Raw genomic sequence first — 55,711 nt, 5'->3', positions numbered from 1 at the left:
GCGACGCCCTGGACCGGTTGGCCGGCGCGTTGCTGGAGAAGGAGACCCTGCACAAGCCGGAGCTGCAGGTGGTGCTCGCCGACGTCAAGAAGCGGCCTCGGATCACCGCGTTCGACGACTTCGGTGGCCGCATCCCGTCGGACAAACCGCCCATCAAGACCCCGGGCGAACTGGCCATCGAACGCGGCGAGGAATGGCCCAAGCCGGTGCCCGAGCCAGCGTTCAAGACCGCAATCGCCGCGGCCGGCGCGGCGCCGCACAACGGGCCCAACGGGTCGCACGGCCCGGGCTCGCCCGGCGCCGACGGCTCACGTGCCGGCAACGGCGCGCCCACCCCCGGTGCCACCCAGCCGGACTACGGGGCGCCCGCCGGTTGGCATGCCCCGGGTTGGCCGCCGCAGGACCAAAGTGGTTGGCCCGCACCGAGTCCGGCGCCCGCGCCGTCGGGCGGCTGGCCGGCGCAGCCGCCGTACCAGCCGGGTCAGCAGCCCTACCCGCATCAGCAACCTCCGCCGCAGCATCGTCCGGAAGGCGCAGCGCCGTCCGGGGATTGGCACGGCGGCGACCCGAACCGGCCCAACCCCCCGGCGAACGGCTGATGACGAACGGAGCATCCATGGGTTCCACGGCGTCCGCACCCAATGCGGCGACGGTAAACCTGCCCACCTTCGACCAACCGCGAGCTGAAGCGGCGGTGCGGGAGTTGCTGCTGGCCATCGGGGAAGATCCCGACCGGCATGGTCTGCAAGACACCCCGGCCCGGGTCGCGCGCGCCTACCGCGAACTGTTCGCCGGTCTGTACGTCGACCCCGACGACGTGTTGAACACCACCTTCGACGAGCAACACGACGAACTGGTGCTGGTCAAGGAGATCCCGATGTACTCCACCTGCGAGCACCATCTGGTGTCCTTCCACGGGGTGGCGCACGTGGGCTACATCCCCGGCGCCGACGGGCGCATCACCGGTCTGTCCAAGATCGCCCGGGTGGTCGATCTGTACGCCAAGCGCCCCCAGGTGCAGGAGCGGCTGACCGGTCAGATCGCCGACGCGGTGATGCGCAAACTGGACCCGCGCGGGGTGATCGTCGTGGTCGAGGCCGAGCATCTGTGCATGGCGATGCGCGGGGTGCGCAAACCGGGCGCCATCACCACCACCTCTGCGGTGCGTGGACAGTTCAAGACCGACAACGCATCTCGGGCCGAGGCGCTGGAACTCATCCTGCGTAAATGATGGCGCAGACCGGGGTGCGCACCCAGGTGATGGGGGTCGTCAACGTCACCGAGGACTCCTTCTCCGACGGTGGCCGCTACCTGGACGTGGACCGCGCCGTGGCACACGGGCTGTCCCTGGTGGCCGAGGGCGCCACCATCATCGACGTGGGCGGGGAATCGACCCGGCCCGGTGCGGTGCGCATCGATCCCACGGTCGAACTGCGCCGCGTCATTCCGGTGGTCGAAGTGCTTGCTGCGCAAGGGATCACGGTCAGCGTCGACACCATGCACGCCGAAGTGGCCCGGGCTGCGCTGGACTGCGGTGCCAGCATCGTCAACGACGTCTCCGGTGGCCGGGTCGATCCGGCCATGGCGCCGCTGCTGGCCGAGGCCGGGGTGCCGTGGGTGTTGATGCACTGGCGTTCGGTGAAAGCCGCGCAACCGCACGCTGTTCCGGACTACGCCGACGTGGTCGCCGAGGTGTCGGCGGAGTTGACCGAGAGTGTCGAGCGGGCGGTGGCCGCCGGGGTGCGACCGGAGAACTTGATCATCGACCCCGGGCTGGGCTTCGCCAAGACCGCGCAGCACAACTGGGCGCTGCTGGCCGAGCTGCCGCGGTTCGTCGACAGCGGTATCCCGGTGCTGATCGGAGCCTCCCGCAAGCGGTTCCTCGGCGCGCTGCTCTCCGGCCCCGACGGTGCACTGCGGCCGCCGGACGGCCGCGAGGTCGCCACCGCGGTGATCTCGGCGTTGGCCGCCGACGCCGGCGTCTGGGGTGTCCGGGTACACGACGTCCGGGCCACGGTGGATGCGTTGGCCGTGCTGGGTGCCTGGGAGTCCGGCGGGAGGGCCGATGGCTGACCGAATCGAACTGCGCGGCTTGACCGTTCGCGGCAATCACGGTGTCTTCGACCATGAGCGCCGCGACGGTCAGGACTTCGTCATCGACATCGTGGTCTGGCTGGAGCTGGCGGCAGCAGCGGCCAGCGATCAGCTCGCCGACACCTATGACTACGGTGTGCTGGCCCAACGCGCGGCCGCGGTGGTCGGCGGACCGGCCCGCAACCTGATCGAGACGGTCGCCGCCGAGATCGCCGACGACGTGCTGACCGACGAACGCGTGCACGCCGTCGAGGTCACCGTGCACAAACCGCACGCACCGATCCCGCTGACCTTCGCCGACGTCGCCGTGGTGGCACGCAGATCGCGCCGCGGCGGCCGAGCGGCAGGTGCCCTGTGAGTCGGGTGGTGTTGTCGCTGGGCTCCAACCTGGGGGACCGACTGGCCCGACTGCAGGGCGCGGTCGACGCGCTCGGCGCGCGGGTGCAGTGCTGTTCGCCGGTGTATGAGACCGCACCGTGGGGCGGCGTCGAACAGGATGCGTTCCTCAACGCGGTGGTGCTGGCCGAGGACCCGGACCTGGACGGTCTCGGCTGGTTGCGGTTGGCCCAGCAGATCGAACAGGACGCCGAGCGGGTGCGCACCCAGAAGTGGGGTCCGCGCACCCTGGACGTGGATCTGGTGGCGGTCACCGACGAGGACGGTCCGGTCGAGTCCGGCACCGCGGAGCTCACCCTCCCGCACCCGCTGGCTCATCAGCGTGCCTTCGTGCTGATCCCGTGGCTCGACGTCGATCCGACGGCCCAACTCGGCGTGGCCGGCCGACTGCGTCCGGCGGCCGAGTTGCTCGCGGCCCTGCATGACGATGAGCGCAGCGGCGTCCAGCTGACCTCCTGGGAGTTGCATGGGCCCGACGCGCGTACGTGACCTGGCCGCGGCGGTGCTTGCCGCCGCGGTGGCCGGCTACCTGGCGGTGCTGCTGCTGTACCGCTGGTTCCCGCCGCTGACGCTGTGGACCGGTACTTCGCTGGCCGCGGTGGCGGTCCTGGAGGCGATCTGGGGCTTCACCGTGCGCAATAAGATCGGTGCAGGTCAGATCGGTATCGGCGGCGGTCGGCTGGATCCGTTGGTGGTGGCCCGCACCGTGGTGATCGCCAAGGCCTCGGCCTGGGTGGGCGCCGTGGTGCTGGGCTGGTGGCTGGCCGTGCTGGCCTACCTGCTGCGCAATCAGGACCTGGAAGTGGCGACGCACGACCTGCCCGGAACCGTCGTGGCCGCGGTGTGCGCGCTGGCATTGGCCGTTGCTGGACTGTGGTTGCAGCATTGCTGCAAGTCGCCGGGAGACCGTTCCGACGATCCCGACGAGACCTCGTACGCTCAGGATTGAGAATCGCCGCAGCGCGTCGCACCAGGACCCAGTACGCGCGGGTACAGTCAGCTGCCATGACCGTTCTGTCCCGCGGCGCCCGGGCGCGGCGCAGCGGCCGCAGGCCGGGATGGCTGCTCTTGACGGTGATGCTGGTCCTGGCGATTGCGGCCAGTTCAGCGCTGGTGTTCACCAACCGCGTCGAGTTGCTGAAGCTCGCGGTGATCCTGGCGCTGTGGGCCGCCGTCGTCGCCGCGTTCGTGTCGGTCATCTACCGCCGACAGAGTGACGCCGACCAAGCCAAGGTGCGCGATCTGAAGATGGTCTACGACCTGCAACTCGATCGTGAGATCTCGGCCCGCCGCGAGTACGAACTGACCGTCGAGACGCATTTGCGCCGTGAGCTGGCCTCCGAACTGCGGGCCCAGGCGGCCGACGAGGTGGCTGCGCTGCGCGCCGAGCTGGCCGCGCTGCGGACCAATCTGGAGATCCTGTTCGACGCCGACCTCGATCACCGTCCGGCCCTGGAAGCCGAACGGCCGCAACGAGAATGGGTGTCGGCAACGCCGGAGCGTCCGGGCCGGGTGGCCAGCAGTCGGATCACCGTGGTGCGTGACGACGATACGACCCGGACCAACGAGTCCCCGATCATCGACGTCCCCGAAGAACCACCACCGCCGCCGACCCCGCCGCCAGCTCCGCCGCGCGCGACCGAAACCCGGCCCCGCGCCGATCACCGCGGATCGCACCGGCGCGCCGCCGAGGAAACCAGCCTGATCTCCCCGGTGCCGCCCGCCCCGCAACCGCGTCGCGAGGCGCCACCGCCGCCGACCCCGCAGCCCCGGCGGCCCGCGCCGCCGGTGCCCGAGGCTGAACCGCAACCCGAATCGCGGCCGGAACCGCGCGGTTGGGAGTGGCAGCCCGAACCTGCGCCCCGGCCCGCGTGGGCACCACCGGCTCCGCCGTCCCCGTCGACCCAGGCCCCGTCGGCCCAGGCCCCGCCGACCCCGAGTTGGGCTGCGCCGCCCCCGCCCGCGGCCACCCCGACACCGGCGCCCGAACCGCCCGTGGAACGCCCGCCGGCCGAGCCGGCCGCAGCTACCCCGGAACCACCGGCCGAGCCGCCCGCCGCGGAACCTCCTCGGGGCCGGCACGCCCAGTCCGAGGCGACGACCATCCCGCCCGGCACCGGTCGACGGGCCGCCCGGCGCGCCGCCGCCGAAGCCGCAGCCGCCGCCCAAGCCGAGGCCGGGCAGGCCGCCGCGGCCGTCGCACCGGCCGAGCCGGGGACCGGCCGCCGCGCACGGCACTACTCCGGGGTGGACCCGGTGGCCGAACCGCCGCGTCCTGGCGCACCCGAGCCGCCACCTTCCCCGGCACCCCAGAGACGCCGTCGCGCAGCGTCCGAGCCGAGCGCCCGGCACCGCAGCGCCGATGAAGAAGCCGCAGGTGAAAGCACCGGCGGGCAGTCGGTGGCCGAGTTGCTGGCCCGGCTGCAAGCACCCAGCGGCGGCGGCGGTCGACGCCGCCGACGTGAAGACTGAGCCGGGTTTCCGGTAAAGTCCTGGTGACCGTCCGGTACCCGCAGCGCGGGACTGGAACGTACGAAGAGAATCTCGAGGATCGTCTGCGATGGTGCAGTCGGAACGTTCCCCCGCGGTGTCCGTGGCGGGATTACCTCCCGCTCGGCTCAAGGTGGGGTTGATCTCCGCCGGCCGGGTGGGCACCGCACTTGGCGTGGCGCTGGAACGCGCCGAGCACGTCGTCGTGGCCTGCAGCGGCGTCTCCAACGCCTCGCTGCGCCGCGCCGCGCAGCGGTTGCCGGATACCCCGGTGCGACCCGTGCACGAGGTGGCTGCGCAGTCCGAGTTGCTGATCCTGGCGGTACCCGACAGCGAGTTGGCCTCGCTGGTCAACGGCCTGGCGCAGACCGGTGCGGTGCGGCCGGGCACCATCGTGGTGCACACCTCCGGGACCAACGGAATCGCGGTGTTGGCGCCGCTGACCGAGCAGGGCTGCGTGCCGCTGGCGATCCACCCCGCGATGACTTTCACCGGCGCCGACGAAGACATCAGCCGCCTCGGCGACACCTGCTTCGGCATCACCGCCGCCGACGAAATCGGCTACGCGATAGCGCAATCGCTGGTCCTGGAGATCGGCGGCGAGCCGTTCCGGGTACGCGAGGACGCGCGCACGCTGTATCACGCCGCGCTCGCGCACGGCAGCAACCACGTGGTCACCGTGATCGCCGACGCGCTGGCGGCGCTGCGCGCGGCGCTGTCCGGCCAGGAACTGCTGGGCCAGGAACTGATCGGCGACCACCCGGGCGGACTGGCCGAGCGGGTGCTCGCGCCGCTGGCCCGCGCTGCCCTGGAGAACACCCTGCAGCGCGGCCAAGCCGCGCTGACCGGGCCGGTCGCACGCGGCGACGCAGCCGCAGTGGCCGGGCATCTGGGGGCGCTGGCCGAAGTCGACCCCGACCTGGGCGAGGCGTACCGGTCGGCCTCGCTGCGCACCGCGCAGCGGGCGCACGCACCGGCCGAGGTGCTCGAGGTGTTGGCCCGGTGAGCGCGCCGCGCCCGCCGGTGTTCGAAACCGGCCGCCTCAACGTCTACACCGAGCCCTCGGCGGTCACCGAGGTCTGCACCGCGCTGCGGCACAGCGGCCGCCGGGTCATGTTGGTGCCCACCATGGGTGCGCTGCACGACGGGCACCTGGCCCTGGTACGCGCCGCGCAGCGGGTCCCGGGCGCGGTGGTGGTGGTCTCGATCTTCGTCAACCCGCTGCAGTTCGGTGCCGGTGAGGATCTGCAGGCCTATCCGCGCACGCTGGATTCCGACCTGGCCGCGCTGCGCGCCGCGGGTGTGGACATCGCGTTCACGCCGAACGCCGCCGCGATGTACCCGAACGGCCCGCGCAGCACGGTGCAGCCCGGGCCGCTCGGCGCCGAACTGGAGGGTGCGGCGCGCCCCACCCACTTCGCCGGCATGCTCACCGTGGTGCTCAAGCTGCTGCACATCGTCCGACCGGATCGGGCGTTCTTCGGCGAGAAGGACTATCAGCAACTGGTGTTGATCCGGCAGATGGTCGACGATCTCGACGTCGGGGTGCGCGTGGTGGCGGTACCGATCGAGCGGGAGGCCGACGGCCTGGCGATGTCCTCGCGCAACCGGTACCTGGATCCCGAACAGCGCGCGCAGGCGGCCTTCCTGTCCGCCGCGCTGCTCGCCGGGCGGGTGGGCGCAGCCACCGGCAACGCGGCCGGTGCGGTGGCCGCGGCGCGCGCAGTGCTCGACGAGGTGCCCGGTATCGAGATCGACTACCTCGAGGTGCGCGGGCCGTGGCTGGATGCCGCACCGGCGTTCGGTACCGCACGCCTGCTGGTGGCAGCCCGGGTCGGGACCACCCGCCTTCTTGACAACATCGGCGTCGAACTCGGTGGCGCCCCGGATTCCCGGAGGAACTGATGCAACGGATCATGCTCAAGTCGAAGATCCACCGTGCCACCGTCACGCACGCCGATCTGCACTACGTAGGGTCGGTGACCATCGACGCCGACCTGATGGAGGCCGCCGATCTGTTGGAAGGCGAGCAGGTCACGATCGTCGACATCGACAACGGCAACCGGCTGGTCACCTACGCCATCACCGGTGAGCGCGGCAGCGGGGTGATCGGTATCAACGGTGCCGCAGCGCATTTGGTGCACCCCGGCGACCTGGTCATCCTGATCGCCTACGCGCAGATGGACGACGCCGAGGCCCGCGAGTATCGGCCCCGGGTGGTGTTCGTCGACGCCGACAACACCCAGATCGACCTCGGCGACGACCCCGCACATGTGCCCGACGACGCCGGCGAGCTGATCTCGCCGCGGAGCTTGCGGTAGTGCTGCTAGCCGTCGACGTTCGCAACACCCACACCGTGGTGGGTTTGCTCAGCGGGTCGGGCGAGCACGCAAAAGTGGTGCAGCACTGGCGGATCCGCACCGAACCCGAGGTGACCGCGGACGAGTTGGCGCTCACCATCGACGGCCTGATCGGCGACGACTCGGAACTGCTGACCGGTGCGGTGGCGTTGTCCACCGTGCCGTCGGTGCTGCACGAGGTGCGCGTGATGCTCGACCAGTACTGGCCGAGCGTGCCGCACGTGCTGATCGAACCGGGTGTGCGCACCGGGATCCCGCTGCTGGTGGACAATCCCAAGGAGGTCGGCGCCGACCGGATCGTCAACGCGCTGGCGGCATTTCACCAGTTCTCGGCGCCGGCGATCGTGGTCGACTTCGGATCTTCGATCTGCGTCGATGTGGTTTCGGCCAAGGGGGAGTTCCTCGGCGGTGCGATCGCTCCCGGGGTGCAGGTGTCTTCGGATGCCGCCGCGGCGCGTTCGGCGGGGCTGCGCCGGGTGGAACTGACCCGGCCCCGCTCGGTGGTCGGCAAGAACACCGTCGAGTGCATGCAGGCCGGCGCGGTCTTCGGCTTCGCAGCGTTGGTGGACGGGTTGATCGCGCGGGTCCGCGAGGACGTCGACGGTTTCGACGACGACGATGTGGTGGTGGTTGCGACCGGTCATTCGGCTCCGCTGCTGCTGCCCGAACTGCGCACCGCGGCCCGGTTCGATCGCCACCTCACCCTGACCGGTCTGCGGTTGGTGTTTGAGCGAAACCGCGACGGTGGTCGCGGTAGGGCAAAGATCGCACGCTGATCCGACCCGGGTCGCTGCGCTGGGTAAAGATTCTGTAGGCACACCCCGCTGGGGGGTGTTAGCGTGCTGTGCAGCACATCAGCACGACGTAGAGGGGGCTACATGAGTCCGGAGTGGACGGCCGAATGGGTTGTCACCTGCGAAAACTCGGAATAGGTCCCGTATTCAACTGTGAATCCGCAGCAAGCCAGCTAGCCCCCACGGGCTGCCAACAAGACCCGGCTGTGTCAACCGCCACCGGCTCGGCCAGTCGCCGTCACGTTATCCCCTCTCCAGCAAAGGTTGAACATGACTGAACGCGTTACCTCCCTGACAATTCCCCGCGCCGGCCGAAGCAGCCGCACGGCGGTGGCGGCCACCGCGCTGCTGGCCGGACTGCTCGGTGCGGCACTGGTGGGTTGCGACTCCACCGCCACCACCGAAGAAACCACCACGACCACCACGCGCGCAGCCGGCGACGCCACCCCGGTGCCCAGCCCGACCGCACCGGCCGGTGAACCGGCCCAGGTGCTCGAGGAGAGTGCGCGTACCACCGAGACGCTGCAGTCGCTGCACATCGACCTGGTGGCCACCGACGTGCCGAACTTCCCGCTGTCCAGCGTGCAGGCCGGTGTCACCAACCAGCCGCAGGGCAACGGCCGTTCGGTCGGCGAGGCGGAGTTCCGTCCGTTCGAGGGCGCGGACTTCGAGCACAAGGAATTCATCGTCGACAACCGCACCTTCTACACCAAGGGTGAGGACGGCAAGTACGAGTCGCTGGGCCCGGCCGAGAAGATCTACGACCCGGGCGTGATCCTGGACCGCGAGATCGGCCTACCCAAGGTGCTGCGGTCGATCCAGAATCCGGAGATCGTCGATCCGGTGATCATCAACGACGTGCAGACCGTGGCGGTGTCCGGCACCATCGCGGCCGAGGTCATCGACCCGGTGCTGCCGCGCCTCGGCGTCGACGGCGGCACCCTGCCGATCACGGTGTGGGTGGCCGACGTGCAGCCCAAGGAAGGTGAACCGACCACCACCCGTCCGTCCGAAGAAGCATCTCCGGGTACCGGGCCCAACCTGGTCCGGATCAAGGTCGAGAAGGGCGACGGAAACGTCGAGGCCACGCTGTCGAAGTGGGCTGAGCCCGTTGAGATCCCGAATCCGACTGAATGAGCCATGACTGACCAACTGCCCGCGGTTGACGAGCGGCCGCTGCCGCCGCACCCGCCGGGTGGCCCCTCCATGCCCGACGTGTGGGTGTACAAGGGCCGCGCTTACGATCTGACCGACTGGATCACCAAGCACCCCGGCGGGGCGTACTTCATCGGCCGTTCCAAGAACCGCGACATCACGTCGATCTTGGGCTCGTGCCACGTCGACCCGGACCGGATCGAGAAGCTGCTCGAACGCTACGCGTTGGATCGGCCCGCGGTCCCAGAAGACGTGCACCCGAAGAACAACGCACCGCCGTTCCTGTTCACCCCGGACTTCAACAGCTGGCGTGACACACCGCGGTCGTCGTTCGGCGACAAGGCCGATCTGCTGCACCAGATCAAGGCCCGGCTCAAGGAGCCGGCCATGAAAGCCAAGATCGCGCGGATGGACAAAGTGTTCAACATCGTCGCGCTGCTGGTGACGCTGGCGTACTTCGCGGTGCAGGCGGTGTGGGTGACGGGCACCGGTTGGCTACCGCTACCGGTGTTCGTGCTCGCGATGGTGGCGCTGCGCAGCTCCCTGGCCGGCTACGGCCACTACGCCGTGCACCGCAAACAACGCGGTTCAAACCGGCTGCTGGCCAACGCCTTCGACATGAACTACGTGGCGCTGACCCTCGTCACCATCGACGGCCACATCATGCTGCATCACCCGCACATGCAAAGTGAAGTCGACATCAAACGCAACGTGTTCACCATGATGATGTCGCTGCCGCGACTGCTACGCATCCCGGTGCACACCCTGCACAAATTCGGTCACCTGGTGGCCGGCATGCCGTGGCGGATCGTCGACGTCGCCCGGATCACCCGGCGGGTGGGTGTCGACGAGATGTACGGCAGTGCGCGCAACGCGATCGCGCACTTCGCCGGTTCGGCGATCGTGCGGATCGTGCTGCTCGCCGAACTGGTGGTGTTCATCGCGATCGGTGACTTCTGGGTCTGGGCGCTGCAGTTCGTGCTGACCCTGTGGGTCAGCACATTCCTGATCGTGGCCAGCCACGACATGGAGGAGGAAGCGCCGAGTGCCACCGAGATCGCGGAAAAGGACTGGGCGGTACACCAACTCGAAGAGTCCTACGACCTGAAGGTGGTCGGCAACCGCTATCTGGATTGCTTCCTGTCGGCCGGACTCAGCTCGCACCGGGTGCACCACGTACTGCCATTCCAGCGCAGCGGTTACGCCAACATCGCCTGTGAGCAGATGGTGGCCGAGGAAGCGGCCAAGTTCGGGGTGCCGTGGTTACCCGCGAAGAGCTTCCTGACCGATCGACTGCCCAAGCTGGTACGCAATTATCTGCTCACACCCTCCCGGCAGGCACGCGAGAATGAGTGGGGGGTAGTGCGCGAGCATCTGTCGTGGACTGCCTGGAAGGACGGATTCAACTACGCCAAAGCCGGTTTCGGATTCGGTTCGGTGTGAGCGAGGTTAGGAAGAGATGACGGTGCACAGTGAATCGACGCTGGCACACCAGCAAGACGGCGCGCTGAGTTCACCGCTGCCGCCGAGCCCGCCCACCAGCGTGGCGGTGATCGAGAGCATCGCCACCGGCAACCCGGACCAGGTGGTGAGCCAAACCGATGCGGCCGCACAGGTTCTGAATCTGGTCGACGACGAGGCGACCCGCCGGCGAATCGCCCGGATCTACCAGAACACCCGGATCGAGACTCGGCATCTGGCCGTCGATCCGCTCGACCCGACGTTCGACGGGCTGCGCAGCGGATCCGGCAACATCCGCGACCGCATGCAGTTGTTCTACCAGCACGGCGCGCCGTTGGCGCTGGACACCGCGCGCCGCGCGGTCGAGGCCGTGCCCGACGCCGTCGACGACATCGGGTTGTTGGTGTTCGTCACCAGCACCGGTTTCATCGCGCCCGGGGTCGACGTCGCCGTGGTCAACGGATTGGGCTTGGCCCCCACGGTATCTCGGCTGGTCGTCAACTTCATGGGATGTGCGGCGGCGATGAACGGCATCCGCACCGCAACCGATTACGTCCGGGCCAACCCGGACCGCAAGGCCCTGGTGATCTGCCTGGAACTGTGTTCGGTCAACGCCGTGTTCGCCGGACACATCAACGACATCATCACGCACAGCCTGTTCGGTGACGGCTGCGCTGCCGTCGTGATCGGTGCCGGAGCGGTACAGCAGCCGCTGGCACCCGGCAAGGTGGTGGTGCGGGAGAGCTTCACCCGGCTGTTCGAGGGTGCCGCCGACGGCATCGTGCTGGGCGTCAACCACAACGGCATCTTGTGTGAGCTGTCGGCGCAACTGCCCGACTACATCTACCGGGGTGTGCGTCCCGCTGTCACTGAAATGTTGGCGCGACATGACCTTTCGATCGTCGACGTGGACCTGTGGGCGGTGCATCCCGGCGGCCCCAAGGTGATCTCCGAATCGGTGCGCTCGTTGGGCCTGGATGCCGGGGCTGCGCCGGTGAGCTGGGAGATGCTGCGCCGGTACGGCAACCTGCTCAGCGTCTCACTGCTGTTCGTACTGCAGTCGATGGTGCTCGACCCGGTCGCTGGCCTGGATCCCAGCACTGACCTGGCCACCGGTGTGGCGTTCTCCTTCGGGCCCGGTGTGGCGCTGGAAGGCATGCTCTTCGATATCGTCCAGCGCTGATCCGAGACCGAGAAAGGGGCATACGACGGTGAAACTCATCCGATTCCTGTTCGGTCTGTCCCCGGCGCGGATCATCGGGGTGATGCTGGCCGGTTTGGTCAGCGGGGTGGCCAACACCTACCTGCTGTCCTTGATCAGCAGCGTGCTCGACCGGGGCGCTGACCCAAGACATTTCGCGTTGACCGCGGTGCTGGCCCTGACCGGCAGCGTGCTGTCGCAGGTGCTGCTGATCCGGCTGACCCAGCAGGCGATCTTCCAGATGCGGGCGCAGTTGAGCGCCGGGGTGCTGGCTGCACCGCTCGAGCATCTCGAACGGTTGGGCATGCACCGGCTGATCGTGACGCTGACCGAGGACATCCGGACCTTGTCCCGGTCGGTCAGCGCGATCCCGAGCGTGTGCGTCGACCTGGTCACCATCGTGGGCTGCCTGGTGTTCCTGGCCATCCTGTCCGGGCCGATCTTTGCGGCCACCGTCGGCGGAACTGCGTTGGGCATCATGGGCGTCGAGCTGTTCCTGCGCCGGATCCGGCGGATCTACCGGCAGGCCCGCGAGCACGAGGACGAGCTGCTGGGTTCATTCCAGGCGATGACCCTGGGCATCAAGGAACTCAAACTGCACCCGGCCCGCCGCCACGATTTCCTGCAGCGCCACCTGCTCGGTGCCGCGGCCGACCTGCGGCGGCAAAACGTCGCGGCGGACAGCGGATTCGCGGTCGCGCACGGCTACGGCCGGGTGATGCAGCTGCTCACCATGGCGCTGGTGCTGTTCGTGATGGCCTCGGCCATGGGTGTGCCCAGACCCGTGATGGTCAGCTACGTGCTGGTCACCATGTACCTGGCGATGCCGATGCAGAGCTTCATGCAGCACATCCCGGAGTTGCTGCGCGGCGATGTCGCGTTGGCGAAGATCCGCGCGATGAACCTGTCCATCCAGGGCCCACCCACCGGTGTGCATCCCGAGCGCGACGGTCAGTACGGCCTGCCGTGGGCGCGGCTGGTGCTCGACAGCGTGGGGTACACCTATCGCGGCGAACCCGGCCCGCCCCCGGGTGCCGGACCGCCGCCGCCCGGTCCGGGGATGGGACCCGGCGGCCCACCGCCGTTGTTGCCGCCCGGCCCGCCGCCGGGACATCTGGCCGGCCCCGGGTTCCACCTCGGCCCGCTGGACCTGGTCTTCGAACCCGGTGAGGTGACCTTCGTCGTCGGCGGCAACGGCAGCGGCAAGTCGACCCTGGCCAAGTTGATCACCGGGCTCTACGCGCCCGAGTCCGGTCAGGTCAGCATCAACGGGCACCGGGTCGGGGCCGGCAACGTCGAATTGTTGCGCCAGAACGCCGCGGCGGTGTTCACCGATTTCTACCTGTTCGAGGACTACCTGGGTTTCGACCGCCCCGGCCTGGACGACGAAGTGCGTTCGCTGCTGGAGCGGCTGCAGATCGCGCACAAGGTCAGCGTGCAGGACGGCAAGCTGTCCACGCTGGATCTCTCCCAGGGCCAACGCAAACGGTTGGCCCTGTTGACCGCGCTGCTCGAGGACCGCGCCATCTACGTGTTCGATGAGTGGGCGGCCGACCAGGAACCCCGGTTCCGGGAGGTGTTCTACACCGAGATCATCCCGGGTCTGGCCAAGCGCGGTAAGACCGTCATCGTCATCACGCACGACGACCGGTACTTCCACTGCGCCGACCAAATCATCAAACTCGACTTCGGTCAGGTGGTGCAGCCCGACGCGGTGGACGGCTGGGGTCGCGCGGTCATTTAAGCTGGCAGCCTGTGAGCGCTGCTGAGAACCCGGATCTGACCGGCCCTGACCTGCCCGAGCAATTCCGGATCCGGCAGAGCAAGCGGGAACGGCTGTTGGCCGACGGCCGCGAACCGTACCCGGTCGGCGTCCCCCGCACCCACACCCTGGCCGAAGTGCGCGCCGCCCACCCCGACTTGTCCGCCGACACCCAAACCGGCGAGATCGTCGGCGTCGCGGGCCGGGTGGTGTTCGCTCGCAACTCGGGCAAGTTGTGCTTTGCCACGCTGCAGGACGGCGACGGAACCCAGTTGCAGGCGATGATCAGCCTGGCGGGTGTCGGGCAGCAGGCTCTGGACGACTGGAAGGCCGACGTCGACCTGGGCGACATCGTCTTCGTGCACGGCGAGGTGATCAGCTCGCGGCGCGGTGAACTGTCGGTACTCGCGGACTCCTGGCAGATGGCGTCCAAGGCATTGCGCCCGCTGCCGGTCGCGCACAAGGAGATGAGCGAGGAAACCCGGGTCCGGCAGCGCTACGTCGACCTGATCGTGCGCCCGGCCGCCCGTGACATCGCTCGGACCCGGATCGCGGTGGTCCGTGCGGTCCGGAGCGGAATGGAACGGCGCGGCTTCCTCGAGGTCGAGACGCCGATGCTGCAGGTTCAGCCCGGCGGTGCAGCAGCCCGGCCGTTCGTCACGCACTCCAACGCCCTCGACGCCGACTTGTATCTGCGTATCGCCCCGGAACTGTTCTTGAAACGCTGTGTGGTCGGTGGTTTGGACAAGGTTTTCGAGCTGAATCGGAACTTCCGAAACGAAGGCGCCGATTCCACGCATTCACCCGAATTCTCGATGCTCGAGACTTATCAGGCCTACGGCGACTATCACGATTCTGCGACCGTGACCCGTGAACTCATTCAAGAGGTCTCCGAAGAGGCGCTCGGCACGCGGCAGGTCACGCTACCCGACGGCAGCAGCTACGACCTTGGCGGCGAATGGCCGATGATCGAAATGTATCCGTCGCTCTCCGAAGCGCTGGGCGAAGAGATCACGCCGGACACCTCGGCCGAGTATCTGTTCGGCATTGCCGATCGACTCGGTTTGGAAGTTCCGCGCGACCGTGGTTATGGACACGGGAAATTGGTCGAGGAACTGTGGGAACACACCGTCGGCGAAACGCTGTGGACGCCGGCATTCGTCAAGGACTTCCCGGTGGAGACCAGCCCGTTGGTACGTCAGCACCGCAGCATCGACGGTGTGGTCGAGAAGTGGGACCTGTACGTGCGCGGGTTCGAGTTGGCCACCGGCTATTCCGAACTGATCGATCCGGTGGTGCAACGGGAACGGTTCGCGGCCCAGGCCAAGGCGGCCGCGGCCGGTGACGACGAGGCGATGCAACTCGACGAGGATTTCCTGGCGGCGATGGAACATGCGATGCCACCGACCACTGGTACCGGAATGGGTGTCGATCGCTTGTTGATGGCATTGACCGGGTTGTCAATTCGGGAGACGGTTTTGTTCCCGATTGTGCGTAGACACGGCAACTGAACTGCACTGATCTCGTCGTTGTTGAAAGCCACCGAATAGTGTGGCACATTGGTGTTCGCGGATGGAGTTTACGATCCGCCAATCCTCGACTTCGAGCCCGATGCAGAAGGGTCATTTCACTAATGGCGAGAAAAGTAACCGTCACGTTGGTAGACGATTTCGACGGTGAGGCCGCTGCTGACGAAACTGTGGAATTCGGACTCGACGGTGTCACCTACGAGATCGACCTTTCCACCAAGAATGCGGCGAAACTGCGTTCCGATCTGAAGAAATGGGTCGAAGCCGGACGCCGGGTCGGCGGCCGTCGGCGTGGTCGGGCGAGTTCGAGCCGCGGTCGCGGCGCGATCGACCGTGAGCAGAGCGCCGCCATCCGGGAATGGGCGCGTCGCAACGGTCACAACGTGTCGACCCGGGGACGGATCCCGGCCGACGTGATCGAGGCCTTCCACGCGGCCAAGTAGGCGCCGATCAGCGGCCGAATGGTTACCTGGCCTGCGCCACCGGCGGCCGAAACGGCGGCCAAGTAGTCGCCGAATCGCCGGCTCGCACGGGTCCGAATGACGGCATCGGACGACAACTCAGCTGACTTTCGCTACCGGCGAAGCCAACCTGGACCACAACCGGAAACGTTTGGTCCTTCCTCGTCGTTGCTGTGATGCGTTCACATTGGTTGGGGCACCAAGGTAAGGCACCGGTAGGCCCCGCCCACTACAGTGGACGGCAGGTGCTGTGTGCACTTCGGTGCGCAGGCCCGAAAGCGATAGAGAGCAGGTAACCACGGATGTTCGAAAGATTCACCGACCGTGCCCGTCGGGTTGTCGTGCTGGCCCAAGAAGAGGCCCGCATGCTCAACCACAATTACATCGGTACCGAGCACATCCTGCTGGGACTCATCCACGAGGGTGAAGGCGTGGCGGCGAAGTCCCTGGAGTCGTTGGGTATTTCGCTGGAGGGCGTGCGCAGCCAGGTCGAGGAGATCATCGGCCAGGGCCAGCAGGCGCCGTCCGGCCACATCCCGTTCACGCCGCGGGCCAAGAAGGTGCTGGAGCTGAGCCTGCGCGAGGCGCTGCAGCTCGGCCACAACTACATCGGTACCGAGCACATCCTGCTCGGCCTGATCCGCGAGGGCGAGGGCGTCGCCGCCCAGGTTCTGGTGAAGCTGGGTGCTGAGCTGACCCGGGTGCGGCAACAGGTGATCCAGTTGCTGAGCGGCTATCAGGGCAAGGAAACCGCGGAGGCCGGTACCGGCGGCCGCGGCGGCGAGTCCGGCAACCCGTCCACCTCGCTGGTGCTCGACCAGTTCGGCCGCAACCTGACCGCTGCCGCCATGGAAGGCAAGCTGGACCCGGTCATCGGCCGGGAGAAGGAAATCGAGCGGGTCATGCAGGTGCTGAGCCGGCGCACCAAGAACAACCCGGTGCTGATCGGTGAGCCCGGCGTCGGCAAGACCGCGGTCGTGGAGGGCCTGGCGCAGGCCATCGTGCACGGCGAGGTGCCCGAGACGCTCAAGGACAAGCAGCTGTACACGCTGGACCTGGGTTCGCTGGTGGCCGGCAGCCGTTACCGCGGTGACTTCGAGGAACGCCTGAAGAAGGTGCTCAAGGAGATCAACACCCGCGGCGACATCATCCTGTTCATCGACGAGCTGCACACCCTGGTGGGTGCCGGTGCCGCCGAGGGCGCGATCGACGCCGCCAGCATCCTCAAGCCCAAGCTGGCTCGCGGGGAACTGCAGACCATCGGTGCCACCACGCTCGACGAGTACCGCAAGTACATCGAGAAGGACGCCGCCCTGGAGCGCCGGTTCCAGCCGGTGCAGGTCGGCGAGCCCACCGTCGAGCACACCATCGAGATCCTCAAGGGCCTGCGGGACCGGTACGAGGCGCACCACCGCGTCTCGATCACCGACGGTGCGTTGGTGGCCGCGGCCACCCTGGCTGACCGCTACATCAACGACCGGTTCCTGCCGGACAAGGCGATCGACCTGATCGACGAGGCCGGGGCCCGGATGCGGATCCGCCGGATGACCGCGCCGCCGGACCTGCGCGAGTTCGACGAGAAGATCGCCGACGCCCGCCGGGAGAAGGAGTCCGCGATCGACGCGCAGGACTTCGAGAAGGCCGCCAACCTGCGCGACAAGGAAAAGCAGCTGGTCGCCCAACGCGCCGAGCGGGAGAAGCAGTGGCGCTCGGGTGACCTCGACGTGGTCGCCGAGGTCGACGACGAACAGATCGCCGAGGTGCTGGGCAACTGGACCGGCATCCCGGTGTTCAAGCTCACCGAGGAGGAAACCACTCGGCTGCTGCGCATGGAAGACGAGCTGCACAAGCGGATCATCGGCCAAAAGGATGCGGTCGCCGCGGTCTCCAAGGCCATCCGGCGTACCCGGGCAGGCCTGAAGGATCCCAAGCGGCCGTCCGGCTCGTTCATCTTCGCCGGCCCGTCCGGTGTCGGTAAGACCGAGCTGTCCAAGGCGCTGGCCGAGTTCCTGTTCGGCGACGACGACGCGTTGATCCAGATCGACATGGGCGAGTTCCACGACCGGTTCACCGCTTCGCGGCTGTTCGGTGCCCCGCCGGGGTACGTCGGCTACGAAGAGGGCGGTCAGCTCACCGAGAAGGTGCGGCGCAAGCCGTTCTCGGTGGTGCTGTTCGACGAGATCGAGAAGGCCCACCAGGAGATCTACAACACGCTGTTGCAGGTGCTCGAGGACGGCCGCCTCACCGACGGTCAGGGTCGCACGGTCGACTTCAAGAACACCGTGTTGATCTTCACCTCGAACCTGGGTACCTCCGACATCAGCAAGGCCGTCGGGCTGGGCTTCACCCAGGGTGGTGGCGAGAACAACTACGAGCGGATGAAGCTCAAGGTCAACGACGAGCTCAAGAAGCACTTCCGCCCGGAGTTCCTCAACCGCATCGATGACATCATCGTGTTCCACCAGCTGACGCAGGACGAGATCATCCAGATGGTCGACCTGATGGTCGGCCGGGTCGGAAACCAGCTCAAGGCCAAGGACATGGCCATGGAGCTGACCGACAAGGCCAAGGCCCTGCTGGCCAAGCGTGGCTTCGATCCGGTGCTCGGTGCCCGGCCACTGCGCCGGACCATCCAGCGCGAGATCGAGGACCAGCTGTCGGAGAAGATCCTGTTCGAGGAGGTCGGTCCGGGACAGGTCGTCACGGTCGACGTCGAGAACTGGGACGGCGAGGGTGCCGGCGAAGACGCCCGGTTCACCTTCAGCGGAGCCCAGAAGTCGGCGGCCAGCGAGCCCGACCTCGCCGGTGCCGGCGCCTCGGGTGCCGGATCGACTGCCGCAGCCGAATAACGCGCACCGTCGGAAGCCGCCCAAACCAGGTTTGGGCGGCTTCTCGGCGTTTGCGGCACATGAACTGCCTTCAGGTGTGCCCTGGTTGCACAGAGTGTGCGGGGAGTGCACGCGAAACTGCTCGCTGGTGTGCCCTGGTTGCACAGAGTGTGCGGGGAGTGTCCGGATGATCTCGCGGACGCCGGGCGGGACTGGCTAAGATACTCGGGTACCGACGGGCCGCGGAATCTGGTGAAAATCCAGAACGGTCGCGCCACTGTCCATAGTCAGACCCGGGACCCGTCGCCCTGAGAGTGGGACGCGTAATCCCAGAAAGGTCCACCACATGACTTCAGCACAGGCACATCCCAGCCGCGCTGGCGCCGTCGACCTGTCGGCCACCAAGTCCGTCGCCTGGCTGTCCGGCACAGCGTTCCTCGCCCTGCTGGTGCTGTACTTCGTCGGGGTGGATCAGGGCGCCACCTCGGTGTTCGGCGACAGCATGTACATCCACGAATTCGTGCATGACGCCCGCCACCTCCTCGGTTTCCCCTGCCACTGATGGAAAGACAAATCATTTGGCGCGGCATTCTGGCCGGCGCCCTGGCAGGTGTGTTCGCATTCGTCTGGTCGAAGATCTTCATCGAGCCGATCATCGCCCGGGCCATCGACTTCGAGGACGGCACCTCGGCGGCCCACGAAGCCCTGGAGTCGCACGCCGGCGGCGGTCACAGTCATGGCGAGGGCGGTGAACTGTTCACCCGCGCCGTGCAGTCCAACGTCGGTATGGGGTTGGGTGTGCTGGCGTTCAGCGTCGCGCTGGGCGCGTTGTTCGCCGTGGTGTTCTGCGTGGTCTACGGCCGGACCAACCTCTCGGCGCGGGCGCTGGCGGCGCTGGTGGCCGGCGGCATGCTGGTCTCGTTGTGGATCGTGCCGGCGCTGAAGTACCCGCCGAGCCCGCCGGCGACCAGTGTGGACGAGACCATCACGCAGCGCACCCTGCTGTATCTGCTGCTGGTGGCGCTCTCGGCCGGGCTGTTCATCGGGTCGGTGTTGTTGGCCCGACGGCTGGCTCCGCGCTTCGGGACATGGAACGCTGCGCTGCTCGGCGCCGCGGACTACATCGTCTCGATGGGCGTGGTGTTCCTGCTCATGCCGACCATCGACGAGATCCCCGGACCGCTGCGCGACGACGCCGGCAACATCGTGTTCGAGGGCTTCCCGGCGACCGATCTCTATGAGTTCCGATTGTTCACCCTCGGCACCCAGGTGATCATCTGGGCGACCATCGGACTGGTATTCGGGGTGCTGGCATCCCGACTGCTCGACGGTAAGCGGCAGGAGCAGCTGACCTGAGCGAGGTCGTCCGGCTGACGTTGGTCTCGCACGCGATGACCGAGGCCATGTCGGCCGGACGGTTTCCCGGTGACGAGCCGGTCAGCGCGCTGGGACGACGACAGGTCGGTGCCGCGCGGGAACTCGCGGGCGAGACGGTCGAGCGGGCCGCCACGGCGCTGTGCGGACCCGAGCTGCGGGCCCGTCAGACCGCCGAACTGCTCGGGCTGTCCGCCGAAGTGTGGCCGCAACTGGCCGACCTCGACCTGGGAAGCTGGCGCGGCGCGCCGCTCGACGGCGTCCAACCCGACCTGCTCGCGCGCTGGTTGACCGACCCGGCCGCGGCGCCGCATGGCGGCGAATCCATCGTCGCGCTGATCGAGCGGGTGCGCGGTTGGCTGGACGCGGTGGCCGACGCCGGCGGGCGCTGCACCGCGGTCAGCCACCCCGCGGTGCTGCGAGCCGCGATCCTGGTGACCCTCGATGCGCCGCCAGAATCATTCTGGCGCATCGACATAACCCCGCTGAACCAGATTTCGCTGCATCACCGGGGACCGGCCTGGACGCTGCGGAACTGAGCGGGTCGGTCAGCCGGTGGTCGGGATCAGTACGAACATCTGCTCGATGATCGACATCAGCCAGCCGGCGGCGTTCTTGCCGTGGTAGCGGTCCCAGTTGGTCTGCATGCTGAGCACCCAGGGCTGTCCACCGCGGTCGACCACATACCAGCTGAACGTCAACTCGCCGGGCAGGTTACCGGCCTTGGCGCCGATGTAGGGCCACTGGGCGCGATCCAGGTCGACGCCGGCGTTCTCCGACATCGCGTCCCGCATCGGTGCGGCGGCGCCGGTGGCCGCGCGCTGGATCGCGGCGTGCGCACGGCAGATGTCCTCGGCGGTGCCGTACCACTCGATGCCGTAGGCCGAGGCCGGCTCATGCGCGCGTTCCTGGGCCGGTTCCAGCGGCCGGGCGCCGGCATCTTCGAGTAGCCGAACCCGTTCGGCATGGTCGCCGTTGCGCCACTGCTCGCGCAGGTCGGGTTTGCCCCAGCCGATCGAGAACAACTGGTGCATGGTGGGGAACGGCGTCATGCTGGCCGGGTCGTGGTGGCCGGCGTCGGCGAGGGCCTGTTCGACGGCGCGGGTGCCGACCCGTTCGATCAGCAGGTCGGTGGCCAAGTTGTCGCTGGCCGCGATCATCTGCACGGCGGCGTCGCGCACCGAGATGATGCTGCCGTCCGGCAGGTCGTCGAAGGCCGGCGAGATCAGCGACTTGTCCTCGTCGCGGATGGTCAGCGGGTCGTCCCAGGACAATGTGCCGGCCTTGGCGGCCTGCCCGACCGCGTACAGCACGTACAGCTTGAAGATCGAAGCCAGCGGCAGCGGCGTCGAGGTGTTGCTGCCGGCCAGCGGTTCGCAGGTGCCGTCGACGATCTTGGACACCTGATACGAGTAGCGGGCGCCGGACGCGCTCAGCGCGGCATCGACATCGGGCCAGTCCCGGATCTCCGGCGGCTGCGTGGTCAGGATGAACTGATCGACCAGGGTCTCGTCATCGATCCGCAAGAAGACGCTCTGCTTGGCGCCGTAGGAGCTCACCAGGTGCAGTTCGGCCTCACCGGCCATGATGTCGACACCTTCGACTCGGTAGGGCCGCTCGTACCACATGCCGGTCATGATGTCGTTGACGTATTCGACCGCGTCCGGAGTGGTCAGCGTCTGCACGCCGTGGGTGCCGATCGGCCAGTCGGAGTTGAGCATCTCCACGACCTGCTTGGCACGCACACCCTGGGCGGTGTCAGTGGAGATCTGCTCCCCGCCCAGACCCGCTTGCGCCGGCGCACTGGTCTGCGCGCAGCCGGAAACCAGGCCGGTGCCGGTTGCACCGATCAGTAAGACCGCGCTGCTCAGCAGCGCCGACAGCCGTCGCGAAACGTCAGTCCTTCTTGGCGTCGGAGGCCACCACGTCGAGCACGACTTCGAATTCCAGCAGCGAGGCGCCGGTAGCGACGGGGTTGGCGTGCTCACTCTTGTGGGCATCGGCGGCCCGACCGGAGGCCCAGGCCTGGAACGCCTCGTCGGACTCCCACTGCGTCACGACGAAGTAGCGGTCCTCGCCCTTCACCGGGCGCAGCAGCTGGAAGCCGAGGAAGCCCGGCTGGTCGTCGACCGAGTGGGCGCGGTTGGCGAACCGCTTCTCCAACTCCGGACCAGCTTGCTTGGGGACCTCGATTGCGTTGATCTTCACCACAGCCATGCAGCTAGGCTACCGCTTCGGCATGGCTATCGAACCGTTGACCTTTCAAGCCGGGAGTGGGCGACCGCTGGTACTGGTGCACGGCCTGATGGGGCGCGGCAGCACCTGGTCGCGCCAGGTGCCGTGGCTTGCGGCGCACGGGTCGGTCTACACCTACGACGCGCCGTGGCACCGCGGTCGCGACGTCGACGACCCGCACCCGATCAGCACCGAATACTTCGTCGACCAACTCGGCGCGGCCGTTGCGCAGCTGGGCGAGCCGGCCGTACTGATCGGGCACTCCATGGGTGGGCTGCACTCGTGGTGTCTGGCAGCGCACCGGCCCGAGCTGGTGAGCGCGCTGGTGGTGGAGGACATGGCACCGGATTTCCGCGGTCGCACCACTGGCCCGTGGGAACCGTGGCTGCACTCACTGCCGGTGGAGTTCGACGGCGAGGCAGCGGTGCTGGCCGAGTTCGGTCCGGTGGCCGGGCGCTACTTCCTGGAGGCTCTCGACCGCACCTGCACCGGCTGGCGGCTGCACGGGTCGATGACCCGCTGGGTGGAGATCGCCGCGGAATGGGGACGGCGGGCCTACTGGGAGCAGTGGTCGGCGGTGCGGGTCCCGACCCTGTTGATCGAGGCGGGTAATTCGGTGGCGCCACCCGGGCAGATGAGCCGGATGCATGAGATCGGGTTCCGGACCAGTTATCTGCAGGTGCCGGGCGCCGGGCATCTCGTGCACGACGACGCCCCGGAGATCTACCGGCAGGCCGTAGAAGATTTCCTGTCCGGCCTGACCTGACCTGACCTGGCATTCTGGGCTCCCGAGATAAAATGCTGCCATGCTTTCGAAGGTGGCGACACTGGCGCTCGACGGACTGGCGCCCTTCGAGTTCGGCGTGGTCTGCGAAGTCTTCGGTATCGACCGCTCCGCCGACGGGGTGCCGAAGCTCGACTTCAAGGTCTGCGGTCTGCAGGCCGGTGAGCCGGTCCGGATGACGGTCGGCGCCAGCGTGACACCCGACCACGATCTGAGCGGACTGGCCGGTGCCGACCTGGTGGCCGTCCCGGCGATCGCCGGCATCGGGCACTACCCGCAGCAGGCGCTGGATGCGGTGCGTGCCGCCGCCGACGCCGGATCGATCATCTTGACCGTGTGCTCAGGTGCCTTCCTGGCCGGCGCCGCTGGTCTGCTCGACGGCCGCGCCTGCACCACGCACTGGATGTACGCCGACGAACTGGCGCGCCGGCACCCCACCGCCAAGGTCGACCGCAACGTGCTGTTCGTGGACGACGGCAACCTGATCACCAGCGCCGGCACCGCCGCGGGTATCGACGCCTGTCTGCATCTGGTGCGCCGCGAGTTGGGTAGCGCGGTGACCAATGCGATCGCCCGGCGGATGGTGGTCGCCCCGCAGCGCGACGGCGGCCAACGTCAGTACATCAATCAGCCGGTCCCGATTCGCTGCTCGGAAGGCTTTGCCCCGCAACTCGATTGGATCTTGGGCAACTTGCACCGGGTGCACACCGTGGCCTCGTTGGCCCGCCAGGCCAACATGTCGGCGCGGACCTTTGCCCGCCGTTTCGTGGAGGAGACCGGCACCACCCCGATGCAGTGGGTGACCGATCAGCGGGTGCTCTACGCGCGCCGACTGCTCGAAGAGTCCGACCTCGACATCGACCGCATCGCCGACCGCTGCGGATTCGGCAGCGCGACGTTGTTGCGCCACCACTTCCGCCGGATCGTCGGGGTCACCCCGTCGGATTACCGCCGCAGCTTCTACTGCGAAAACGTGTGTGAGGTAACGGCTTAACGCCCACCCTCGCCGCACAACGCAAAGCGACCGTCATCGGTCTGCTCCACCAACCCGTCGACCAGCAGGGAGTGCAGCGCGCGGTCACGCTGCGCGGTATCCGAGAGCCAGGCCACGTCGAGTTCGGCGCGGCTGACCGGACCGGGCCTGCCGCGCAGCACGTCGAGCAACCGGCCCCGCACCTGCCGGTCGGTACCCGCGTACTTCTGGGTCCGCTTCGCAGGTGCGGTTGCAGGGGGATGCCCGGCCGCCCGCCATGCACACGAATCCAGCGGGCAGACACCACATTTCGGTGACCGGGCGGTGCAGACGATAGCGCCCAACTCCATCAGTGCGGCCGAGAAGCGAGGCGCGCTGTCGTCGTCGGGCAGCAGCGCGGCCACCTCGGACTCATCGCGCTTCGACGGCGCGCCGGCCTCGGCGCGACCATGCACGGCACGGGCCACCACACGGCGAACGTTGGTGTCCACCACCGGCACCGATTGCTGATAGGCGAAACAGGCGATCGCGCGGGCGGTGTAGCTGCCGACCCCCGGCAGGGTCAACAGGGTCTCGACGTCGTCGGGCACGGTGTCGCCGTACTCGGTGGCCAGTACCTGGGCGCATTCGTGTAGCCGCTTGGCTCGGCGTGGGTAGCCCAGCTTTCCCCAGGCCCGCAGCACGTCGGCGGCACTGGCCGCCGCGGTGGCCGACGGTGTCGGCCAGCGGTCGACCCAGTCCAGCCAGATCGGCAGCACCCGGGCCACCGGGGTCTGCTGCAGCATGAATTCGCTGACCATGATCTGCCACGCGCTGGTCTCGGGATGTCGCCACGGCAGGTCGCGGCCGGCCTGGTCGAACCAAGCCAGCAGCGGCGCGGCGGGGAACCTCACCGCGCCACCCTCGGGGGTTGGGTGCACAATGTCGGGTATGCCGAATACCAGCCCAGTAACCGCATGGAAGGCACTCAAGGAGGGTAACGAGCGCTTCGTCGCGGGCAAACCACTGCATCCCAGCCAGAGCATCGCCCACCGCAGCAGCCTGGCGTCCTCGCAGAAACCGACCGCGGTGGTGTTCGGTTGCGGTGACAGCCGGGTGGCCGCCGAGATCATCTTCGACCAGGGCCTGGGCGACATGTTCGTGGTCCGCACGGCTGGTCACGTCATCGATTCGGCCGTCTTGGGCTCGGTGGAGTACGCCGTGTCGCTGCTCGACGTGCCGCTGATCGTGGTGCTCGGCCACGACAGTTGCGGCGCGGTCTCGGCGGCGGTGGACGCGCTGGACAACGGCGAGCTGCAGACCGGCTACGTGCGCGACGTGGTCGAGCGGGTCACCTCCTCGATTTTGCTCGGCCGCCGGGACGGTCTGAGCACGATCGACGAGTTCGAGGCCCGCCACGTGATCGAGACCGGAACCCAATTGGTGGCCCGGTCCACGGTGATCAAGGAGAAGATCGACCAGGGCACGCTGGCGATCGTCGGGGTGACCTACCACCTCGCCGACGGCCGGGCTTCGCTGCGCGCCACTGTCGGCGACATCGGCGAGTAGCCGCAAGTCCGACGTCCCGGGCCGCCGAGACTGCACCCCGCACAGCGTCAGCGCGGTACCGCCAGGCCGTGGTCGTAGGCGTAGACGATCGCAGCCGAACGGTCGCGCAGATCAAGCTTGCCGAAGATCCGGCCGATGTGACTCTTGACCGTCACCTCGGAAATGAACAACTCGGCGGCGATCTCAGAGTTGGAGTGCCCCTTGGCAATCAGGCGCAGCACCTCCAGCTCGCGAGCGGTCAACTCCGCTACGGTGTCCACCGGCAGCGCCGGCGGAGCCTGCCGGTAGGTGTTGAGCACCCGGGAGGTGACCGCCGGGTCCAAGAAGGAATCTCCGCGCGCAACGGCGTGCACCGCGCGGATCAACTCTTCGGCCGATGAGTCCTTCAGCACGAAACCCGATGCGCCGGCCCGCAATACCCCGGACAGCAGGTCGTCCTCGTTGAAGGTGGTCAGCGCCAACACCGGCGGCCCGCCGGCGTCGACCAGTCGGCGGGTGGCCTCGATGCCGTCGACCCGCTTCATCCGCAGATCCATCACCACCACATCGGGTTTGCTGCGGGCCACCGCGTCAGGCACTTCGTCACCGTCGGCGCACTCGTCGACGATGACGAAGCCGTCCCGCCGGCGCAGGATCCGTCGCAACCCGGAGCGCACCAGGTCCTGATCGTCGACCAGCAGCACGTGCACTTCGTCGTCGTCCATGCTCACTCCCTGCACCAGGGCGGCCGGAACCCGGTCGGTTCGTCGAGCGGGATGGACGCCCGTACCTGCCAGTGACCGTCGTTCGGACCGGCCTCGATGGTTCCGTCGAGCAACTCCACCCGCTGCTGCATGCCCGGCACGCCCCGGCCCTTGACTTCACCGGCCACCCGCACCGCCGCCGGGCACCGGTTGATCACCGTCACCGTGGCCGCCTTGGTCGAGATGAGCACGCGGACCGCACATTTCATATCGGATGCGTGCTTGGCCACATTGGCCAGCGACTCCTGGGTGATCCGGTACAGCGCCAGGCCGACGGCTGCGGACACGGTGCTGGTCGGGCCGTTGACCCGCAGATCGACGTCCAGGCCGGCGCGCCGGAAGTCTTCGACCAGACCGGCGATGTCGTCGATCCCGGGTTCCGGGTTGGTGCCCATCGGTCCGCCGTCGAGCAGCCCCACCGTGCGCCGGATGTCGGCCATCGCCTGTCGGCCCAGCTGTTCGGCCTGCTGCAGCGACTCGACGGCCTCCGCGGAGTCACCGTCCACCTGCAACTCGCGACGCGCGCCGGTCAGATGCAGCAGCGTGATGCTCAACGAGTGCGCGATCACATCGTGCACCTCGCGGGCGATCCGACGGCGTTCATCGGCCGCGGCGTGTTCGGCCAGCGCGACCTGCGCTTCGTGCTGCTTGACGATCAGCTGCTGTTGGACCCGCATCAGCAGGCCGACCAGCCAGCCCATGCCGAGGATCGGCAAGTACAGCACCAGGCCGTCCAGGTTGTGCAGCTGGGCGGCCAGGATCAACAGTGCGGCAGCCGATCCGGCAGCCCACACCCCGACGAGCACCGGGCTCAGCGCGACCGCGGTGCCCACCCCCAAGGTGAGCAGCAGCGGCGCGAAATCCCACGGGATCGGGGTAGCGGTGCCGAACAGGAAGATCGCAGTGCTGACCATGGTGACGGTCCAGATGATCGACGCCTTGAAGCTGATTCCGGAGAAGAACAGCACCACATCCGGTGAACAGGCGACCACGATCGCCAGCACACACACCAGCAGGTCGGCGGACGGCCGCTGCAGGGTGGCCACCGCCACGATCAACACCATCGCGACATCGATGGTGATCCCGAAGATCGGCGAGAACCCGAGCGGAACGAGCTCGAGCCGCTTGCGCAGCCGAGCCTTCAGGTATTCCGTGATCGGGCGTAGCACTGCATCATGGTAGTGGCCCGAACCGTGGCCGGCCATCATGCCGTGGCCGGACACCGTCTCCTACCGTGGTAGGAGACCGCAAGTGGTCCGCGGCACGACGCGCCGCTCCGGGCCGGCTCAATAAGTTCGAACCGTGCTTTGGACGGATCGCCGGATGCGGCGTGCCACCGTGGTGTCGATCGCGGTGTTGGCCGCGTGGTTGATTGCCGCCGGCATCGGCAATCTGGCCGTGCCGCAACTCGAGCGGGTGGTCGAGACCCACACCCGGTCCTTCATGCCCGACGACGCGCCCAGCTCGATCGCGGCGCGCGCGTCGGCCGAGCAGTTCGGTGAACCCGCCGGTGACAATCTCAATTACGTCGTGCTGGAACGCAACGCGCCGCTGACAGCGGCGGATCGCAAGTTCTACGACACCCTGATCGCGGCACTGCGCGCCGATCCCGAACACGTCCAGGCGATCACCGATTTGTGGAGCGACCCGGTCACCGCGGACGCCGCTCAAAGCCCGGACCGGCAGGCGGTCAGCGTGATGCTGCGCCTGGCTGGCCGGCTGGGCACCGGCCAGGCCGGCGAAGCGGTCTCGAAGCTGCGCAGCACGCTGGCCGAGTTACCCACGCCGGCAGGTCTTTCGGTGTACGTCACCGGGCCGGGCGCCACCATCGCCGACGAGTTCTCCGCGATCGACCGACAGATGCTGGCGATCACCGCGGCCACCGTGGCGTTGATCCTGGTGCTGTTGCTCGTGGTGTACCGCTCGCCGATCAGTGCGGCCATCCCGTTGCTCTCGGTGGGATTGGCGCTGGGCGTTGCCCGCCCGATCATCGCGGCATTGGGGGCAGCGGGAGTGCTGGAAGTATCACTGTTCTCGGTGGCCCTGCTGGCGGCGATGATGCTCGGTGCGGGTACCGACTACGGCATCTTCCTGATCGGCCGCTATCAGGAGGGCCGGCGCCGCGGTATCGGGCCCGGGCCGGCACTGACGGCCGCCTATCGCGGCACCGCTCCGGTGGTGATCGGGTCGGGCCTGACCGTCTCGGTTGCCTTGGCGGTCTTGGGCTTTGCCGACGTCGGCATGCTGCGCAGCGCGGGAATCCCTTGCGCCATCGGAATTCTGGTGGCGATGGCGGCCGCACTGACGCTCACACCGGCGCTGTTGGCACTCGCTGCGCGGTTCGGCTTCGCCGAGCCGCGGGCCGGTTCGCGGGCGGTCCGGCGCTGGCGACGGATCGGCACCTCGGTTGCCCGGTGGCCCGGACCTATCCTGGTGACCGCCGGCGCCCTGGTCTTCGTGTTGGCGCTGCCGCTGCTCGCCCTGCGGATCGGCTGGGACGAGCCGGCCGCGACGCCGGACGACGTCGAATCCAACCGCGGCTACGCGGTCGCCGACCAGCACTTTCCGGCCAATCACCTGTTGCCCGTCATCGTGACCGTGGCCGCCGACCACGATTTGCGCAACCCGGCCGGGCTGATCGCGATCGAACGAATCACGCGGGCGCTGATGGAGATTCCGGGTGTACTGAAGGTGCAGTCGGCGAGTCGTCCGGTCGGCACGGTGCCGCAGGAGGCGACGTTGACCTACCAGGCCGGCCTGATCGGTGACCAACTCCGTACCGCAGTCGACTCGTTGACCGAGCGGTTGAGTCGGGTCGAGGAACTGGACCAGATGTTGGCCGGTCTGCAGCACGGGGTGGCTCAGCTCGGCGGCGGACTCCGGCAGGGTGATCGGGCGTTCGGTGAGATCGGTGCAGCGGCAACCGATATGCAATCCGGGATGACCGGCCTGCAGCGGAACGTCAGCACGGTGTCGAGTTATCTGGATCCGTTGCGTGCATTCGTCGCCGGGCACCCCAATTGTCCGAACGACCTGCTGTGCTCGACGGTCGACCGGGTGGTCTCACCGGTGGACGACATGGTTCGCAGCTCCTCCGAATTGTCCAGTGGGGCAGCGAAGTTGGCCGACGGATCGGATACCGCTGCAGGAGCCTTCCGGGACTTGCCGGGCGTCGCGGCGCAGCTGGACACGGCCCTGCGGCAGGCGCGCGGTGCCAGCCGCGAGATCGCCGCCATGGCCGACACGCTGGGCCCACGGCTACGGGAGTTCACCGATTATCTCGCCGAGCTACAGGCCCAGTTCGTCGGCAGTGGCGCAGCCGGCTTCTATCTGCCGCAGCGGGCGCTGTCCGATCCGCGACTTGCCACTGCGCTGAACGCGCTGATCTCCCCGGACGGTCGGGCCACCCGGCTGCTGGTGTTCGGTGAGGGCCGGGAGTGGAGCGCCGACGGTGCGCAACGGGCACGCCAGGTCGACACCGCGGTGCGCGAAGCGACCAAGGAGGGCACGTTGACGCCGACCTCGGTGCACCTCGGGGGCGTCGGGCCCGCCACCCGCGATCTGCAGCTGCTGTGGGCCGGTGACCTGCGCCTGCTGGTCGGCGCGGTGCTGGTGTTGATCTTCGCGATCATGGCGGTGATGCTGCGCAGTCCGGTGGCGGGGCTGGGGGTGGTGGGGACCGTCGCGGTGTCGTTCGCCTCGGCGCTGGGCGCCGCGGTGCTGATCTGGCAGCACCTGCTGGGTCATCCGCTGCATTGGGCGGTACCGCCGATCGCGATGATCGCGCTGGTGGCCGTGGGTGCCGACTACAACCTGCTGTTGGCGCTGCGGTTGCGCGAAGAGGCCACCGCCGGCATCAAGACCGGTGTGATCCGGGCGTTCGGGGCCACCGGCGGTGTGGTGACCACGGCGGGAATCGTGTTCGGGCTCACGATGGCGGCGCTGCTGGGCAGCACCGTGCTCAGCATCGCGCAGATCGGCTCGACCATCGCAGTCGGCCTGCTGATCGACACCCTGGTGATCCGGGCGTTCGTGGTACCCGCGCTGGCGGTGTTGTTGGGGCGGTGGTTCTGGTGGCCCCACTACTCCCTCCGCCGTTCCAAACCAGGTAGCGACACGCCGCGCCGGGTCGGACGGCTTGCGGTGACCTGGCCTTACCGTGAGAGCCGTGTTGGATACCGAACCGCCTCGCTCGCTACCGCCGGAGATCTACCGGCGTCGTAGGGCACTTGCGGCCGGCGTGGCGGCGCTGGTCTTCGCGATCGTCGTCGTCATCGCCGTGATCGTGTTCAGTGGTGGGTCCGACGAAGCTGCGCCGGCCGACCAGGCCGAGCAGCCGAACACCTCGCAAGGCCCGCTGGGCCAGACCCCCGCCCCGGACGTCAAATCCCCCGTCGTGCCACCGGCCAGTGAGGCGCCGGCGCCGACACCCACCCCGACCACCGCGGTGGTGCCGCCGCCCATCCTGCAGGCCGGCGATGACTGCCCGGACAGCACGCTGGCGGTCAAGGGCATCACCAACGCCCCGCAGTACGCCGTCGGGGATCAGCCCAAGTTCACCATGGTGGTCACCAACATCGGACTGGTCGCCTGCCAGCGCGACGTCGGCGCATCGGTGCTGTCGGCCTACGTCTACTCGCTGGACAACCAGCGGCTGTGGTCCAACCTGGACTGCGCGCCCTCGGAGGAAACCCTGGTCAAGACGTTCAACCCGGGGGAGCAGGTGACCACCGAGGTCACCTGGACCGGGATGGACTCGGCTCCGCAGTGCCCGCTGCCGCGTGAGCCGATCGGGCCCGGCACCTACAACCTGGTGGTGCAGCTGGGCAACCTGAGGTCGGCGTCGGTGCCGTTCATCCTCGCCGAGGGGTCCGGCGAAGCGCCGGCAGAAGAGGCCCCGCCGGCCGAGCCGGCACCGGAAGAGGCGCCGCCCGCCGAACCCGGCGCCTGACGCCCGCTCGGACTGGTTCAGGCCAGCCGGTCGGCGATCGTGGATTCGGCCAGCTGTGACAGTCCTTCACGGACGTGTCGGGCCCACATGGCGCCGATGCCGTCGACCGATTGCAGATCGGTGGCACTGGCCGCCAACAGCCCCTGCAGTGAGCCGAAGGTACGGACCAACAAGTCGACGTGGGCGAACTGTAGGCGCGGAATCTCGGCCATCGCGCGGTAGCCCCGGGCACTCAACGCGGTGTCCTGCGCGTCGCCGGTGGATGGGTAGCCGAACACCTGCGCCAGCGCGGTGAAGTCGAGCAGCTCGGCATCCGACAGCACATCGAGCGCGCTCAGCGTGGCGACGACCTGAGCCTTCGACGGGGGGTCCGGGTTGGCGTGGTAATCCCGCACGATCAGCTCCAGGGCGGTGTCGTTGCCGCCCAGCAGTTCTTCCAGCTGCAGCCGCAATTGGCGTCCGTCGGTGCCGAGTTCCACCGCGTCACCGTCGATCTCCAGGCCGATTCGGCGCACCATCTCCAAACGCTGCACCACGGTCATCACATCGCGCAGCGTGACGAAGTCCTCGATCTCGGCCGCCGACAGCTGCCGGTTGACCTCGACCAAGCGCGCCTTGTAGCGCTCCAGCGTGGCGATCGCTTGGTTGGCCCGCGACAAGATGGTGGCCGAGTCCGCCACCACATGCCGCTCGCCGCCGACGTACACCGTCACGATGCTCATCGAATGGCTCACCGAGATCACCGGATAGCCGGTCTGCACGGCTGCGCGTTCCGCCGAACGGTGCCGGGTGCCGGATTCGTCGGTGGCAATCGACGGGTCCGGCACCAGCTGAACATTGGCGCGCACGATCCGGCTGCCGTCGGTGGACAACACCACGGCCCCGTCCATCTTGGACAGTTCGCGTAGGCGAGTGGGGGCGTAGCGGATGTCCAGCGAGAAACCGCCGTCGCAGATCGCCTCGACGCCGTCGTCGTAGCCGAGCACGATCAACGCGCCGGTGCGGCCGCGCAGGATGCGCTCCAACCCGTCCCGCAGCGGGGTGCCCGGAGCGAGTCGGGCGATGGTCTCGCGCAGCGTCGGGCGCGCGGGTAGCGCATTGCTGACGCTTTGCTTGGCGGTGGCCATGGTCAGCCATTGTCCCCGTAGTCGGCGGACTTGGGGTGTTGGTCCACCAGTTTGAGTTCGGTTCGCGACGCCGCCTTGACCTCGGGAGGTTTGCTGGCCGGCGCCGCCGCGATGTCCAGCAGGGTCCTGAGCGCATCTCCCACGGTGGCCACCTCGATCACCTTCATGCCGGCCGGTGTCGACTTCACGCCGGGGGCGATCAGCGCCGTGCTGAAGCCCAACCGGGCTGCCTCGGCCAATCGACGCTCCATCCCGGTGACCCGACGCAGATCACCGGCCAACCCGACCTCCCCGATCGCAACCACCGACGACGGCAAACACAGGTCGAGCACCGACGAGGTGACCGCGAGCGCCACCGCCAGATCCGAGGACGGGTCGGTCAGCCGCATGCCGCCGACGGTGGACAAATAGACGTCACGGTTGCCGATCGGCACCTTGGCCCGGGTTTCCAGTACCGCGGTGGTCATCGCCGCCCGGGCCGAGTCCACCCCGCTGACCGTGCGTCGCGGGGATTGCACCTCGCGGGTGGCCACCAGCGCCTGGATCTCACCGATCAGCGGGCGCTTACCGTCCAGCGTCACCGTCACAGCGGTACCCGGCACCGGCTCCGGGCGCTGATCCATGAACAAGCCGGAAGGGTCGGCGACACACTCGATCCCGTTGTCCTGCAACATGAAACAGCCGACCTCGTCGGCCGCGCCGAACCGGTTCTTGACTCCGCGGACCATGCGCAGCGCCGAGTTGCGGTCACCTTCGAAGTGCAACACCACGTCCACCAGATGCTCGAGCGAGCGGGGCCCGGCGATCGCGCCGTCCTTGGTGACATGACCGACCAGCACCATCGCCATGGGCGGCTGCTTGGCCGATTTCGCACAGCTGGTCAAGGCCGTGGTGATGGCGCGGACCTGGGTGACGCCACCGGTGACGCCGTCGGTGTCGGTGGTCGACAACGTCTGCACCGAGTCGACGATCACCAGCGTGGGCTGAACGGTCTCGATGTGCGCCAGCACCAGATCCAGGTCGGACTCGGCGGCCAGATACACCTCGTCGTGCGTGCACCCGGTGCGTTCGGCCCGCATCCGGATCTGGCCGGCGGATTCCTCACCGGAGACGTACAGCGCGCGCCGACCTTGCTGCGCCCAGCGGTGCACCACTTCGAGCAGCAGGGTGGATTTCCCGACCCCGGGTTCGCCGGCCAGCAACGTCACCGAACCCGGCACGATCCCACCGCCGAGCACCCGGTCGAGTTCGCTGACGCCGGTGCCGTAGTGCCGGGTGTGGTCGGGGTCGATGGAACTGATCGGCACGGCCGCCGACGCCGGCGCGATGGCGCGGTGGGCGCGCCCGCCCAGCGAGGTGAGCACCGCGGCCTCTTCGACAGTGCCCCAGGTGCCGCACTCCGGGCAGCGGCCCACCCATTTGGCGGTGACGTGCGCACATTCGGTACAGCGATACTGGCTACGCGCCCGCGATCCCACCTTGCTCACGCCTGGAAACGCTATCGGTTGCCACCGACAGATCCGGTCAGGCGCGGCTGCGCACTCAGTGCGCGCTCAGCGCGTCGCCGCCCTGCCGCTCCGCGTTGCCGGCCGAGATCGGCACCTCGAGCTCGACGCTGCCGGCGTTCTCGAACTCGAAGGTGAACGCATAGTTCAAGCCATTGCGGATCGGCTCGTCCAGCGTGACGGTCGCCGTGGCGCTGTTCTGATCTTCGATGACGCCCAGATCGCCCAGGCCGTCGGGCGAGCCGATCGCGAGCGCGCCGCTGACCGGGATCGGAGCCGGGCTCGGGGTCAGTGTGACCTTGCCGACGTCGGTGCTGATCTTGATCAGCTTGTCGTCTTCCTGCGCGGACTGGTTGGTGATGGTGAGGATCAGCGGGACCTCACTGCCCGGCTGCAACGCGTCACCGGTCTCGACGGCCTGCAGATGCACGTTGCGCAGCGCGAGTTGGCCCTGGTTGCCGACCGTTCCGTTGACTGCGGGCTCCTGGCTGGCGGTCTGCGAAATCTGGCCCGCGCTGCAGCCCACGAGCGCGGTTGCGGCGAGCAGTGCCATGACCACCCGAGGGGTATGGAACGTCATCTTCGAATAGCCTCCTGCCGGCAACCAGTTTGGTTCGACTATGCAGAGTAGTAGGTGGCTTGTTCCGGCGGTAGCTGAGGGGCGGCACGGGTCTTCCGGGCCGGTTTCAGATTGCTTCCGGGTCGCTCGGGCGGGGCGCTGCATTGCATGTAAACGCCACCCTGTCAACCCCTAGGATTCCCTCGTAGTGCCCCTGACCTGCATAGTTGATCGGCACGTGTGTGACCCTCGTGATACCCTAGTGGGGTGAAAGGGGCTCGAAACTGATGATTTTCAAGGTCGGAGACACCGTCGTCTATCCACATCACGGTGCTGCGTTGATTGAGGCGATCGAAACCCGGACCATCAAAGGCGAGCCGAAGGAATACCTCGTCTTGAAGGTTGCCCAGGGCGATCTCACCGTTCGAGTTCCCGCAGAGAATGCCGAATACGTCGGTGTCCGCGATGTCGTCGGACAGGAGGGCCTGGACAAGGTCTTCCAGGTGCTGCGGGCGCCGCATACCGAGGAACCCACCAACTGGTCGCGTCGGTACAAGGCCAATCTGGAGAAGCTGGCTTCCGGTGACGTGAACAAGGTCGCCGAGGTCGTTCGCGACCTGTGGCGCCGCGATCAGGAACGTGGTCTGTCGGCCGGCGAGAAGCGCATGCTGGCCAAGGCCCGTCAGATCCTGGTCGGGGAGCTGGCGCTGGCTGAGAACACCGACGATGCCAAGGCCGAAACCATCCTCGATGAGGTTTTGGCTGCGGCTTCCTAGCCGGCGAGGTCCATCGTGGCGCGCACGATCGCCATCGTTCCGGCAGCTGGAGCAGGCGAGCGGCTCGGTGCTGGGCTGCCCAAGGCTTTCGCCAAACTAGACGGCACTCCGCTGGTGGTCCGGGCACTGTCCGGGCTGGCCGCCTCTGGTGTGGTGGACGCTGCCGTGGTGGCAGTTCCGTTCGAACGCACCGATGAGGCCAAGCTCATCCTGGGTGGGGCGCTTCCGCTCACCGTGGTGGCCGGCGGGCAGGACCGCACCGAGTCGGTGCGCAACTGTCTGGCCGCGGTCGGCGACGCCGACTACGTCCTGGTGCACGACGCCGCCCGGCCGCTCACCCCGCCCGCGCTGATTGCTCGGGTGGTGGCTGCGCTGGAGGACGGCCATCCGGCGGTGGTCCCGGCCGAGCCGCTGGCCGACACCATCAAGGCCGTCGACGCCAACGGCGTCGTGCTGGGCACACCGGAGCGGGCCGGGCTTCGGGCGGTGCAAACACCGCAGGGTTTCGCCACCGAAACGCTGATCCGGGCCTATGAACGGACCTCGGGTGGCTGCTTCACCGACGATGCTTCGCTGGTGGAGAACATGGGCGGGCAGGTGCAGACGGTGCCGGGCGATCCGTTGGCGTTCAAGATCACCACCCAGTTGGACCTGGAACTGGCCCATATGGTGCTGCAGCGGTGACGGCGCTGCCCACGGTCGGGCTCGGCGTCGACGTGCATCCCATCGAAGCGGGCCGGCCCTGCCGGCTGCTGTGTTTGACCTTCGATGACGCCGACGGCTGTGCCGGGCACTCCGACGGCGACGTGGCCGCGCACGCGCTGTGTGACGCGCTGCTCTCGGCAGCCAATCTGGGCGATCTGGGCACGGTGTTCGGCGTCGACGACCCGCGCTGGGACGGGGTCTCGGGCGCGCAGATGCTGCGCCACGTCCGCGACCTGCTGACCGAACACGGTTACCGGATCGGCAACGCGGCGGTGCAGGTGGTCGGTAACCGACCCAAGATCGGGCCGCGCCGGCCAGAGGCCGTCGAGGTGCTCAGCGAGCTGCTGGGCGCCCCGGTGTCGGTGTCGGCGACCACCACCGACGGGCTCGGACTGACCGGTCGTGGTGAGGGGCTGGCGGCCATTGCGACGGCTCTGGTGATCGGCGATGGGGGATTTGCGCCGTCAGGCCGGTAAGCTGCGACGTCGTGACCGCTACCGGAGGGCCGCAGACCGGCCTGAAACTGCACGACACCATGACGGGTGCCGTGCGGGAGTTCGTTCCGGTCCGGCCCGGCCACGCCTCGATCTACCTGTGCGGGGCCACCACCCAGGGTCTGCCGCACATCGGGCACGTCCGCAGCGGCGTCGCATTCGACGTGTTACGCCGCTGGCTGACGGCCAAGGGCTACGACGTCGCGTTCATCCGCAACGTCACCGACATCGACGACAAGATCCTGAACAAGGCGGCCGCCGCCGGGCGCCCCTGGTGGGAGTGGACCGCCACGCACGAGCGGGCGTTCACCGCGGCCTATGACGCGCTGGGCGTATTGCCGCCGTCGGCCGAACCCCGCGCCACCGGCCACATCACCCAGATCGTCGAACTGATCGAGCGGCTGATCGAAGCCGGGCACGCCTACCCCGGTGACGGGGACGTCTACTTCGACGTACTCAGCTTCGCCGAATACGGCGCCCTGTCCGGACACCGCATCGATGACGTGCACCAGGGCGAGGGAGTGGCGACCGGCAAGCGCGACCAACGTGACTTCACCCTGTGGAAGGGCGCCAAGCCGGGTGAGCCGTCCTGGCCCACACCGTGGGGCCGGGGCCGGCCGGGCTGGCATTCCGAATGTGTGGCGATGGCCCATGAGTACCTGGGTTCTGAGTTCGACATCCACTGCGGTGGAATGGATTTGGTCTTCCCGCACCACGAGAACGAGATCGCGCAGGCACGCGCGGCCGGCGATCGGTTCGCCCGGTACTGGCTGCACAACGGCTGGGTCACCATGGGTGGCGAGAAGATGAGCAAGTCGCTGGGCAACGTGTTGTCCATTCCGGCTGTGCTGCAACGGGTTCGGCCCGCCGAGCTACGTTACTACCTGGGCAGCGCGCATTACCGGTCGATGCTGGAGTTCACCGAGGTGGCGCTGCACGACGCGGCCCGCGCCTACACCGGCATCGAGGAGTTCCTGCACCGGGTCCGCACCCGGGTCGGGGCGGTCACACCGAGCACCTGGACCGACGGCTTCGCCGCCGCACTCGACGACGACCTCGCGGTGCCGGCAGCGCTGGCCGAGATCCACCATGCGCGGGCCGAAGGCAACCGAGCGCTGGACACCGGTGACCATGACACCGCCATGGCGCAGGCCGCGGCGATCCGGGCGATGATGGGCATCTTGGGCTGCGACCCGCTCGATGAGCGCTGGGAACTGCGCGACGAGACCTCGGCCGCACTCGCGGCCGTCGACGTGTTGGTGCAGTGGGCGTTGGCCGGCCGCGCCGAAGCACGCGAGGCGCGGGACTGGGAACGCGCCGATCAGATCCGGGACCGACTCAAGGAAGCCGGCATCGAGGTGACCGACACCGCCGACGGTCCGCAGTGGTCGCTGGCCGACGGGAATGACAAGTAATGGCCGGCAATTCGCAGCGCCGCGGTGCAGTGCGCAAACCGGGCACCAAGAAGGGGCCGACGGTGGGTTCCGGCGGTGTGCGCCGGCGTGGCCTGGAAGGCCGCGGTGCCACCCCACCGGCGCATGAGCGCCCCCATCATCCGGCCGCCAAGCGGGCCAAACGGGCCGCCAAGCAGCAGCAGGGCCGACCGAAGAAGACCGACGACACCGAAATCGTGTTGGGCCGCAACCCGGTGCTCGAATGTCTGCGGGCCGGCGTGCCGGCCACCGCGCTCTACGTCGCGATCGGCGCCGACAACGACGAGCGGCTGACCGAATCCGTCACCCGGGCAGCCGATTCCGGGATTCCCATTCTGGAGGTCGCGCGCATCGACCTGGACCGGATGAGCACCAACGGTCTGCACCAGGGGGTTGCGCTGCAGGTCCCGCCGTACGACTACGCGCACCCCGACGACCTGTTGCGGATCGCCGCCGACGACAGCAGCCCGGCCCTGCTGGTCGCCCTGGACAACATCTCCGATCCGCGCAACCTCGGCGCCATCGTGCGTTCGGTCGCGGCGTTCGGTGGCCACGGGGTGCTGATCCCGCAACGCCGTTCGGCTTCAGTCACCGCGGTGGCGTGGCGAACCAGCGCCGGTGCGGCCGCCCGACTGCGGGTGGCGCGAGCCACCAACCTGAACCGGACGCTGGCCGACTGGGCCAAATCCGGTTTGCAGATCGTCGGTCTGGACGCCGGCGGCGACACCGAACTCGACGACCTGGACGGCAGCGGGCCGATGGTCGTGGTGGTCGGTTCGGAAGGCAAGGGCCTGTCCCGGCTGGTCCGGCAGAACTGTGATGCCGTGGTGTCGATTCCGATGGCCGGCAACACCGAATCGCTGAATGCCTCGGTGGCCGCCGGCGTGGTGCTGGCCGAGATCGCCCGGCAGCGCCGGCAATAGTCGACCCGGATTCACACCCCGAGGACGCGCACCGACGCCCACAGCGCCGACACCGCCGCCACCAGCGTGACCGGCACGGTGAGCAGGCCCAGCCCGCTGAACTCGCGCGCGGTGACAGCCATCCCGTGGCCGCGCAGCACCCGCCGCCACAGCAGGTTGGCCAGCGAACCCAGATAGGTCAGGTTGGGGCCGATGTTGACCCCGAGCAGTGCCGCGAGCACCGCGGCCGGTCCCAGCGGTGCGGTCAGCGGCAGCATCACCAACACGGCGGGCAGGTTGTTCACCAGGTTGGCCAGGATCGCGGCCAGCGCGGCGATCCCCAACAGTGCGACCAACCCGGTGCCGTCGGGCACCCAGCGTCCCAGCCACCCCTGCAGTCCGTTGGTCATCACGGCGTGCACCACGACGCCGAGCGCCACGACGAAGATCAGGAACGGCACATGCATGGCCCGGACCAGTCCGCCCACCGTGCTGCGCCGCCGCGCCCGGCTGTGCACACCGAGCACCACCGCGCCGGCCAGCGCGGCCCAGTACGGCTCGAGGCCCAGCGCCGAGGTCACCACGAAACCGACCAGCGTGGCCAACACGACACCGAGCGTGAAACGCGGGAGAGGCGGGAGGGCGCCGGTGGGTGTCGCCGCCGAACCGTTCAGGTCGGCCCGGAAGAACCAACGGAAGAGCAGATACTCGCAGCCGATGGCCACCAGCCACGGCAGCAGCATCAGCGCGGTGAAGTGCGTGAAGGTCATCCCCGCCGCGGCCAGTGTGCTGAAGGCCAGCAGGTTGGTCAGGTTCGACACCGGCAACAGCGACGAAGCGGTGTTGGACAGGTGTGCGGTGGCATAGACGTGCGGGCGGGCCGGCAGCCGCACCGCAGCCGTGGTCGCCAGGACCACGGGCGTCAGCAGCACCACGGTGGCGTCCAGGGACAGCACCGCGGTGGTCACCGCGCCGACCGTGAACACCCCGGTCAGCAGCGACCGCGGCGAGTGTCCGCCCGCGCGGGCCAACCGGGCACCGATTGCGCTGAACAGGCCTTCGTCGGCACAGAGTTTCGCCAGCACCAGGATGGCGGCCAGGAACACCACCACCGGCAGCAGTCGCGCGGCCTCGGCCATCGCCTCCTCGGCCGACACGGCCCCGACCAGCACCAGTACCGCCGCTGCCGGTACCGCGACGACGGCCTCGGGCCATGCCTCCGGGCGAGCGATCGCGAACACCACGACGATGGCTAGCAACCCGAGCGCCAGGATCGCGGTGCCCGTCACCCCCAGGGGTCCTCGCGCTGCCACACCGTCGGCAGGTGCAGCGTGACCCCGTCGGTGTCGGCCAGCGCACCGAGCGTGTCCATCGCGAAGTCCAGGTCGTCGACGGCGTACGGCAACGCGCGCAGCGGTTTCGACAGCGGACGGAAGAAGTCGTCCCAGTGGATGCCGATCACCGTGGTGGCCCCGACCGCCCGGACCGTGTGTTTCCAGTACTCGGTGAGGTAATCCCGGGACTGCAGCCCCAACTGTCCGATTCCCAGGTAGGCGACCTCGGCGCGCTGTCCCGAGAGCAGTCCGGGCCGGTACCCGGCGCTGCCCTGGACCAGCATGCGTCGTCCGGTCGGGACATGCCGGACCAGCATCGACCACGCCTCGCCGCAGCGATACGCCGACACCCGCACCGGCGGTGTCACGGGCGCGGTGATGGCACCCGGGAAGCGATCCGGCGGGCAATGCGTCGAGGCGAACAGCGTCAACTCGAAGTTGCCGGCCGGCGTCGCCTCGCCGGGGACGGCGACCTGGATCTGTTCGGGCGGCAGGCCGTGCCCGCGGCCGAGGTGCGCGGCGGATTCACCACCCAGCAGCACCGCGCGGGTGGTCTCGGCCACCAGCGCCGAGTCCAGCGCGTGGTCGTAATGGCTGTGCACCGGCACCACGGCGTCGAGTCGGTCCACGCCGAGACGGCGCAGACTGCCGTGTACCCGCTCCGGGTTCGGCGCGATCCGTCGGGCGAGCGCGGGTAGGCAAGGCCGGGAGAAGAAGCCGTCGGTCAGCACCGCGGAGGCGCCGTCGTCGATCAGCAGCGTGGACACACCAAGCCAGGTCACCGCGACCTCGGTGTCCGCCCGGGCCCGGGGAACGGCGAACCGTCCCGCATGTCGGGCCAACTCGGGGCGGCCGGGTCGCAGGCGCATCCCCCCAGACTAGAAGCCGTAGCGTCGCCGGAACTTCTCCACCTGGCCGGCCGAGTCGATGTGTCGGTTCGACCCGGTCCAGAACGGATGCGAGTCGCTGGTCACCTCGACCACGATCAGCGGGTACGTCCGGCCGTCGGACCACTGCACGGTGCGGTCGCTGGTTGCGGTGGACCGGGTGAGGAATTGCTTGCCGGTGGCGGCGTCGGAGAACACCACGGGGTGGTAATCGGGATGGATGCCGGTCTTCATTGTGATTCGCCTTCCCGACGGGCCGCGGAGGCGGCCTCGTCGATCTCGGGTTGACAGGGTTCTTCGTGCCAGTCGCCGAACGGGTCCGGGTAGCTCGGCCAGTCCTGCGGGCGGGCCAGTTCGGCCTCGGTGAGCAATGCGCCCTCGAGTGCGTCGACGACGGTGCCGGGGTCGGCACCGCAGATCAGCACAGTCAGGGATACGTGTCGGTCGCCGAACTCCGCGTGCCAATCCGCGGCCGCCATGGCCAGCCGCTCCGGGTCGACATAGGCACGTTCGCGGCTGTCCATGTCGACCAGCCAACGCCCGGCATTGCTGAAATGCATTCCACCACCGGCGGATTCGATCCACATGACATCCGCGGGCCGGTTGGCCAGCCAGGCCCGGCCGCGGGTGCGGACCACGCCGTCGAGCAGGGTGTCGACGGCGGCGTGCAGGCGTACCGGGTGGAAGGGCCGGTGCGTGGCGAACTCCAGGATGGCCACGTCGCCGTCCGGTTCCAGCGGGGGTTGTCCGGCCAGCAGCGGGGCGTGCGGTCCGGGTGCGTGGCCGCGCGGGCTGCCCGCTTCGAGGTGGGCCAGCGCCATCTCGACGCGGTCCGGGCCCACGGTGATCCGTGCCCGCGGTGCGAGCCGGCGCAGCACCGCCAGGGTGGGTGGGTCGGGCTCGGTGAGCACCAGCACGTCGGCGAGTTCGGCCTGACCGACCACCGCCTGCGCGACGGTGCGGCCGTCGTCGAGCTCGTCCTCGCCGGTCGCCTCGGTCAGCCAGCGCGCGCTGTCGATGCAGGCGACGACGCCCGCGATCCGGACGTCGCGGGAGGCCGGCCCGTCGACGTATCCGGGTCCGACGCGGACGCGCACGTTCTCGATGGCCCAGCACACCGGTTCGGGTTCGGACCAGTCCGGGAGTTGCACCACGATGCGGGACACGTCGCCGCTGCGGTGCAGGCGGCGCAGCAGGACCAGCAGGTCGTCGCGCACCGTGCAGGACACGCAACCGTGGGCGAGTTCCAGGGGCAGATCGAACACGCCGGCATCGGTGGTCAGGGTTCGCAGCACCACCTGGCCATCGAAGCGGTGACGGACCAGCACGGTGCCCGGGCTGGCACCCAACAGATCGGCGACACGACCGGCGTCGCCCTGACCGGCGACCAGAACCACAGGGGTGCGCACGGGCTCCTCCCAACTAGTATTTGAAAACGATTGTCATTATCGTTAGGTCACGTTACCCCACGATCGAGGAGATGAAGATGTCGGCCCATTGCCAGGTCACCGGGCGCTCGCCCGGGTTCGGCAACACCGTGTCGCACTCGCACAGGCGCAGTGCCCGACGGTGGAATCCCAACATCCAGAACAAGACCTACTACCTGCCGTCCGAGGGGCGTCGCATCCGACTTCGGGTGAGCGCCAAGGGGATCAAGGTGATCGACCGCGACGGTATCGAGGCCGTGGTGGCCCGGCTGCGCAGCCGCGGGGAGAAGATCTGATGGCCTCGCGCACCGACCTGCGGCCCATCGTGAAGCTGCGCTCGACGGCCGGTACCGGCTACACCTACGTCACCCGCAAGAACCGCCGCAACGACCCGGATCGGCTGGTGCTGCGCAAGTACGACCCGGTGATCCGCAAGCACGTCGACTTCCGGGAGGAGCGCTGATGGCCAAGAAGTCGAAGATCGTCAAGAACGACAAGCGCCGCGAGTTGGTCGAGCGCTACGCCGAGCGGCGGGCCGAACTGAAGGACATCATCCGCAGCCCCCGCAGTTCGCGGGAGCAGCGGGTGGCCGCGGTGTCGGCCTTGCAGCGGTTGCCGCGCGACTCCAGTCCGGTGCGGCTGCGCAACCGAGACGCCGTCGATGGGCGTCCCCGTGGGCACCTGCGGAAGTTCGGGTTGTCCCGGGTCCGGGTCAGGGAACTTGCGCACCGCGGCGAGCTGCCGGGTGTGCGGAAGGCGAGTTGGTGATGGCGAAGAGAACTGCCCGCAAGCGGCCGCCGGTCGTCGAGGTGAAGAAGCCCAAGCGCAATCAACTCGACGCGCTCGGAATCACCGAGGTGGATTACAAGGACGTCGCGACACTGCGCACCTTCATCAGTGACCGCGGCAAGATCCGCTCGCGGCGGATCACCGGCTTGACGCCGCAGCAGCAGCGTCAGGTGGCCACCGCGATCAAGAATGCCCGGGAGATGGCTCTGCTGCCGTACGGCAGCACCTCGCGCTGACGGCGCGGGTCAGCTGAACGGTGTCAGTGTGATCCCGCCGGTGCCCAGTCGGGTCCGTACCGCGGCGGCGATCTGCACTGCGCCGGGCGAATCCCCGTGCACACACAGCGACTCCACCTGGATCGGGATCACCGTGCCGTCGAGGGCGGTGACCCGACCGGTGCGCACCATGGCCTCGGCGCGCTCGGCGATCATCTCGGGGTCATGCAGCACGGCGCCCGGCTCGCGGCGCGACACCAGCGTGCCGTCGGGGCAGTAGGCGCGGTCGGCGAACGCCTCGGCGACCGTGCGTAGCCCGTGGCGGTGTGCCCGCTCGAAGAGCACCGAGCCGGCCATGCCCAGGACGGGGAGGTCGGGGGCCGCGGTGGCCACGGCGATGGCCACCGCGGCCGCCTGCGCCTCATGGGCGACCACGGTGTTGTAGAGCGCACCATGGGGTTTGACGTAGCTGACGGAGGTGCCCGCCGCCTGGGCGATGGCCTGCAGCGCGCCGATCTGGTAGATGATGTCGGCGGTCAGTTCGTCGGGGTCGACGTCGATGAAGCGTCGCCCGAATCCGGTGAGATCCCGGTAGCTCACCTGCGCCCCGATCCGGACACCGCGCGCCGCGGCCTGTCGGCACGTGGTCAGCAGCAGCGCCGGGTCGCCGGCGTGGAATCCGCAGGCCACGTTGGCGCTGGTGACCAGGTCGAGCATGGCCTCGTCATCACCCAGGGCCCAGATTCCGAAGCCTTCGCCCAGGTCGGCATTGAGATCGACAGTGCTACCCACCGCACCAGACTAGGGCTGCGCGCGTTCAGTGGGTATGGGTGACGCCCCAGGCCGGCAGCGGGTCCGGATAGTTCAACCAGGCCGCGCTGCCCTCGGCCAACTCGATGTCGGTGAGCAGTGCGGCCTGCAGCGTGGTGTCGATGGCTGCCCGGTCGAGGCGAATCCCGATGAACACGATCCCCTGACCGGGCTGCACCTCGATGGCCGACCAGTACTGCGCAGGTTCGATCACCAGGTTCGGGCCGGCTTGCGACCAGATCGCAGCCAGCGATGGACGGCTGGCGATCCAGCAGAAACCCTTGCTACGCAACAGTCCCCGCATTCCGACCAGGGCTGCGGCAAGTCGTTGCGGATGGAACGGGCGGTCCGATCGGAACGTCATCGAGCCGATGCCGTACTCATCGGTTTCGGGGGTGTGGCCGTTGGCGATCTCCTCGTCCCAGCCGGGCGTGTGCTGCGCGGCCAACGGGTCGAAGCGGCCGGTGTCCAGCACTTCGGCGAGGTCGACGACACCGTGCTTGGTGCGCAGGACGTGCGCTGCGGGGTTGAGTCGGCGCACCATGGTCTCGACGGCGCCGAGGTGCGCGGCACTGACGAGGTCAATCTTGTTGAGCAGGATGACGTCGGCGAACTCCACCTGGTCCACCAGCAAGTCGGCCATGACACTCCTTAATGAAAACGATTTTCAATAAATAGCATCCCCGCGGTGCGGGTCTTAATGCAAACGGTTATCGTTTTCGTCATGACTGCGCCACGCCACCTCATCGTTCTCGCCGCCGGTGCGCTGGCCGGCCCCTTCGTGTTGGCTGCCTGCGGCTCGGTCGACTCGTCGAGCAGCGCCGACGCACCCGAATGTCCGACCGAGCCGGTGCGCGTGGTGGCGAGCATCGACCAGTGGGGCGACATCGTCTCCCAGCTGGGCGGCAACTGCGCAGACGTCACCACCGTGCTGGCCGGCTCCTCGGTCGATCCGCACGATTTCGAGCCCGGTCCGGCCGACGCCGCGAGCTTCGACGGCGCGCAATTGGTGGTGATCAACGGCGGTCACTACGACGAATGGGCGGCCAAACTCGCGGCCAGCACCGCCTCGAACGCGCCGGTGATCGACGCGGTCGACCTCAGCGGCCACGATGGGCACGATCACGATCACGATGGGCACCATCACGATCACGATCACGACGGGCACGATCACGGCCACGACGGGCACGATCACGACCACGACGGGGTCGGCAACCCGCACGTCTGGTACCGGCCGCAGACCGTGCTCGACGTGGCCGACGCGGTGACCTCGCGGCTGCGCGAACTGGCGCCGCAAGCCGCGGACTACTTCACCGAGCGTCGGACCGAGTTCGGCGCGGCGCTGGCGCCCTACGAGCACGCCATCGCCACCATCGAGGCCGGTGCGGCGGGTAAGACCTACGCCGCCACCGAAGGCGTGTATGACGAGATGGCCACCGCGTTGGGACTGCAGAACCGCACACCGGTGGGCTATCAGACCGCAGCCAACAACCACACCGACCCGTCGCCGGCTGCCCTCGATGCATTTTTGACCCTGCTCGCCGACCGTGGCGCCGACGTCCTGATCTACGCCAGCCAGACCCAGGGTTCGGTGCCCGAACAGCTCCGCACGGCTGCTGAGGCCGCGGGCGTCCCGGTCGTCGAGGTCACCGAAACGGTGGCGCCGGGGGCCGAAACGTTCCAGTCTTGGCAGGTGGACCAACTCACATCGCTCGCCGAGGCCCTCGGTGTCCAACTCTGAGACCGCCGAGGTCGCACTGTCGTTCGACGACGTCAGCGTCGTCCGCGGTGATCGGCTGATCTGGTCGGAAGGCACTTTCGACGTTCCAGCCGGTGGGATCACCGCGGTGATCGGATCCAACGGTTCGGGTAAGACCACCCTGCTGAAAGTCGTTTTGGGCCTGATCAACCCGGCCTCGGGGTACGTCAGCGTGCTCGGCGGGGCGCCAGGTGCGGCATCGGGGCAGATCGGGTACGTCCCGCAGAACTACGCCGCGGCCGCCGGCCACGCGATCCGGGCCGGCGATGCGGTGATGCTGGGGCTGATCGGCAAGCGCTGGGGCTACCGTCATCCCCGGGCCGAGGACAGGCGCCGGGTGATGCAGATCCTGGCCGCAGTCGGAGCCACCGACTTCGCCGGCCGCCGGCTCTCCGAACTCTCCGGCGGACAGCGACAGCGCGTTGCGCTGGCCGAGGCGCTGGTGTCCCGGCCGCGGCTGCTGATCCTCGATGAGCCGCTGGCCGCCCTGGACCTGCGCAACCAACGCGAGATCGTCACCCTGCTCGGGCAGGTGCGCGACCAATTCGGGGTGACCATCCTGGTCGTCGCGCACGACCTCAACCCACTGCTGGGGGTGCTCGACAGCGCGATCTACCTACTCGACGGCCACGCGCACTTCGCGCTGATGAACGAGGTCGTCGACGACGACTTGCTCAGCCACCTCTACGGCACCTCGGTCCAGGTGGTGCACACCCCGCAGGGCGATCTGTACATGCGGAGCGTGTGATGCCGCAGCAGCTCCTGGCCCTCGGCTATCAAGACAACTGGTGGCACATCCTGACCTCGGCGTTCATGCGTAACGCGTTGATCGGTGGCACGCTGGTGGCGTTGGCTGCCGGGCTGATCGGCTACTTCATCGTGGTGCGTAACACTGCCTTCGCCGCACATGCGCTGGCGCACATCGGGTTTCCCGGTGCCACTGGTGCGGTGCTGGTCGGGGTCCCGGTGACGGTTGGACTCGGCCTGTTCTGCATCGGCGGGGCGCTGATCATCGGCGCCCTCGGCAAACGCGCCGCCGATCGTGAAATCGCCACCGGCACAGTACTCGCCGGCGCGATGGGTCTGGGGTTGTTCTTCAGTTCGCTGGCCACCAAGAGCAGCAGCACGGTGACCAACGTGTTGTTCGGCAACCTGCTGGCCGTCACGCATCAGCAGCTGGTGGTCTTCGCGGTGCTGGTGGTGGTGCTCGGTGCGACGATGGCGGCGATCTTCCGTCCGCTGCTGTTCGCCTCGATCAACCCCGAGGTGGCCGAGGCCCGCGGGGTGCCGGTGCGGGCACTGTCAGTGGTCTTCATGGCCCTGCTCGGTCTGGCCGTGACCATGGCCGTGCAGGCGGTGGGCACGCTGCTGCTCTTCGCGCTGGTCGTGACACCTGCGGCGACCGCGATCATGCTGACGGCTCGGCCGGTGGCGGCGATGGTTCTGTCGACGGCGATGTCGCTGTTCGCGGTATGGGGCGGTCTGGCGATGTCATCGATCTTCGATCTGCCGCCCAGCTTCGTCATCGTGGCGGTGGTGTGCGTGGTGTGGCTGGCCGTCTGGACGGCTGTCAAGAAGACCGAAACCACCACGAAGCCCTACGGTTCGGGCCACATCGGCTAATCTCACCAGGCATGTCCAGGAGCCCGGCGCCACGGCGGCGAGCCACCCTGGCGTCATTGGCTGCCGAACTCAACGTTTCGCGCACCACGATCTCGAATGCCTACAACCGCCCGGATCAACTGTCGGCGGACCTGCGGGCACGCATCCTGTCCACCGCGAAGCGGTTGGGGTATGCCGGACCGGATCCGGTGGCCCGCTCGCTGCGGACCCGTCGGGCCGATGCGGTCGGCCTGGTGATCACCGAACCCTTGACCTATTCGTTCAGCGATCCGGCCGCACTGGACTTCGTGGCCGGGCTGGCCGAGGTGTGCGAGGAGACCGGTCAGGGTCTGCTTCTGGTGCCGGCCGGGCCCGGGCGCAGTGTGGACGAGGGGTCCAACGCGGTGCTGTCGGCCGGTGTCGACGGCTTCGTGGTGTACGCGGCCTCCGCGCAGGATCCGTACCTGCAACTGGTGCTGGACCGCAATCTGCCGGTGGTGATCGTCGATCAGCCCAGCGGTGTCGCGGGCGCCTCCCGGGTGTGCATCGACGACCGCGGCGCCATGCGTGAACTCGCCGAGTACGTCCTGGGGCTGGGTCACCGGGAGATCGGATTGTTGACGATGCGGCTGGGTCCACACCGGCCGGTTGACGGTGCCAAGCGCGAACGTTGCGCGGTGGTGTCTCCGGATCGTTTGCAGGCGAACGACTTCGACGTCCAAGGTGAGCGGATCGCCGGGCTGCGTGCGGCCATGCAGGACGCCGGCCTGGACCCCGATGCGCTGACCGTGGTGGAAAGCCTGGACCACGACTCGACCGCGGGGGGAGCGGCCGCCGAACTCGCGCTGGCGACCAATCCGCGGATCACCGCGCTGATCTGCACAGCCGACGTGTTGGCACTGGCTGCGATGGATTACCTACGCGCGCACGGCATCTACGTGCCGGGACAGATGACCGTCACCGGATTCGACGGTATCGCCGAGGCCGTGCGGCGTGGGCTGACCACGGTGGCGCAGCCCAACGTCGAGAAGGGGCGACGAGCCGGTCGACTCCTGCACAATCCGCCAGGTTCCGGCCTGCCGGTGGTCGAGGTGCTGCAAACCGAACTGCTGCGCGGACGTACCGCCGGCCCGCCGGCCTAGTTAGCCCGCGCCGCCGGCGCGTCGCTCGTGGATGAGGAACTCCAACGCGGCCAGCACATCGTGCGGTGCCGCGATCCGGAACTGGGCCAGGCTCTCGCCGTCGCCGACCTTGACGCCGACGTCGTCGCCGCGCATCCGGGCGAACGCCTTCTCGTCGGTGACGTCGTCGCCGAAGAACACCACCGCCGACGCGTCCACCTGCTCGCGCAGCAGATCGATCGCCGCACCCTTGTCGGTCTTGATCACCGCGAACTCCAGCACCGCTTTGCCTTCGGTCAGCTCGGCCGACCAGGCCACCGACGCTGCGCGGGCCTCGGCCAGCGCGGACTCGGCGTCGTCCGGGCTGGCATTGCGCACGTGCAGCACCGCGCTCGCCGGTTTGGTTTCCACCGCCGAACCCGGGTAACGATCGGAAATCGCTTGCAGCTCAGCCTGGATGCGGCCCAGCAGCGCGGTGTCGATGGGCTGACCGAAACCGGATTCGAACTCGGCGCCGTGGCTGCCGATCAAGTGCACACCGGCCGGCGCGCCGGACAGTTGCCCCAGTACCTCGCGTGAACGCCCGGAGATCAACGCGGTGGTGACACCGGGCAGCGCAGCCAAGGCAGCAAGTGCCGCATCGGATCCCGGCAGTGGCCGGGCATGCAACGGGTTGTTGACGATCGGGGACAACGTCCCGTCGAAATCCGAGGTGATCAGCACTCGCGGCCGGCGCACCGCAACGCGCAAGGCGTCGGTCAGGTCGGCCGGCAGCGTGCTCACGCGTCGGGTGGGGTGTCGTGGACGTGGCCGCCATTGCCGATCAACAGTCGCACCGCCAGGTCCAGACGCTTGCTGACATCGGTGGCCGAAGCCCGGCGGGTCAACCAGGCCAACAGATTCGACAGCCACACGTCGGAGATGACGCGGGCGATGTGGTAATGATCCTCGGTCGGTTCACCTTCGGCCATGGCGCGCGCGAACATCGAGTCGATGATCTTCTCGACGTGGTCCACCTCGGCGGCCGCCGAGGCGTCGGCGAACACGTAGGCGCGGGTCATCGCCTCGGTCAGCAACGGGTTGCGCTGCATGGCCCGGTTCAGCTTGCTCACCATGAAGCTCAGCCGCTGATACGGCGTGCTTCCGGTGATGGTGGCGCCATCGGTCTTGGAATCGATGCGTTCGAACTCGCGGCCCAGCGCCGAGACCAAAAGATGCACCTTCGACGGGAAGTACCGGTACAGCGTCCCGACGGCGACGTCGGCACGATCGGCCACGGCCCGCATCTGCACGGCTTCGTAACCACCCTTGGAGGCGATCGCCAGGGTGGCATCCAGGATGCGTTTGCGCCGTTCGCGCTGAGCCTCGGAACCGAGTTCGGACTCGGCAAGCACCGCCACGGTCACACCCTCCCGCGATCGGGCACTCGGTGCCCCGGGTCGTGCCGGCCTGGACATGCTGCTGCGAACTCCTTCGTGCGGTGCATCAGTTCAAAACGATACGCATGATCGGCGTTCATCCTCACCTCCGCGCTCGCCGAGGCACCCCGTCCCCGCTCCACCACATTCGACTTGACTGCCGAACACTGGCACTATTAGAACACGTTCTAGTGGGCTGTAGCGCCCCTGCATGTCACACCGAGGAGTCTGGGGTTCGCGTGAGCATTACCGCCGAGCAGCTTGCCGTCCGTGAACTGGTGCGTACCTGGGCATCTAGCTCCGGCGGGATCGCCGCGGCCCGCGAGGTGGAGCAGGGCGCGCCCGCCGCCTGGCGGTCGGTCTACGCCGGATTTGCCGAACTAGGCCTCTTCGGTGTGGCCGTCCCAGAAGCAGCCGGCGGGGCCGGCGAGTCGATCGGCGATCTGTGCGCGGTGGTCGACGAAGCCGCCGCGGCCCTGGTGCCCGGCCCGGTCGCCACCAGCGCGCTGGCCACGCTGGTGCTCGACGACGCGGGCCTGCTGGAGGCTGTGGTCGGCGGGGAACGCACGGTCGGGGTGACGCTGTCCGCGCAGCTGCGTTGCGACGGCGAGACCGTCACCGGATCAGCCGACTACGTGCTGGGCGCCGACCAGGACGCGCTGTTACTGCTTCCGGCCGGCGAGCAGTGGGTATTGCTGGACGCCAAGGCCGACGGCGTGGCCGTGCAACCGCTGGAAGCCACCGACTTCTCCCGGCCGTTGGCCCGGGTGCAGTGCGATGCAGCACCGGTCACCGTGCTGAACGTCCCGGCCGGTCGGGTACGGGACCTGGCAGCAACGGTATTGGCCGCCGAGGCCGCCGGCGTGGCCCGGTACGCGCTGACCACCGCCACCGAATACGCCAAGGTGCGTGAGCAATTCGGCAAGCCGATCGGCAGCTTCCAGGCGATCAAGCACATGTGCGCCGAAATGCTGTTGCGCTCCGAACAAGCCGCCGTCGCCGCCGCGGACGCCGCCCAAGCCGCCGACGAGGACGACGCCACCCAGCTGAGCATCGCGGCCGCGATCGCCGCGGCCGTCGGCACCGCGGCCGCCACCGCCAACATCAAGGACTGCATCCAGGTGCTCGGCGGGATCGGCATCACCTGGGAGCACGACGCCCATCTGTATCTGCGTCGCGCGTACGGCATCAGCCAGTTCCTCTGTGGCCGCCGGCCCTGGCTGCGCGACATCGCCCGGCTGAGCGTCGACGGCGTGCGCCGCAACATCGACATCGACCTGAGTTCGGTGCAGGACCAGCGCGCCGAGATCGCCGCCGCCGTCGCCGCCGTCGCCGCGTTGCCGGCCGAGCAGCGCCAGCCCGCCCTGGCCGAGTCGGGATTGCTTGCGCCGCACTGGCCCAAGCCCTACGGGCGCGAGGCCGTCCCGGCCGAACAGCTGCTGATCGACCAGGAACTCGCGGCGGCCAACGTGGAACGCCCCGATCTGGTGATCGGCTGGTGGGCGGTGCCGACCATCCTCGAGCACGGCAGCCCCGAACAGATCGAGCGGTTCGTGCCGGCCACGCTGCGCGGTGACGTGATCTGGTGCCAGCTGTTCTCCGAGCCCGGCGCCGGCTCTGACCTTGCGGCGTTGCGCACCAAGGCCGTCCGGGTCGATGGTGGCTGGAAGCTGACCGGGCAGAAGGTCTGGACCTCGGCCGCGCACCAGGCGCACTGGGGAGTTTGTCTGGCCCGGACCAATCCCGATGCGCCCAAACACAAGGGCATCACCTACTTCCTGGTCGACATGACCGCGCCGGGCATCGAGATCCGGCCGCTGCGCGAGATCACCGGCGACGAGCTGTTCAACGAAGTGTTCTTCGACGACGTGTTCGTACCCGACGAGATGGTGGTCGGCACCGTCGACGACGGCTGGCGGCTGGCGCGCACCACACTGGCCAACGAGCGGGTCGCGATGGCCCAAGGCACCGCGCTGGGCAACCCGATGGAAGATCTGCTCGGCGTCGTCGCGCAGCGCGGCCTGGACCCGGCCGACGCCGACCGGCTGGCCGAACTGATCTGCACCGCCCAGGTCGGGGCTCTGCTCGATCAGCGCATCGCCCAGGTGGCCGTCGACGGCGGCGACACCGGGCCACAAGCCAGCGCCCGCAAGCTGATCGGGGTGCGGTACCGGCAGGCGCTGGCCGAGTTCCGGATGGAGCTGTCCGACGGTGCCGGGGTGGTTCCCGGGCCTCGGGTGCACGACTTCCTCAACACCCGCTGCCTGACGATCGCGGGCGGCTCCGAGCAGATCCTGCTCAACCTGGCCGGCGAACGGCTACTCGGGCTGCCGCGCTAAAGGTCTGCCGCCTCAGAAGCGGGTCTGCGCACAGGCCGTCGGCGTGGACAGGTTCACCGCGCCGTAGACCACATGGATGTTCGAGCAGACGATGAAGTCCGCCCTCGTGGTCGGCCGGCCGCTGCTCCAGTCGGTCGGCACCGAGCTGCCGTCGACCCAGAACCGCTCCATCGGCCCGCCGCCGAAGGTGGTCACCGAGATCTCGACGTTGCTCAGCGACCGGAACATCTTCGACAGCACGTTGTCGTGGTTGGCGCCCTTGGTTTCCCGCGGCATCCCGGCCGGCGCGCTGTAATCGGCTTCCTGCCACACCTGGCGGTCCGGGCTGCGCACCGTGATGGTTTGCCGCGACCACACGTCGCCCGGGAACGGGGCCGGTCCGTCTGGGGTCAGCAGGTTGGCCCGGGTGTTGAAATGGCAGCGCCCTTCGGCGGCCACGCAATTGGCCTCGACGTGCATCTCGATCGAGGTGCCGGCATCGACGGCCACCGAGGTGGTGGCCGCGTCGGCGGCCGCACCGGCCGGAGCCGGCAGCGCCAAAGCGGCGGTCAGCAAGCTGGCCACGGTTGCCACAGTGAGCCGGTTCATCACCAAGAAGTTATCCGTTCGCTACTCGTCGTAGTTGACTTCGACCGAATCCGAGCACGGCGTGGCCTGGCACGCCAGGATCAGCCCCTCTTCCAGATCGGACGGCTCGAGCACGTCGTTGACCTCCATGGCCACCTCACCGCTCTTCTTCAACACCGCGCAGGCGCCGCAGTGTCCTTCGCGGCAGGAGAACGGCGCCTCCATACCCTTGTCCAGCAGCACGTCGAGCAGCTTGGCCGAGCGCGGCCAGCTGACCTCCTGCGTGACGCCGTCGAGGGTCACCACCGCGGTCGCCGGCGGTTCGTCGTCATCGTCGGCGTCGATCACGACGGCCTGGAACGGATCGGAGTCCAGGGACCGGAACACCTCGACGTGCACCTGGTCGGCCGGCACCGACAGCGATTCCAGCGCTTCGGTGGCCGCGGCCATGAACGGCCCGGGCCCGCAGATGAAGGCCTGCCGGTCGGTGTGCGGCGCGAACAACCGGGCCAGGTTGTTCGCGCTGGGCAGCCCCTGCACCGATTCCAGCCAGTGCAGCACCGAGAGCCGGTCCGGGTACTGCGCGCTGAGTTCGCGCAGCTTGGCGGCGAAGATCACCGACTTCTCGTCGCGGTTGGCGTAGATCAGCGTGACCTGCCCGGTTCCTTCGGCCAGCGCGGACTTGCAGATCGCCATCATCGGGGTGATGCCGCTGCCGGCCGCGATCAGCAGGAAGTCGCTGTCCAGGGACTTCGGCACGAACGTGCCGGACGGGGCCAGCACGTGCAGCTTCATCCCCGCGTGGGCGTGATCGCACAGCCAGTTCGAGGCGTAGCCGTCGGCCGTGCGTTTGACCGTGACGGTCAGCGCGTCGTCGACGGTCGGGGAACTCGACAGCGAATAGCAGCGCGCCACCGACCCGGTGCGGTCGCTGGGGACCCGCAGGGTGAGGAACTGGCCGGGGGAGTAGCGCAGCCGATCGGCTGGGATGTCGGCCCCGTCGGGCACCTTGAACATCAGCGAGCGGGCGTCCTCGGTCTCGGCGATGACGTCAGCCACCTGCAGTTCCAGCACGTGGCTGCCGAGTGGCTCGTCGGTCACCGCTACACCCTCTCCTCGGGGACTTGGACACGAATCCGATTCGTCAATTAGAACAGGTTACAGAAACGCACCTTCGCAGGTCCAGCCGCTGCAGGCATACCCTACTCGACACGAATCGTAACGTGTTCTAGTCTTGTTTTAGTTTTTATCCGGGTTCATCTAACAGCCGCGCCCGTGGGAGGCATTTCAGTGACATCCATTGAACAGCGTGACGTGCAGGCGGTCCTCGCCGGCATCGACGAACTGCTGCCAGCTCTGCGGGAGCGCGCTCAGGAAACCGAGGATCTGCGCAAACTGCCCGACGCCAACGTCAAGGCGCTCGAGGAGATCGGCTTCTTCCGGCTACTCCAGCCCGAACAGTGGGGCGGTCTGCAGTGCGACCCGACGCTGTTCTACGAGGCGGTCCGGCGACTGGCCAGCGCGTGCGGCTCCACCGGGTGGGTGGCCGGCATCATCGGCGTGCACAACTGGCACCTGGCGCTCTTCGACCAGCAGGCCCAGCAGGACGTCTGGGGAGAGGACAGCTCGGTGCGGATCTCCTCGTCGTACGCCCCGATGGGCGCCGGTGTGGTGACCGAGACCGGCGACGGCTACATCGTCAACGGCTCCTGGAACTGGTCCTCGGGCTGCGACCACGCCACCTGGGCGTTCCTGGGTGGCCCGGTGATCAAGGACGGCCGCCCGGTCGACTTCGGCAGCTTCTTGATCCCGATCTCCGACTACCGCATCGACGACGTGTGGCACGTGGTCGGGCTGCGTGGCACGGGCTCCAACACCATCGTGGTCAAGGACGTGTTCGTGCCGCGGCACCGGTTCTTGTCCTACAAGGCGATGAACGACGGCACCGCCGGCGGCTACCAGACCAACACCGCGCCGGTCTACAAGATGCCTTGGGGCACCATCCATCCGACCACCATCTCGGCCCCGATCGTGGGCATGGCCTACGGCGCCTACGACGCGCACGTCGAGCACCAGGGCAAGCGGGTGCGCGCGGCCTACGCCGGTGAGAAGGCCAAGGATGACCCATTCGCCAAGATCCGGATCGCCGAGGCCGCCAGCGACATCGACGCGGCCTGGCGCCAGCTGTCCGGGAACGTCGCCGACGAGTACGCACTGCTGGTGGCAGACCAGGAGATCCCGTTCGAGCTGCGGGCCAGGGCCCGTCGCGATCAGGTCCGCGCCACCGGCCGCGCGATCGCCTCGATCGATCGGCTCTTCGAGGCCTCCGGTGCCACCGCGCTGGCCAATGATGCTCCGGTGCAACGGTTCTGGCGGGATGCGCATGCTGGTCGGGTGCACGCCGCCAACGACCCCGAGCGGGCCTACCTGATCTTCGGCAATCACGAGTTCGGCCTGCCGCCGGCCGACACGATGGTCTGATCGCGATGACCTCGTTCGCCGCCGAAACTGCTCAGCAGCAAGAGATCACCTTCGAATCCACCTCGCGCTACGCCGATGTCCGGGCCGGTGAGCTCGACATGCGGCTGCACTACCACGAGGCCGGTGACCCCGAGGCGCAGACCATCGTGCTGTTGCACGGCGGTGGTCCGGGCGCGTCGAGCTGGTCGAACTTCGGCCGCAACGTCGCCGTGCTCGCGCAGCACTTCCACGTGCTGGCCGTCGATCAGCCGGGCTACGGGCACTCCGACAAGCACACCGAACACGAGCAGTACAACCGATACAGCGCCAAGGCGCTGCTCGG

59 protein-coding genes and 1 pseudogene (2 of these 60 only partly in view) are annotated in these 55,711 nt (G+C 68.3%); 42 read left to right on the top strand and 18 right to left on the bottom strand.

The genetic code is table 11. The annotated features are described in order from the left end of the window. The 21 genes from ftsH to AC5Y3P_RS06560 all read left to right on the top strand — a co-directional run. Positions 1–599: the final stretch of an ATP-dependent zinc metalloprotease FtsH gene (gene ftsH, locus AC5Y3P_RS06660; RefSeq protein ID WP_500045106.1), read on the top strand. It extends 1,729 nt beyond the left edge of the window; 599 of the gene's 2,328 nt are visible here — the last part of the coding sequence; the start codon falls outside the window, past its left edge; its stop codon occupies positions 597–599. A gap of 17 nt (positions 600–616) precedes the next feature. Next, positions 617–1,231 (top strand): GTP cyclohydrolase I FolE, encoded by a 615-nt coding sequence (gene folE / locus AC5Y3P_RS06655; protein ID WP_500045105.1) that lies wholly within the window; start codon positions 617–619, stop codon positions 1,229–1,231. After that, positions 1,228–2,073: a dihydropteroate synthase gene (gene folP, locus AC5Y3P_RS06650; RefSeq protein WP_500045104.1), complete on the top strand. Its 846-nt coding sequence runs from the start codon at positions 1,228–1,230 to the stop codon at positions 2,071–2,073. Before folE ends, folP begins: the two co-directional genes overlap by 4 nt. Continuing rightward, positions 2,066–2,452: a dihydroneopterin aldolase gene (gene folB / locus AC5Y3P_RS06645; protein ID WP_500045103.1), complete on the top strand. Its 387-nt coding sequence runs from the start codon at positions 2,066–2,068 to the stop codon at positions 2,450–2,452. Before folP ends, folB begins: the two co-directional genes overlap by 8 nt. Further along, positions 2,449–2,979 (top strand): 2-amino-4-hydroxy-6-hydroxymethyldihydropteridine diphosphokinase, encoded by a 531-nt coding sequence (folK, locus tag AC5Y3P_RS06640; RefSeq protein ID WP_500045102.1) that lies wholly within the window; start codon positions 2,449–2,451, stop codon positions 2,977–2,979. Before folB ends, folK begins: the two co-directional genes overlap by 4 nt. After that, the gene (locus AC5Y3P_RS06635) at positions 2,957–3,439 is read left to right on the top strand and encodes a DUF3180 domain-containing protein (RefSeq protein WP_500045101.1); all 483 of its coding nucleotides are present in this window, start codon (positions 2,957–2,959) and stop codon (positions 3,437–3,439) included. The genes folK and AC5Y3P_RS06635 overlap by 23 nt, the downstream gene beginning before the upstream one ends. A gap of 56 nt (positions 3,440–3,495) precedes the next feature. Continuing rightward, entirely contained in the window at positions 3,496–4,962 is a 1,467-nt protein-coding gene (locus AC5Y3P_RS06630) for a DUF6779 domain-containing protein (protein ID WP_500045100.1), read from the top strand. A gap of 88 nt (positions 4,963–5,050) precedes the next feature. Continuing rightward, positions 5,051–5,986, top strand: a complete 936-nt coding sequence (locus tag AC5Y3P_RS06625) for a Rossmann-like and DUF2520 domain-containing protein (RefSeq protein WP_500045099.1) — start codon at positions 5,051–5,053, stop codon at positions 5,984–5,986. Beyond that, the gene (panC, locus tag AC5Y3P_RS06620) at positions 5,983–6,885 is read left to right on the top strand and encodes a pantoate--beta-alanine ligase (protein ID WP_500045098.1); all 903 of its coding nucleotides are present in this window, start codon (positions 5,983–5,985) and stop codon (positions 6,883–6,885) included. Before AC5Y3P_RS06625 ends, panC begins: the two co-directional genes overlap by 4 nt. Further along, positions 6,885–7,301, top strand: coding sequence for an aspartate 1-decarboxylase (gene panD, locus AC5Y3P_RS06615; RefSeq protein WP_500045097.1), 417 nt, complete (start codon positions 6,885–6,887; stop codon positions 7,299–7,301). Before panC ends, panD begins: the two co-directional genes overlap by 1 nt. Next, positions 7,301–8,116 (top strand): type III pantothenate kinase, encoded by an 816-nt coding sequence (locus AC5Y3P_RS06610; protein ID WP_500045096.1) that lies wholly within the window; start codon positions 7,301–7,303, stop codon positions 8,114–8,116. Before panD ends, AC5Y3P_RS06610 begins: the two co-directional genes overlap by 1 nt. 288 nt (positions 8,117–8,404) lie before the next feature. Then, the gene (locus AC5Y3P_RS06605; protein WP_500045095.1) at positions 8,405–9,271 is read left to right on the top strand and encodes an LppX_LprAFG lipoprotein; all 867 of its coding nucleotides are present in this window, start codon (positions 8,405–8,407) and stop codon (positions 9,269–9,271) included. Positions 9,272–9,274: 3 nt separating this feature from the next. Continuing rightward, positions 9,275–10,732: a fatty acid desaturase gene (locus tag AC5Y3P_RS06600; protein ID WP_500045094.1), complete on the top strand. Its 1,458-nt coding sequence runs from the start codon at positions 9,275–9,277 to the stop codon at positions 10,730–10,732. A 16-nt stretch (positions 10,733–10,748) separates the two neighbouring features. Continuing rightward, positions 10,749–11,933, top strand: a complete 1,185-nt coding sequence (locus AC5Y3P_RS06595; protein ID WP_500045093.1) for a type III polyketide synthase — start codon at positions 10,749–10,751, stop codon at positions 11,931–11,933. 28 nt (positions 11,934–11,961) lie between these two features. Further along, a complete protein-coding gene (locus AC5Y3P_RS06590; protein WP_500045092.1) occupies positions 11,962–13,695 on the top strand; it encodes an ATP-binding cassette domain-containing protein in 1,734 nt (577 codons plus the stop codon). Positions 13,696–13,730: 35 nt separating this feature from the next. Beyond that, complete coding sequence (gene lysS / locus AC5Y3P_RS06585) at positions 13,731–15,224, top strand: lysine--tRNA ligase (RefSeq protein WP_500045187.1); 1,494 nt, start codon at positions 13,731–13,733, stop codon at positions 15,222–15,224. 122 nt (positions 15,225–15,346) lie between these two features. After that, positions 15,347–15,685 carry a histone-like nucleoid-structuring protein Lsr2 gene (lsr2, locus tag AC5Y3P_RS06580; protein WP_500045091.1) on the top strand — a complete coding sequence of 113 codons (339 nt, stop codon included), beginning with the start codon at positions 15,347–15,349 and terminating at the stop codon, positions 15,683–15,685. Positions 15,686–16,005: 320 nt separating this feature from the next. Next, complete coding sequence (clpC1, locus tag AC5Y3P_RS06575; RefSeq protein WP_500045090.1) at positions 16,006–18,552, top strand: ATP-dependent protease ATP-binding subunit ClpC; 2,547 nt, start codon at positions 16,006–16,008, stop codon at positions 18,550–18,552. A gap of 325 nt (positions 18,553–18,877) precedes the next feature. Next, entirely contained in the window at positions 18,878–19,093 is a 216-nt protein-coding gene (locus AC5Y3P_RS06570; RefSeq protein ID WP_500045089.1) for a CbtB domain-containing protein, read from the top strand. After that, positions 19,093–19,887, top strand: a complete 795-nt coding sequence (locus AC5Y3P_RS06565) for a CbtA family protein (RefSeq protein WP_500045088.1) — start codon at positions 19,093–19,095, stop codon at positions 19,885–19,887. Before AC5Y3P_RS06570 ends, AC5Y3P_RS06565 begins: the two co-directional genes overlap by 1 nt. Continuing rightward, a complete protein-coding gene (locus tag AC5Y3P_RS06560; protein ID WP_500045186.1) occupies positions 19,884–20,444 on the top strand; it encodes a histidine phosphatase family protein in 561 nt (186 codons plus the stop codon). Before AC5Y3P_RS06565 ends, AC5Y3P_RS06560 begins: the two co-directional genes overlap by 4 nt. Before the next feature lie 9 nt (positions 20,445–20,453). Here the strand turns inward: AC5Y3P_RS06560 and AC5Y3P_RS06555 are convergent, their stop codons facing one another. Together AC5Y3P_RS06555 and mhuD are read right to left on the bottom strand one after the other, a co-directional pair. Next, positions 20,454–21,788 (bottom strand): serine hydrolase, encoded by a 1,335-nt coding sequence (locus AC5Y3P_RS06555; protein WP_500045185.1) that lies wholly within the window; start codon positions 21,786–21,788, stop codon positions 20,454–20,456. Between the two features lie 13 nt (positions 21,789–21,801). Beyond that, positions 21,802–22,122, bottom strand: coding sequence for a mycobilin-forming heme oxygenase MhuD (mhuD, locus tag AC5Y3P_RS06550; protein ID WP_500045087.1), 321 nt, complete (start codon positions 22,120–22,122; stop codon positions 21,802–21,804). 22 nt (positions 22,123–22,144) lie between these two features. Between mhuD and AC5Y3P_RS06545 the strand changes: the two genes are divergently transcribed. Both AC5Y3P_RS06545 and AC5Y3P_RS06540 read left to right on the top strand, forming a co-directional pair. Beyond that, complete coding sequence (locus tag AC5Y3P_RS06545; protein WP_500045086.1) at positions 22,145–22,906, top strand: alpha/beta fold hydrolase; 762 nt, start codon at positions 22,145–22,147, stop codon at positions 22,904–22,906. Positions 22,907–22,946: 40 nt separating this feature from the next. Continuing rightward, positions 22,947–23,918 (top strand): helix-turn-helix domain-containing protein, encoded by a 972-nt coding sequence (locus AC5Y3P_RS06540; RefSeq protein WP_500045085.1) that lies wholly within the window; start codon positions 22,947–22,949, stop codon positions 23,916–23,918. Here the strand turns inward: AC5Y3P_RS06540 and AC5Y3P_RS06535 are convergent. After that, positions 23,915–24,790, bottom strand: coding sequence for an iron-sulfur binding domain-containing protein (locus tag AC5Y3P_RS06535; RefSeq protein WP_500045084.1), 876 nt, complete (start codon positions 24,788–24,790; stop codon positions 23,915–23,917). The genes AC5Y3P_RS06540 and AC5Y3P_RS06535 overlap by 4 nt on opposite strands. Before the next feature lie 37 nt (positions 24,791–24,827). Here AC5Y3P_RS06535 and AC5Y3P_RS06530 point away from each other — a divergent pair, with 37 nt between their 5' ends. After that, entirely contained in the window at positions 24,828–25,445 is a 618-nt protein-coding gene (locus AC5Y3P_RS06530) for a carbonic anhydrase (RefSeq protein ID WP_500045083.1), read from the top strand. A gap of 47 nt (positions 25,446–25,492) precedes the next feature. Here the strand turns inward: AC5Y3P_RS06530 and AC5Y3P_RS06525 are convergent, their stop codons facing one another. Together AC5Y3P_RS06525 and AC5Y3P_RS06520 are read right to left on the bottom strand one after the other, a co-directional pair. Then, positions 25,493–26,149: a response regulator gene (locus AC5Y3P_RS06525; RefSeq protein WP_500045082.1), complete on the bottom strand. Its 657-nt coding sequence runs from the start codon at positions 26,147–26,149 to the stop codon at positions 25,493–25,495. A gap of 2 nt (positions 26,150–26,151) precedes the next feature. Then, entirely contained in the window at positions 26,152–27,357 is a 1,206-nt protein-coding gene (locus AC5Y3P_RS06520; RefSeq protein WP_500045081.1) for a sensor histidine kinase, read from the bottom strand. A gap of 154 nt (positions 27,358–27,511) precedes the next feature. On the opposite strand from AC5Y3P_RS06520, the gene AC5Y3P_RS06515 reads away from it, so the two are divergent. Both AC5Y3P_RS06515 and AC5Y3P_RS06510 read left to right on the top strand, forming a co-directional pair. Further along, entirely contained in the window at positions 27,512–30,412 is a 2,901-nt protein-coding gene (locus AC5Y3P_RS06515; protein WP_500045080.1) for an MMPL/RND family transporter, read from the top strand. Continuing rightward, positions 30,357–31,139: a hypothetical protein gene (locus AC5Y3P_RS06510; RefSeq protein WP_500045079.1), complete on the top strand. Its 783-nt coding sequence runs from the start codon at positions 30,357–30,359 to the stop codon at positions 31,137–31,139. The genes AC5Y3P_RS06515 and AC5Y3P_RS06510 overlap by 56 nt, the downstream gene beginning before the upstream one ends. A 17-nt stretch (positions 31,140–31,156) precedes the next feature. Here the strand turns inward: AC5Y3P_RS06510 and disA are convergent, their stop codons facing one another. The 3 genes from disA to AC5Y3P_RS06495 are packed head-to-tail and all read right to left on the bottom strand — an operon-like array spanning position 31,157 to position 34,351. Beyond that, positions 31,157–32,266 (bottom strand): DNA integrity scanning diadenylate cyclase DisA, encoded by a 1,110-nt coding sequence (disA, locus tag AC5Y3P_RS06505; protein ID WP_500045078.1) that lies wholly within the window; start codon positions 32,264–32,266, stop codon positions 31,157–31,159. Positions 32,267–32,268: 2 nt separating this feature from the next. Then, positions 32,269–33,753, bottom strand: coding sequence for a DNA repair protein RadA (radA, locus tag AC5Y3P_RS06500; protein ID WP_500045077.1), 1,485 nt, complete (start codon positions 33,751–33,753; stop codon positions 32,269–32,271). A 55-nt stretch (positions 33,754–33,808) separates the two neighbouring features. Then, positions 33,809–34,351: a copper chaperone PCu(A)C domain-containing protein gene (locus tag AC5Y3P_RS06495; protein WP_500045076.1), complete on the bottom strand. Its 543-nt coding sequence runs from the start codon at positions 34,349–34,351 to the stop codon at positions 33,809–33,811. A gap of 266 nt (positions 34,352–34,617) precedes the next feature. Here AC5Y3P_RS06495 and carD point away from each other — a divergent pair, with 266 nt between their 5' ends. Genes carD through rlmB form a run of 5 tightly spaced genes read left to right on the top strand, consistent with a single transcriptional unit; the run spans position 34,618 to position 38,661 of the window. Next, positions 34,618–35,106 carry an RNA polymerase-binding transcription factor CarD gene (gene carD / locus AC5Y3P_RS06490; protein ID WP_500045075.1) on the top strand — a complete coding sequence of 163 codons (489 nt, stop codon included), beginning with the start codon at positions 34,618–34,620 and terminating at the stop codon, positions 35,104–35,106. 15 nt (positions 35,107–35,121) lie between these two features. Beyond that, on the top strand, positions 35,122–35,790 hold the full coding sequence (gene ispD, locus AC5Y3P_RS06485; protein ID WP_500045074.1) for a 2-C-methyl-D-erythritol 4-phosphate cytidylyltransferase: 669 nt from the start codon (positions 35,122–35,124) through the stop codon (positions 35,788–35,790). Continuing rightward, positions 35,787–36,287, top strand: coding sequence for a 2-C-methyl-D-erythritol 2,4-cyclodiphosphate synthase (ispF, locus tag AC5Y3P_RS06480; RefSeq protein WP_500045073.1), 501 nt, complete (start codon positions 35,787–35,789; stop codon positions 36,285–36,287). Before ispD ends, ispF begins: the two co-directional genes overlap by 4 nt. A gap of 11 nt (positions 36,288–36,298) precedes the next feature. Continuing rightward, entirely contained in the window at positions 36,299–37,720 is a 1,422-nt protein-coding gene (gene cysS / locus AC5Y3P_RS06475; protein WP_500045072.1) for a cysteine--tRNA ligase, read from the top strand. Beyond that, a complete protein-coding gene (rlmB, locus tag AC5Y3P_RS06470) occupies positions 37,720–38,661 on the top strand; it encodes a 23S rRNA (guanosine(2251)-2'-O)-methyltransferase RlmB (protein ID WP_500045071.1) in 942 nt (313 codons plus the stop codon). Before cysS ends, rlmB begins: the two co-directional genes overlap by 1 nt. A gap of 11 nt (positions 38,662–38,672) precedes the next feature. Here rlmB and AC5Y3P_RS06465 read toward each other — a convergent pair whose 3' ends face one another. From AC5Y3P_RS06465 to mrf, 4 genes are read right to left on the bottom strand one after another with little or no spacing between them, the layout of a single operon-like run. Beyond that, positions 38,673–39,929 carry an SLC13 family permease gene (locus tag AC5Y3P_RS06465; RefSeq protein ID WP_500045070.1) on the bottom strand — a complete coding sequence of 419 codons (1,257 nt, stop codon included), beginning with the start codon at positions 39,927–39,929 and terminating at the stop codon, positions 38,673–38,675. Beyond that, positions 39,926–40,843 (bottom strand): MBL fold metallo-hydrolase, encoded by a 918-nt coding sequence (locus AC5Y3P_RS06460; protein ID WP_500045069.1) that lies wholly within the window; start codon positions 40,841–40,843, stop codon positions 39,926–39,928. Before AC5Y3P_RS06460 ends, AC5Y3P_RS06465 begins: the two co-directional genes overlap by 4 nt. A 9-nt stretch (positions 40,844–40,852) precedes the next feature. After that, positions 40,853–41,095 (bottom strand): type B 50S ribosomal protein L31, encoded by a 243-nt coding sequence (locus AC5Y3P_RS06455; protein WP_500045068.1) that lies wholly within the window; start codon positions 41,093–41,095, stop codon positions 40,853–40,855. Then, complete coding sequence (gene mrf / locus AC5Y3P_RS06450) at positions 41,092–42,270, bottom strand: ribosome hibernation factor-recruiting GTPase MRF (RefSeq protein WP_500045067.1); 1,179 nt, start codon at positions 42,268–42,270, stop codon at positions 41,092–41,094. Before mrf ends, AC5Y3P_RS06455 begins: the two co-directional genes overlap by 4 nt. Positions 42,271–42,347: 77 nt before the next feature. Here mrf and rpmB point away from each other — a divergent pair, with 77 nt between their 5' ends. From rpmB to rpsR, 4 genes are read left to right on the top strand one after another with little or no spacing between them, the layout of a single operon-like run. Next, complete coding sequence (rpmB, locus tag AC5Y3P_RS06445; RefSeq protein ID WP_500045184.1) at positions 42,348–42,584, top strand: 50S ribosomal protein L28; 237 nt, start codon at positions 42,348–42,350, stop codon at positions 42,582–42,584. Then, a complete protein-coding gene (gene rpmG / locus AC5Y3P_RS06440; RefSeq protein WP_500045066.1) occupies positions 42,584–42,751 on the top strand; it encodes a 50S ribosomal protein L33 in 168 nt (55 codons plus the stop codon). The genes rpmB and rpmG overlap by 1 nt, the downstream gene beginning before the upstream one ends. Further along, on the top strand, positions 42,751–43,056 hold the full coding sequence (rpsN, locus tag AC5Y3P_RS06435) for a 30S ribosomal protein S14 (RefSeq protein ID WP_500045065.1): 306 nt from the start codon (positions 42,751–42,753) through the stop codon (positions 43,054–43,056). The genes rpmG and rpsN overlap by 1 nt, the downstream gene beginning before the upstream one ends. Then, a complete protein-coding gene (gene rpsR, locus AC5Y3P_RS06430) occupies positions 43,053–43,313 on the top strand; it encodes a 30S ribosomal protein S18 (RefSeq protein ID WP_500045064.1) in 261 nt (86 codons plus the stop codon). Before rpsN ends, rpsR begins: the two co-directional genes overlap by 4 nt. Positions 43,314–43,322: 9 nt before the next feature. On the opposite strand, the gene AC5Y3P_RS06425 is transcribed toward rpsR, so the two are convergent. Both AC5Y3P_RS06425 and AC5Y3P_RS06420 read right to left on the bottom strand, forming a co-directional pair. After that, entirely contained in the window at positions 43,323–44,084 is a 762-nt protein-coding gene (locus AC5Y3P_RS06425) for a LamB/YcsF family protein (protein WP_500045063.1), read from the bottom strand. A 25-nt stretch (positions 44,085–44,109) separates the two neighbouring features. Beyond that, positions 44,110–44,745: pseudogene (locus AC5Y3P_RS06420) on the bottom strand (GTP-binding protein); the annotation flags it as partial. An 81-nt stretch (positions 44,746–44,826) separates the two neighbouring features. On the opposite strand from AC5Y3P_RS06420, the gene AC5Y3P_RS06415 reads away from it, so the two are divergent. The 4 genes from AC5Y3P_RS06415 to AC5Y3P_RS06400 are packed head-to-tail and all read left to right on the top strand — an operon-like array spanning position 44,827 to position 48,605. Further along, positions 44,827–45,843, top strand: a complete 1,017-nt coding sequence (locus AC5Y3P_RS06415) for a metal ABC transporter solute-binding protein, Zn/Mn family (protein WP_500045062.1) — start codon at positions 44,827–44,829, stop codon at positions 45,841–45,843. Continuing rightward, the gene (locus AC5Y3P_RS06410; RefSeq protein ID WP_500045061.1) at positions 45,830–46,609 is read left to right on the top strand and encodes a metal ABC transporter ATP-binding protein; all 780 of its coding nucleotides are present in this window, start codon (positions 45,830–45,832) and stop codon (positions 46,607–46,609) included. Before AC5Y3P_RS06415 ends, AC5Y3P_RS06410 begins: the two co-directional genes overlap by 14 nt. Further along, a complete protein-coding gene (locus tag AC5Y3P_RS06405; protein ID WP_500045060.1) occupies positions 46,609–47,484 on the top strand; it encodes a metal ABC transporter permease in 876 nt (291 codons plus the stop codon). Before AC5Y3P_RS06410 ends, AC5Y3P_RS06405 begins: the two co-directional genes overlap by 1 nt. Before the next feature lie 11 nt (positions 47,485–47,495). Continuing rightward, complete coding sequence (locus AC5Y3P_RS06400) at positions 47,496–48,605, top strand: Rv3575c family transcriptional regulator (RefSeq protein ID WP_500045059.1); 1,110 nt, start codon at positions 47,496–47,498, stop codon at positions 48,603–48,605. On the opposite strand, the gene otsB is transcribed toward AC5Y3P_RS06400, so the two are convergent. Both otsB and kstR read right to left on the bottom strand, forming a co-directional pair. Beyond that, entirely contained in the window at positions 48,606–49,367 is a 762-nt protein-coding gene (gene otsB, locus AC5Y3P_RS06395) for a trehalose-phosphatase (RefSeq protein ID WP_500045058.1), read from the bottom strand. Then, positions 49,364–49,984, bottom strand: a complete 621-nt coding sequence (gene kstR, locus AC5Y3P_RS06390; protein ID WP_500045183.1) for a cholesterol catabolism transcriptional regulator KstR — start codon at positions 49,982–49,984, stop codon at positions 49,364–49,366. Before kstR ends, otsB begins: the two co-directional genes overlap by 4 nt. A gap of 257 nt (positions 49,985–50,241) precedes the next feature. Between kstR and AC5Y3P_RS06385 the strand changes: the two genes are divergently transcribed. Further along, the gene (locus AC5Y3P_RS06385; protein ID WP_500045057.1) at positions 50,242–52,341 is read left to right on the top strand and encodes an acyl-CoA dehydrogenase family protein; all 2,100 of its coding nucleotides are present in this window, start codon (positions 50,242–50,244) and stop codon (positions 52,339–52,341) included. A gap of 12 nt (positions 52,342–52,353) precedes the next feature. Here AC5Y3P_RS06385 and AC5Y3P_RS06380 read toward each other — a convergent pair whose 3' ends face one another. Together AC5Y3P_RS06380 and AC5Y3P_RS06375 are read right to left on the bottom strand one after the other, a co-directional pair. Beyond that, positions 52,354–52,929 carry a hypothetical protein gene (locus tag AC5Y3P_RS06380; protein WP_500045056.1) on the bottom strand — a complete coding sequence of 192 codons (576 nt, stop codon included), beginning with the start codon at positions 52,927–52,929 and terminating at the stop codon, positions 52,354–52,356. Positions 52,930–52,950: 21 nt separating this feature from the next. Beyond that, complete coding sequence (locus tag AC5Y3P_RS06375; RefSeq protein WP_500045055.1) at positions 52,951–54,009, bottom strand: 2Fe-2S iron-sulfur cluster-binding protein; 1,059 nt, start codon at positions 54,007–54,009, stop codon at positions 52,951–52,953. Between the two features lie 189 nt (positions 54,010–54,198). Between AC5Y3P_RS06375 and hsaA the strand changes: the two genes are divergently transcribed. Both hsaA and hsaD read left to right on the top strand, forming a co-directional pair. Continuing rightward, positions 54,199–55,389 (top strand): 3-hydroxy-9,10-secoandrosta-1,3,5(10)-triene-9,17-dione monooxygenase oxygenase subunit, encoded by a 1,191-nt coding sequence (hsaA, locus tag AC5Y3P_RS06370; RefSeq protein WP_500045054.1) that lies wholly within the window; start codon positions 54,199–54,201, stop codon positions 55,387–55,389. A gap of 5 nt (positions 55,390–55,394) precedes the next feature. Then, on the top strand, positions 55,395–55,711 hold the 5' portion of the coding sequence (gene hsaD / locus AC5Y3P_RS06365; protein WP_500045053.1) for a 4,5:9,10-diseco-3-hydroxy-5,9,17-trioxoandrosta-1(10),2-diene-4-oate hydrolase. The gene runs 580 nt beyond the window's last position; only the first 317 of its 897 coding nucleotides appear in the window; it begins with the start codon at positions 55,395–55,397; its stop codon lies beyond the right edge, outside the window.

Source organism: Mycobacterium sp. NGS45 (assembly GCF_059812645.1).
Note: the sequence above shows the minus strand (reverse complement) of the source record. Positions and strands in the feature narration are given on the sequence as shown.

What these genes read in the sequence shown, in the direction of transcription:
- AC5Y3P_RS06525 (WP_500045082.1), bottom strand. Translation starts at nt 26,149, where the DNA reads ATGGACGACGACGAAGTGCACGTGCTGCTGGTCGACGATCAGGACCTG.
- rlmB (WP_500045071.1), top strand. Translation starts at nt 37,720, where the DNA reads ATGGCCGGCAATTCGCAGCGCCGCGGTGCAGTGCGCAAACCGGGCACC.
- rpsN (WP_500045065.1), top strand. Translation starts at nt 42,751, where the DNA reads ATGGCCAAGAAGTCGAAGATCGTCAAGAACGACAAGCGCCGCGAGTTG.
- AC5Y3P_RS06545 (WP_500045086.1), top strand. Translation starts at nt 22,145, where the DNA reads ATGGCTATCGAACCGTTGACCTTTCAAGCCGGGAGTGGGCGACCGCTG.
- rpmG (WP_500045066.1), top strand. Translation starts at nt 42,584, where the DNA reads ATGGCCTCGCGCACCGACCTGCGGCCCATCGTGAAGCTGCGCTCGACG.
- AC5Y3P_RS06405 (WP_500045060.1), top strand. Translation starts at nt 46,609, where the DNA reads ATGCCGCAGCAGCTCCTGGCCCTCGGCTATCAAGACAACTGGTGGCAC.
- rpmB (WP_500045184.1), top strand. Translation starts at nt 42,348, where the DNA reads ATGTCGGCCCATTGCCAGGTCACCGGGCGCTCGCCCGGGTTCGGCAAC.
- AC5Y3P_RS06455 (WP_500045068.1), bottom strand. Translation starts at nt 41,095, where the DNA reads ATGAAGACCGGCATCCATCCCGATTACCACCCCGTGGTGTTCTCCGAC.
- AC5Y3P_RS06380 (WP_500045056.1), bottom strand. Translation starts at nt 52,929, where the DNA reads ATGAACCGGCTCACTGTGGCAACCGTGGCCAGCTTGCTGACCGCCGCT.
- AC5Y3P_RS06600 (WP_500045094.1), top strand. Translation starts at nt 9,275, where the DNA reads ATGACTGACCAACTGCCCGCGGTTGACGAGCGGCCGCTGCCGCCGCAC.
- clpC1 (WP_500045090.1), top strand. Translation starts at nt 16,006, where the DNA reads ATGTTCGAAAGATTCACCGACCGTGCCCGTCGGGTTGTCGTGCTGGCC.
- mhuD (WP_500045087.1), bottom strand. Translation starts at nt 22,122, where the DNA reads ATGGCTGTGGTGAAGATCAACGCAATCGAGGTCCCCAAGCAAGCTGGT.
- lsr2 (WP_500045091.1), top strand. Translation starts at nt 15,347, where the DNA reads ATGGCGAGAAAAGTAACCGTCACGTTGGTAGACGATTTCGACGGTGAG.
- AC5Y3P_RS06605 (WP_500045095.1), top strand. Translation starts at nt 8,405, where the DNA reads ATGACTGAACGCGTTACCTCCCTGACAATTCCCCGCGCCGGCCGAAGC.
- panD (WP_500045097.1), top strand. Translation starts at nt 6,885, where the DNA reads ATGCAACGGATCATGCTCAAGTCGAAGATCCACCGTGCCACCGTCACG.
- AC5Y3P_RS06540 (WP_500045085.1), top strand. Translation starts at nt 22,947, where the DNA reads ATGCTTTCGAAGGTGGCGACACTGGCGCTCGACGGACTGGCGCCCTTC.
- carD (WP_500045075.1), top strand. Translation starts at nt 34,618, where the DNA reads ATGATTTTCAAGGTCGGAGACACCGTCGTCTATCCACATCACGGTGCT.
- AC5Y3P_RS06530 (WP_500045083.1), top strand. Translation starts at nt 24,828, where the DNA reads ATGCCGAATACCAGCCCAGTAACCGCATGGAAGGCACTCAAGGAGGGT.
- folB (WP_500045103.1), top strand. Translation starts at nt 2,066, where the DNA reads ATGGCTGACCGAATCGAACTGCGCGGCTTGACCGTTCGCGGCAATCAC.
- AC5Y3P_RS06565 (WP_500045088.1), top strand. Translation starts at nt 19,093, where the DNA reads ATGGAAAGACAAATCATTTGGCGCGGCATTCTGGCCGGCGCCCTGGCA.
- AC5Y3P_RS06630 (WP_500045100.1), top strand. Translation starts at nt 3,496, where the DNA reads ATGACCGTTCTGTCCCGCGGCGCCCGGGCGCGGCGCAGCGGCCGCAGG.
- AC5Y3P_RS06625 (WP_500045099.1), top strand. Translation starts at nt 5,051, where the DNA reads ATGGTGCAGTCGGAACGTTCCCCCGCGGTGTCCGTGGCGGGATTACCT.
- AC5Y3P_RS06635 (WP_500045101.1), top strand. Translation starts at nt 2,957, where the DNA reads ATGGGCCCGACGCGCGTACGTGACCTGGCCGCGGCGGTGCTTGCCGCC.
- AC5Y3P_RS06595 (WP_500045093.1), top strand. Translation starts at nt 10,749, where the DNA reads ATGACGGTGCACAGTGAATCGACGCTGGCACACCAGCAAGACGGCGCG.
- folP (WP_500045104.1), top strand. Translation starts at nt 1,228, where the DNA reads ATGATGGCGCAGACCGGGGTGCGCACCCAGGTGATGGGGGTCGTCAAC.
- AC5Y3P_RS06460 (WP_500045069.1), bottom strand. Translation starts at nt 40,843, where the DNA reads ATGCGCCTGCGACCCGGCCGCCCCGAGTTGGCCCGACATGCGGGACGG.
- AC5Y3P_RS06515 (WP_500045080.1), top strand. Translation starts at nt 27,512, where the DNA reads ATGCGGCGTGCCACCGTGGTGTCGATCGCGGTGTTGGCCGCGTGGTTG.
- AC5Y3P_RS06570 (WP_500045089.1), top strand. Translation starts at nt 18,878, where the DNA reads ATGACTTCAGCACAGGCACATCCCAGCCGCGCTGGCGCCGTCGACCTG.
- AC5Y3P_RS06415 (WP_500045062.1), top strand. Translation starts at nt 44,827, where the DNA reads ATGACTGCGCCACGCCACCTCATCGTTCTCGCCGCCGGTGCGCTGGCC.
- disA (WP_500045078.1), bottom strand. Translation starts at nt 32,266, where the DNA reads ATGGCCACCGCCAAGCAAAGCGTCAGCAATGCGCTACCCGCGCGCCCG.
- AC5Y3P_RS06495 (WP_500045076.1), bottom strand. Translation starts at nt 34,351, where the DNA reads ATGACGTTCCATACCCCTCGGGTGGTCATGGCACTGCTCGCCGCAACC.
- folE (WP_500045105.1), top strand. Translation starts at nt 617, where the DNA reads ATGGGTTCCACGGCGTCCGCACCCAATGCGGCGACGGTAAACCTGCCC.
- AC5Y3P_RS06400 (WP_500045059.1), top strand. Translation starts at nt 47,496, where the DNA reads ATGTCCAGGAGCCCGGCGCCACGGCGGCGAGCCACCCTGGCGTCATTG.